We start from the raw sequence: 57,671 nt of genomic DNA, 5'->3' as shown, positions 1-57,671 counted from the left end.
CCTTCTCTGCCTTCTTGAACTGGGGCGACTGCGGATCGACGTCGCCGCCGGTCTCCGGGAACTGCCAGCCACCGTTCGCGTCGGCGTCCGGGAACTTCGGCACGCCGTTTTCACGCATGCACTTCGAGTACTTGAGCTTGTCGGCCGCGGACCAGGTGTCGTCGCCGTTCCGCTTCTCCTGGTCCCCACCCATGAGGTGCTTGCACTTGTCCTCGACCTTTTTGAACTCGGGCGAGTTGGGGTCCGTCCCGGGCGGCAGGCCGAGGCCGCCACCGGGCTGCGGGTCGGGGAAGTCGGGCATGCCGTTCTTGCGCATGCACTTGGCGTACGCCAGCACGTCCTCCTTCCCGGTGGCCTTGGGAGTCTCCGACTCCGAACCGGGCACCTCCGCCACGGTCTCCTTCGGTTCGTCGCTGCCGGAGCAGGCCCCGGCGACCAGCGCGACGCTCATCAGCAGAGCGGCCATCGCGCCGCTCCGGCGCAACCGTCCGTTCCGTCCCGCTTTCGGGTCGGTGCCCTCGATGGCGGTAACTACCATCTTCGTCTCCATTGCTCGCTGGTTCTCCGGCATGACTCCTTTCTACGGAGGCAGCGGTTTCACCAAGGTTTCGCTCCACCGGGCGGCCGTTCACCGGCATTTGGCATGGAGAAGCCCCGGTCCGCCGCATCGACTCGATGCGGCGGACCGGGGCCGGCAAGGTGCCCGGCGGCGCCCGGGCCGGCTGCTAACTCCCCGGCGGGGGCGCGCCTGCCGGCGAGAACTTCTCGCAATGTCTATGGCGCCGTCGATGTAGGGGGCCCAGCTGTCGGGAGCCTCCACCGCGGGCGAGTGGTCCGGCCTTCCTTCTGCCGCGACGAAAAGCAGCAGGTCACCGCGGAAGAGGCCCGGTGTGAAATTCTTCAGGAGCTGAACGTTGTTGTCGTTGACCTTGCGGATCTCGGAAAGCAGTCTGACCTTCGTCCGCTTCTCCGCGTTGGGGCCGCCTTCAGGGGTGTCCGCATGCAGGGGGTAGCCGTCGAGAACGGCCAGCAGGGCCACTTCGACCGCCTCGACGGTCGGTCCGGTGAAACGAGCCCCTCGCTCACCCGGGCCGAAACCCATGCCGTGCCAGGCCTGATCTCCCCTTTTTCGTGGTGGTTGGGCTGGTCTACCGGGCGGCTTCGTGCGTCTTCATCTCTTCGACAAGGCTTGTCGGACGCATGTCGGTCCAGCTCTCCTCGATGTATTCCTGGCAGGCCTTTCGCGTGTCCTCTCCGAATACGGCCTTCCAGCCGGCCGGGACGTCGGCGAAGACGGGCCAGAGCGAATGCTGGCCTTCGTCGTTCACCAGCACGAGGAAGGTGCCGTTTTCGTCATCGAACGGGTTAGCCATAACCACTCCCCTGAGTTGACCGCGTAAGACATGAAGGACCGTAGTCGGGCACCCGGGGAACGACAAGTTTGAGCACTTGGACGCCAATTCCCGTAAATAGCTTGCCTGCCGCGGGGAATAACAAGTACGGCCGAATCGTCACGGTCGCCGGCCCGGGCACACGGCCTCGCGGTGAAACCCTGAGGAAACCGGAGGGTGGGGAACATACTGGATGAGGTGGTCAAGGTGTTCCTGGCCGGCCGTCCAGCTGTGCATCGACGAAGACGAGAAGACGAAGGGGGGCGACGGGTTGTGCGGGTGCTCGTTGTGGAGGACGACGAGGAGATGGCCCAGACAGTGGCCGTCGGTCTGCGCCGTGCGCAGATGGCCGTCGACGTGACGTTCGACGGTCCGAACGGTCTCGAGCGAGCGCTGTTCCACGACTACGACGTCATCGTGCTCGACCGGGACCTGCCGGGGATGCACGGCGACAAGGTGTGCGCCGAGCTGATCGCGGCCGGGTGCCGGAGCCGGGTGCTGATGCTGACCGCGGCGGCGACGGCGACGGATCTGGTCGACGGGCTCAGCCTGGGCGCCGACGACTATCTCCCCAAGCCCTTTGATTTCCCTGTCCTGATCGCGCGGATCGGCGCTTTGGCTCGTCGCGCCCATCCGGCCGTGCCACCCGCCCTGCGCCACGGCGACCTCGTGGTCGACACGGCCCGGCGCAGCGCGAGCCGGGGGGACCGGCTGCTGGAGCTGGCGCCCAAGGAGTTCGGTGTCCTGGAACTGCTCCTGGCTTCCAAGGGCCGGGCCGTCTCGGCCGAGGAGTTACTCGAACGCGTCTGGGACGAGGCCGCCGATCCGTTCACCAGCGCCGTGAAGATCACGATCAGTCGGCTGCGGGCCAAGCTCGGGGATCCGCCGGTCATCGAAACCGTGGCCAAGAGCGGCTACCGGATCTGAAGCTGAGGACGCCCATGTCGGTCATCGCCCGGCTCACGAGCCGGATCGCCCGCTCATCCCTGCCCCGCCGCACGGTGCGGCTGCGAATGACTCTCCTGTACGGGGGGCTGTTCCTCGTGTCCGGCGCCGCCCTGCTGGGTGTTACGTACGTCCTGACGAGCCGCGCCGTCTCCGCGCGGCCGGCCAAGGGCTTCATCCCGGCCCCGGGCACCAGCGACGCGCTCCCGCCGCCCGAGGGCGCTCGGGATCCCCTCAGGCGCAGCGGTTCCGAGATGCTCTCCAACGCGGCGGAGCAGATCCTGGCGCATCAAAAGGCCGTCGTCATGCAGGAGTTGCTTGTACAGTCCGGGATCGCGCTCGCCCTGATGCTGGTGATTTCGATCGTGCTGGGCTGGATCGTCGCCGGCCGCATGCTGCGCCCGCTGCGTACGATCACGGCGACGGCCCGGGACATCTCGGCGACGAGCCTGCACCAGCGCCTGGCGCTCGACGGTCCCGCCGACGAGCTCAAGGAACTGGGCGACACCTTCGACGGACTGCTGAGCAGGCTCGAAGCGTCCTTCCAGGCTCAGCGTCAGTTCGTCGCCAACGCCTCGCACGAGCTGCGCACTCCGCTGGCCCGTCAGCGGACGCTCGGGCAGGTCAGCCTGTCCGATCCCGACGCGACCGTGGAGTCCCTGCGGGCGGCGCACCAGCGCATCCTCGCCGCGGGGGCGCAGCAGGAGCGGCTCATCGAGGCGCTCCTCACTCTGGCCAGGAGCCAGGGGGGCATCGACGTGCGTGAACCGTTCGACCTGGCCCGGATGGCGCATGAGGTGGTCGAGGCGAGGAGCGCCGAAGCCCGGTACCGGGGCATCACGTTCCGCTGTTCGATCTCACCGGCTCTGGCGGCCGGCCACCGTAACCTCGCCGAGCGTCTCGTCACGAACCTTGTCGACAACGCGCTCCGGCACAACATGCCCCACGGCAGGATCGACGTGACCACCCGGACGGTGGAAGGCCGCGCGACGCTCACCCTCACCAACACCGGTCCGCTGGTCCCGCCGAACGCCATCGAGCAGCTCTTCCAGCCCTTCCAGCGGCTGGGTGCCACTCGCGCCGCGCGTACCGAAGGGCTCGGGCTGGGTATGTCCATCGTGGCGGCCATCGCCGACGCCCATGACGCCGACATCACCACCAGCGCGCGACCGGGAGGCGGGCTGACGGTCACCGTCACGTTCCCCGACGTGAGCAACCGCGCTGCGGCCGCCCTGCCCCGGCCGGAGCAGGCCACGGCCCGGGCGTGGTAGGGCTCATCCCTCCGGGCCGGCGCAGAAGCCGGTGACGGCGGAGTTCACGGCCGCGGGCCAGCCTGAACGACGCTGACGCGCCTCCTGGCCCTGAGCTACAGGCTCAGCCGCGAGACCACCTTGCCGGTGTTCGCCGTCGCGGTGACGCCGAGACCATGCGGGCCGTCCGGCGCTTGCTGACACTGATGCCGTCCGGGCTCGGAGGCGCGCCCGGACGGCTCTCGTCAGACATGCCGTTACGCACACCGCCGATCTTTCAGCCATCGAGACCGAACAAGACGGCTTCGGCGCACGTACTGGACGTACAAGCACGCCGGTACGGACGAGATGACGGATGAAGGACGGACGAGATGGCCGTAATCACCAGAAGTGTGTGGGCTTGGCCGAGTCGCGGGAGCATCGCCCTGCTCGCCTGTGGAGCGCTGGCAGGCGGAGGACTCGCAGCCGCCGGCGTGAGCGTGCTGGAGCCGCGGACGGCGGCCGCCTCCAGCCACCGGGAGGCGCCGCTGATCTCGGGGCAGCCGCAGTTCGACAACACGGACGTGTACGCGTTCGTCAGCCCCGACCACCCCGACACGACGACTCTGGTGGCGAACTGGCTGCCGTTCCAGGAGCCGGCGGGCGGCCCGAACTTCTACACCTTCGCCAACGACGCCCGCTACGACATCCACGTCGACAGCGACGGTGACGCCCAGGACGACCTGCTGTACCGGTTCACGTTCAAGGACCACCGAAAGAACGAGAACACCTTCCTCTATAACACCGGTGCGGTGGAGAGCCTGGACGACCCGGACCTCAACTTCACCCAGACCTACGACATCGAGCTGCTGCGGCTGGAGCACGGCAAGACCGTCTCGCGGCACAAGCTCGCGAAGAGCCTTCCGGTCGCCCCGTCGAACGTCGGCAAGGCGTCGATGCCCGACTACCAGAAGCTGCGCGACCAGGCGGTGCAGAAGGTCCCCGGTGGGCTCAAGGCCTTCGCCGGTCAGGCCGACGACCCCTTCTTCCTCGATCTGCGCGTCTTCGACCTGCTGTACGGCGGTGATCTGTCGGAGGTCGGGAACGACACCCTCAAGGGCTACAACGTGAACACCATCGCCCTACAGGTGCCGAACTCGTACATCCGCGAGTCCGAGAAACAGCCGGTCGTCGGCATCTACTCGACGACGGAGCGCAAGAGCGCCTCCGGCCACTGGACACGCGTGTCCCGGCTCGGCATGCCACTGGTCAACGAGGTCGTCAACCCGGTGAAGGACAAGGACAAGTTCAACGCGTCCTCCCCCGAGAACGACGGCGACTTCCTCAAGAACGTCACCGAACCGGAGCTGCCGAAGCTCATCGAGGGCATCTACAAGATCAAGGCTCCGGCGGAGCCGCGCAACGACCTCGTCTCGGTGTTCCTGACCGGGGTCAAGGACGTCAACCAGCCGCCGGACGTCACACCGTCGGAGATGCTCCGCCTGAACACCTCCATCAAGCCGGTCGCGGAGCCCAAGCGGCTCGGCGTACTGGACGGCGACAACGCGGGCTTCCCCAACGGACGACGGCTGACCGACGACGTGCTGGACATCGCGCTTCAGGCCGTCGAGGGCGAGCTCGTCGGTTCGAAGAACGATCTGGGTGACGCGGTCGACGCCAACGACAAGAAGTTCGGCACCAGCTTCCCGTACGTCGCCCTGCCCACCTCCGGCTCCGACGGCAAGAAGGCGGCGGAGGCAGACACCAAGGCAGCCGCCACGGGCCTGACGGGCGGGATGTCCTCGATCACCGCGTCGTGGGACGACAACACGGTGATGCTCGTCTCGGCCGCCTCAGGGGCCGTGGGTGTACTGCTCGTCGGCCTCGGCACGGCCTACGTGCGCTCGCGTCGTCAGCCCGTACGCCGGTCCTGGCTCGGCTGACCTCCGGCCGCAGAGCGCGCATTGGCGTAGTCCGTCAGCCCGGTCAGCCCCGCAGCGCGGCCGGGCCACCCCACAGAGAAGACCCGAAAGAAAACCGAGGAAGGCGAGAGGCAATGCTCGTACGGAAGCCGCAGCCGCAGTCCGTGTGGTCGCGTGAGCGATGGCATGCGCGATGGCATGGGCCGCGGCGGTGGCGGATCGCGGTGGTCGTGGCGGTGGCAGCGGGGCTCACCGCCACCTCGGTGGCGATGGGGGCCGACGGCGACCCGGACCGGACCGGGCGGGACACACCCGCTCCGGCGGCGGACGTGTCCGTCGAGCGGCTGACGGCCGGGGACCTCGCGCAGGGCATCGACGCCCTGCACAAGCACCTCCAGCGGCAGCCCAAGGACGCCACGGGCTGGGCGACGCTCGGTACGGCGTACGTCGAGCAGGCGCGGACCAGCGGTGATCCGACACGGTATCCGCAGGCGGAGAAGGCATTCGAGCGGTCGTTGAAGCTGCGCCCGCCCGGCGAGAACGATGCGGCACTCGCCGGGCGGGCGGCGCTCGCCGCTGCCCGGCACGACTTCGGGGCGGCGCTGGGTCAGGCGGACCGGGCGCTGCGCGTGAACCCGTACAGCGAGCGGGCGCTGTCCAGCCGGGTCGACGCCCTGGTGGAACTCGGGCGTTACGACGAGGCGTTGCGAGCGGCTGAGCTCGCCGACCGGCGCCGGCCCGGCATTCCGGTCTTCACCCGGTACGCGTACGTGCTGGAGCTGCACGGTGACGCGAAGAGGGCGCGCCAGGTGTTGCTGCGTGCGCTGGAATCCGCGTTCACCCCCGCCGATGTGGCGTACGTCGCCACGTCACTCGGCCAACTGGCGTGGTCTCAGGGCCAGTACGGGCGAGCACAGGGCCATTTCACGACTGCGGTGCGCGCCGATCCCAAGTACGTGCCGGCGTTGGAGGGTCGCGGCCGTACGTATGCCGCGCAGGGGCAGACGAAGCGAGCCCTGAGAGATCTCGAAGAGGTCGTACGGCGCTACCCGCTGCCGGGTCAGCTCGCCGCACTCGGCGAACTGCAGGAAGCGGCCGGGCAACCCGAGCGGGCCGAGGAACAGCACGCACTCATCGGTACGTGGACCCGGCTGGCTCGCGCCAACGGAGTCGCCACCGATCTCGAATCCGCTCTCATCGAGGCAGATCACGGCGACGCCGAGGAGGCATTGAAGTCGGCGCGCGCCGAATGGTCGCGCCGCAAGAGTGTCCACACGGCGGACGCGCTCGCTTGGGCGCTCCACGCGAACGGCAAGGATCAGGAGGCGCTGACGTACGCGAAGAAGGCGACGGCCGAAAGACCCGGCTACCGGAACGCTTCGTTCCTCTTCCACCGGGGCATGATCGAGCACGCCCTCGGCGACGACAAGGCCGCGCGGCGCTCTCTGCGTGCCGCGCTGGATCTGAACCGGGGCTTCTCACTCACGGGGGCGCGCGAAGCGAAGTCCGTGCTCTCCGGGAAGTCCGCACTCTCCGGGCCTCGGGGGGAGTCGTGAATCGCCGTACCGCTGCTTCGGCTCTCGCCACGCTGGTGGCCGGAGCGGCCTTGGCCCTGCTCCCCGCCCAGGCGGCGCAGGCTCACCCCCTCGGCAACTTCACCGTCAATCAGTACGACGGACTTGTCGTCACTCCGGGCGAGCTGGAAGTGGACCACGTCGAGGATCTGGCAGAGATTCCGGCCGCTCAGGAACGGACCCGTATCGACGCCGACGGAGACGATCGGCTCGCTTCGGCCGAACTGTCGGCATGGGCCCGGTCGCGGTGTGACGCGGCGGCACGGGACGCTCGGGTCGAGCTCGCGGGCGGGGCATCACGGGGTGGGAACGTCGCCTCCGTCTCGGCGGGAAGCGCGAAGGCTCACGTACGTCCAGGGCAGGCGGGGTTGCAGACCTTGCGCGTAACGTGCGAGCTGACGGCGCCGCTGCCGCGTGACGAGCGAATGCGCCTGGCGTACCACCCTGCGACTGTCACAACCGGAGCAGGGTGGCGGGAGATCACGGCGCGAGGCGACCGGATGACGTTGTCGGGGTCGGACGTGCCGAGGGACTCCGTCTCGCGGCGGCTGACCGCGTACCCCGACGATCAGCTCTTCACGCCGCCTGAAATCCGGTCCGCCGCCTTCACGGTACGTACCGGCGGGCCGGCACTCGCCGGAAGTCAGGACGAGAGGAGCGGTTCCCCGGCAGCGGGCGTGCTGCCGCGCGGGGCGGACCGTTGGGCGGAGTCGCTGACCGGGCTGGTGGCCCGGCACGAACTGACCGCAGGTTTCGCCGCACTCGCGCTCGGCGCATCCCTGCTGCTGGGCGCCATGCACGCACTGGCACCGGGGCACGGCAAGACGATGATGGCGGCCGCCGCCACGGTGGGCGGCCGAAGTTCTCTGCGCGACGCGCTGGCCCTCGGGTTTTCGGTGACCATGACCCACACCCTGGGCGTCTTCGCGCTGGGCGCACTGATCACCGCGGGCTCGGCGGCAGCGCCTACCGTTGTTTCCTGGCTGGGCATCGCGAGCGGCATGTTGGTCGCGGGGGCGGGCGCGCTGCTGCTGCGCAGGGCGTGGCGACAGCGCCGTCGTCCCCATGGGCACAGTCACAGCCACAGCCATGCGCACGGCCCGGTGAGCACTCACGCCCACGGTGACGACCACGACCACGACCACAGCCACGGCCACGGCCACGGCCACTCCCACGCTCCTCCCGCCCCCGGCCTGCGCGGGATCATCCTCCTCGGCTTCGCCGGCGGGCTGGTCCCGAGTCCGTCCGCCGTAGTTGTCCTGGTGGGAGCGGCTGCACTCGGCCAAGCCTGGTTCGGGTTCCTGCTGGTCCTGGCGTACGGAGCCGGGCTGGCGCTCACGCTCGCGGCGGCCGGGTTCGCGGCAGTGCGGTTGAGGGAGACCGTGACGCGCAGGCTGACCCGGCGATTGCGAGGCCGGGCGGCTCTCTCCCGTGCTCAGCGCGCGGCCCCGCTCGGCACGGCCGCCGTCGTCTTCATGCTGGGGTGTGGATTGTTGCTCAGAGGGGCTGCGACAGCGCTCAGTTAAGACACCCAGCACAAGGATCCAGGGCGCGCCACGGGCGCGGCGACCGGACGAGACGAGACCTGAAGGTCCGTCCGGCCGCCGCGCCCCCGATCAGCCCCAGACCTGGGAGTAGTGCCTCCGATAGCTTCTGCGGTCATGAGCCGACCGGATCCAGCGGGTGGCCACCAGGCCCAGAAGACTCACAGCGACGACCACCAGTCCCGGTACCAGGGTCCGCAGGGAGACGCTTCCGGCCGGTAGCGTCGCACCTTCTGCCACTCCCGGAACAGACGTGCCGGCGACAGCCGGTGGCAAGGCCGCGCCGCTACCGTCCTCGGCCGTTGTGGCGGCGCCGGCCACGCTCACTCCGAGGGCTGCCATCGCCGTGGTCACCGGTTGGAAGTAGGTGAGACCACCGGTGGTGCAGTCGCCGTTGCCGCCCGAGGTCAGCCCGAGCGCCAGCCCCTGTGCGAACAGCGGGCCACCACTGTCGCCCGGTTCGGCGCAGACCGTCGTTTCGATCAGTCCCGTCACTGTGCCCTCGGGAAAGTTCACCGTCGCGTTCAACGCGGTCACCCGGCCTGAACGCACGCCCGTAGTGCTGCCACTGCGGAAGACCTGCTGGCCGACGAAGGGATCGGCGGCCGCGGTGATCCGTACTTCCCGGCCACCGCCGATGCCCACTACGCCCCTGCCACTGGAGGCGTCACCGTTCTCGTACTCGACGAGCGAGAAGTCGTTGCCGGGGAAGCTGCTGGCCGTCGTGGTGCCGATCCGTTCGGCGCCCTGCGCGTCCTGGAACCAGGTGGTGCCGACGGAACCGCAATGACCCGCCGTCAGTATGAAGTCGTTCTGGCCGTTGGTGACGTTGAATCCTGCGGAGCAGCGCCCACCGCCGGTGAAGACCGCATCGCCACCACTGGCCCTGGTGGTGAAGGACCCTGCGGTCCGCTGCATGTGTACGAAGCCGCCGATCTGGTCGGCAAGGCCGGACAGGCGTGACCAGTCTCCGGCTGAGACTGTGCTGTCGGCATGCACCACGACCTCGTTGGACGCGTAGTCCACCACCCATGCGGTGCCCGGCACTCGGGGCGCAGCGCGCAGCGCATCGGTGGCCGAGCGGAGTTGTCGCATGCTGTGGCGGACAACCTTGGCACGTGCTCCCGCCCGACCGACCTCGACCGCCGCGTCCGCATCGGTCACTGCGACGACCGGTTGCCCGTCGGAGCCGATCCAGCTGCCTGCGGTACGCGATGTGCCGAGCCGCGAGACAAGACTCGCGCCCAACTCGGCGGGCTGAACGGTGCCGCCCTCGTCTCCGTCCCGAGTGGCCGGTTCGCTCGCCATCGCGGTCGTCATCATCAGACCGCCGCTGAGCAGTCCACCGACGGCTGCCAGCCGCGCGAGCCTTTGCAGTCTGCGTCGTGCATGTCTCATCCGACACCCTCAAAGCCGTTCCGACACGACGTCACCAACGCCGGGAGCCGCTGGAAGCGGTCCCTGCTACATACGGGTCGTCATACGACGCTGTTCACTCAGCACTGGCCGGTCGCGCGAGGCCACCACTTCCTCACCCACCTCATGGGTTGAACGCCGTCCCACCACCGTCCGTATACAGGGGCGGGTCCCTTCGCACAGGTACGGGCCTACGCACGCAGGGGAGGCAGTTCATGGCCGGCACCAATGTCACCGCGCTCTTTCGCGCGTCCACCGCGCACAGTCCCTCGTACTTCACCCTGAACCGGGCAGGGGCCGGCGCGGCCGGCGAGATCACCGACTTCTGCATTCCCTGCAACCCGTACTTCCCCACTCCCGAGATGTTCGACGAACTCGGAAGCCGGCTCCGCGAGATCCTGACGTACTACCCGAGCAGTGCGGACACCATCACCGCCGAGTTGTGCCAGGTGCTCGGACTCAACCCGCAGACCGTCGCCATGGGGAACGGCTCCACGGAACTCATCACGTGGATCGACCACTTGCTCGTTCACGAGTCGCTGGCCGTGCCCGTCCCCACCTTCGGCCGGTGGACCGACCAGCCGATGGAAACCGGCAAGCGCGTCGACATGCTCCTGCTGCCGGAAGCACATGGCTTCGGCCTGGATCCGGAATCATTCGTACGGTTCATCCGGACGCGTGGCTCCCGCGCGGCAGTCATCTGCAACCCCAACAACCCCGACGGTGGCTACCTGCCCAAGCATCAGGTCCTCGCGATCCTCGACGCACTCCAGGACCTGGATCTGGTGGTTGTCGATGAGTCCTTCCTGGAGTTCGCCGACGCCGAACCGGAACCGAGCGTCGCCGCGGAGGCGGTGCTGCGGACGAATGTGATCGTGCTGCGCAGTCTGGGCAAGAACTTCGGGCTGCACGGTGTGCGCTTCGGTTACCTGGTGTCGAATCCCGGGCTCGCGGGGAAGGTGCGCGCCGCTCTGCCGAAGTGGAATCTCAACTCCTTCGCAGAGACAGTGGTGTTCATGCTGAAGGGACACCGCCAGGAGTATGCGGACAGCATTCAGCGCTCGCGCCGCGACCGCGAGGAGATGACCTGGTGCCTCTCCCAGCTCCCGGGCCTGACCGTCTATCCCTCACAGGGCAACTTCGTCTACGTACGGCTGCCGGAAGGCGCGGACGGGACGGTTCTGCGCGACCGGTTGCTCTCCGAGCACGGAGTGCTGGTGCGTGACTGCGCCAACAAAGTCGGCAGTTCCAGCCGCTTCCTACGGCTCGTGGTACGCCCTCAGCAGGATGTGGCTCGGCTGATATCGGCGCTCGAGCAGGTGTTGTACGGGCAGCTTCCGCAGACACCCGGGCCGGCGCTGATGCTCGCTAGGGACTGTCAGCAGACGGCTTCCGCCCATGACCTCGGTCCGGCGCAGGTGCAGAGCCGGCCCCCCAATGCCGTGCTGCCCGGGGCGATGGCCCGAGGCTATACGTCGGGAACCGCAGCGGTGGACCGCCTCGTCAGCCCGGCCTGATGCGGGCCCAGTGCATCTTTCGATGTAGCGCGGGTTCGTCCTTGCTCACGACGAGGGCCGGGCGAGAGGCCCCGACCATGGGGACATGACCGAAACCCTGCCCTCAACTGTCTCGACGTCCGGCGCCGGTGGCAGCCGCCTCGCCCTGCTCGACGTACTGCGCGGGGTGGCGATCCTGGGCACGCTGATGACCAACGTGTGGATCTTCACCGCTCCCGGTGCCGAGTGGGGGATCTTGCAGAGCGGGACCGGCGGGAGCGGCCAGGGAACCGTACCGGCAGTCGCCGAGTTACTGTTCCGAGTGGCGGCGGACGGGAAGTTCCTGTCGATGCTGACGATCCTGTTCGGAGTGGGTCTGGCGATCCAGTACGACTCCGCGGCACGGCACGGCCGGCCCTGGCCGGGCCGCTACCGCCGGCGGGCGCTGTTCCTGTTCGCCGAGGGGACCCTGCACTTCGTTCTCGTCTTCGCGTGGGACGTACTCATGGGGTACGCGGTCACCGCGCTGCTCGTGGCATGGCTGCTGACCCGGTCGGACCGGGCGCGGCGGCGGGTCATGTGGTGGGCGGCCGGGCTGCACCTGGCCGTCATGGGCCTGCTCACGGCGGTGCTCGTGCAGGCCGGCGCCGGCCAGGAGAGCGGGGGCGGTGTCTCGCGCGAGGTCGTGGACCTGTACGCGCACGGCAGTTACCCGGACCAAGTGTCCTTCCGGCTGGAGAACGCGCTCGCCCTGCGGCTGGAGCCAGTCCTTTCCTTCGGGCTGCTGGTCTTTCTCTTCCTGCTCGGGGTGCGGCTGTTCCGGGCAGGTGCATTCGGCGCGGACGAAACAGGGCGACGACTCCGCGCCCGGATGCTCCGCTGGGGGCTGGGGCTGGGAATCCCTCTCACCGCGGCCGTCGCGATGGCGGGCCAGGACTGGTTCCTGCTGGGCCGCTACTGCGCCGCGCCGCTGGTCGCCGTCGGCTACATCGGCCTGATCGGTGCAGTGGTGGACCAGGTGCGGCGACCCGGCCCGTTGACCACCGGCCTCACCTCGGTCGGCCGGATGGCCCTGTCCGGCTATGTGCTGCAGAACGTGCTGTGTGTGGTGGTCTCGTACGGCTTCGGACTGGGCCTCGCGACCCGGTTCACCGGGTCGGCCCACACGTGGTGGGTGATGGGACTGTGGGCCGCGGTGTGCGTGGTGCTGATGGTGGGGGCAACGCTGTGGCTACGGCGCTTCCGGTACGGCCCACTGGAGTCGGCACAGCGGTGGGTCCTGCGACGCTGAACGCGATCCGCCGGCACGGACGCTGAACGGCAAGGGGCCGGGAGAGCGATTCGCTCTCCCGGCCCCTTCCCCACATGCCCTGGCCGCCTGTGTGGCGGTAAATCAAGCGCGGTCGGCCCAGACCGTGTTGAGCTTGCTCTGGTAGTAGAGCGGGGTCAGGCCGAGGACGAAGGCGAGCAGCAGGCCGACGACGCCGGAGCAGTCGGCGGTCACGCCGGCGGCGCGCTGTGCCTGGGCAATGCGGGAACCGGTCTTCACGATGGAGACGAACGGCGGGACGATCAGCAACGAGCCGAGGGTGACGGCCACGACCGCCATGCCGGGCTTGACCTCAATGGTCGGGTCGATCGCCTTCACCTGCTTGTTGACCTTGTAGTACCAGACCAGCCAGTAGATACCGAGGGTCACCAGGGTGAGCAGCCAGGTGACGACCGGGCTGGAAGGAGCGCCGGCGGGCGCGGACGTGCGGACGTCGGTGGACATCAATTTCCCTACTTGCTTGCTGTGCTTCCTGCCGCCCGTTCTGGCTTGAGCCAGCCCCCGGGAACAGGGAAGTGATGAGTGTGTTGCCTCGCGTTGGAGCTGTTGCGGCGAGGGCTTACGAAGCGTATGGGTGCTGAGCATGCCAAAGACGGGCGGGGGCATTACGAGTTCATTACAACGCACATACCGCCCGCGCAGTGAGCCATGCGCGGGCCGGAGTTGGGGCAGCTAGCGGGGAAGTTCGCCTGCCGTCTTCTCCAGGCGCAGTAGATCGTGGGGGGTGAGGCCACAGGCGCCACAGACGGCATCGACCGGCGCGCCCTTGCGCACTGCGCCGACCGCCTCCATCTCCACATCTGCGCGGGCAGCGTCTACTGCGGCTTCGGCGTCACGCAGACGGTTGACGGCCAGCTCAAGAGGGGCGAGATCCATTGCCGGATGGTCCCACAAAACCGCGCTTCGAAGGAACGGGAGACGGAGCGATCACTCCCTCGCGGAGGCAGTGCGACGACGAAAGACCTTCAGCGTCCCCGGGCGATAAAAGCTGTACCAGTCCTGCCGTTCGGCGGCCGGTGCGCCGATGGTGGTGCGGCGGCCCGGGGATCAGCCACGCCACGTCGCCGTCCGGGGGTCCTCCTCTCCCCCGGTCGGCCCCCCCTCGGCACGTTGTGGAGGGGCTTGGGGATTGCGCAGCAGATCTCTTCGTCGGAGAACTCCTCGTAGGCCACGGCGCCCGCGCCGCTCACGCCGGCACTGCGGCTCCGCCTGCGAGACCCCACAGGACCTTCACCTTCGTCTTGCGCTGCTCGGCCACCACACCTCACTTCGGGTGATGGACGCCGGTGGCGTCAGGGAATCGCTCGTCGGACGCCTTGGTGGCCAGTCGCTCACGCCACCAGTTCACCGTCGCCTTGACCTGCTCGTCGACGGGGGTGGCTCGTACCGCGAATTCGGCTTCGTAAGCGCTCGTATCAACTACAAATGGACGGTCGAACTGATAGCGAATTTCCTTGAGTTCGCGGATCAGCGGGGAGAATACCGACGCGACACCCAGCACGGCCGGCGGCAGCCTGCGGACCGCGACCGGCCCCGTTTCCGACTGAGCGGCAAGGCGGTCGACCATCTCCCGGGTGGACAGGGCGGGCCCCGTCGGAACGTGCCAGGCCCGACCCCAGGCGCGTTCCTCGTCGGCGACCTCGGCCAGGGCCCTGGCCACATCGAGGAGGTAGCTCCAGCTGTGCGGGGCGTCCGGGTCCCCGAGCGTGGAGACCGGCTTGCCGCGCAGCAGTCGCGGCATGACCCACGCGGCCAGGTGCCCGCCGTCGGTGACGCCGGGCCCGAAGAAGTCCGAGGCCCGTACCTCGACCGCCTTGATACGGCCCTGCTCGTGGAGTTCCCGCGCCTGCTCCCAAACGGCCGCGCGCACCCGGCCCTTGGGGCCGACCGCCGCGAGCGGCAGTTCCTCGGTCATGGGGCCATCAACCGGACCGTAGCCGTCGAGGTTGCCCAGCATGACCAGGACGGCCCCGGTCGCCTCGGCCGCCGAACAGACCGACGTTGCCAGCGGCGGCCATTCACTCGCCCAGCGATGGTAGAGCGGTGCGGCACAGCCGTAGATCGCGGCCGCGCCCTGCGCGACGTCGATCAGTCGCTTGCTGTCCGTCGCGTCCAGCGCCACGTGCTCGATGCCGGGCTCCGGGCTCCGGCCCGACTGGGTGACGACGCGTACTGAATGGCCCTTTTCTGCCAGCAGCCGAGCAGTGGCCGCCCCGGCGGGCCCGAAACCTATGACGACATGAAGACTCACGCTCGCACACTAGCGCGAGCGCGGCGGGCTAGGTGAGGCTCGACGGGACGATCCCGTAACGGCGCATCTTGCGGTACATGGTGGCGCGGGAGATGCCGAGATCCTGCGCGGTGCGCTGGACGTTGGAGTTGCGGTCCATCAGCCCACGCAGAATGGCATCCCGTTCCAGCGCTTCGATGGTGGTCAGGACCTTGTGGGACGACACCCGGCATTCCGGCGGGAGATCCTCCACTTGGATGATCCCGCCGCAAGGGCGCCGTGCGAGGCCACGGATCACCGACTCGAGCTGGCGGACGTTCTCCGGCCAGGGGCAGCGCCGTAGCATCGCCAGCGCATCCGGGGAGCAGCCGCTCTCCGCGCTCGGGCGGTATTTGAGCAGGAAGAACCGGGCCAGCTGCTCGATGTCTCCATAGCGATGGCGCAGCGGCGGCAGCTCCACGGAGGCGCCGCACAGACGGTCGAGCTCCTCGTTGGCCGTGACCATGGACGGTTGGCTGGTCATGACCAGTTGCCCGCCGGCGGCGTTGTCGGGGTGCGCCAGAAGGCTTGTGAGCTGTCGGCGCAGGTGATCGCCGAACAGGTGCACATCGCGCAGGACGAGCACCGTCGACGGTTGAGCGCGCAGCTCGCGGACCTCGCGCAGCCAGTGCTCGGTGGCATGCGGTGATTCCGACGGCGGCGCTTCCACCGTCTCGAGCCGGCGACCGTCGCCGTGGGCTCGGTGGATGGCATGGAGCAGCGTCCGCTTTCCGGCACCGGCTTCTCCCACGAGATGAAGCCAGGATCCGGCGAGAAGCGCCGCTTCGGTTTCGGCGACCGCGCGCAGCCATTGCGGGGAGGAACCCACCAGTCCCAGGCCTGATCGCGCGGGACCAGCGCCGTTGGAAACGGCCGGTCCGGGCTGGGGGCGTCCGATGACCCGGACTCGGAAGACGGCGCCCGCGTCGCTGTTCTCGCGCCGGCTACGGCTGACCCGGAGTTCGGCGACCCGTCCGGAGGGCAGGGCGATGCTCCGTGTCCCTTCGAACCGGGGATCGTCGGCGATCTCGCGGGCGTGGTCGAGGAGCGCGTAATGATCCGGCCCTGTCACTGCTGACCTGAACTGCTCGTTCATCATGACGCCCTCACGATTGAGGGCCAGGACGGGTCCCGGGCGCACCGAGGAGCAGGCGTCCAGGTAGTCCTGGAAGAGGGCCCGCTCGCGCCGCGAGCTGATCGCGGCGATCTCACTTTCGATCTGGCCCCCGACGGAGCGGGCCAGGGCCATGAGCATGCAGGCGGACCCCTGACGGACCGTGGTCAGATTGAAGGCTCCCAGCAGTGTGCGCCGAACGGGGTGGAGGATCGGCACGGCCGCGCAGTGGAAGTCCCGCAGCTCCTCGACGTAGTGCTGGCTTCCGGCAATCATGACTGGTCGGCCGCTGGCCAGCGCGGTGCCGATGCCGTTGGTGCCCACATAGCGCTCGGCGAACACGTGGCCCGGGGCCAGTTGCACTCGGTTGAGCCGCGTCGTAAGACCCTCGTGGGAGAGCTTGCGGGACAGCACCACGCCGTTCCGGTCGGTGATCATCGTGGACACCGGGTCGTCGGCGAGCTGCTCGTGCAGCCTGTCCAGGATCGGTAGCGCCGCCCTGGCGAGCGGGCTGTCCAGATTGGGGTTCTCCAGGTACGGAGCGTCGATGCGGCCCGACTTCACCTCGTACTCGATCGAGCGCTGCCACGAGGCGACCACGAGCGGGCGGGCGTTCGGATCCTTGGTGACTTCCAGGTACAGCTCTCTGGCTGCTGTCAGCGAGCTGTCAGGTTGACGTCGAGGCATTCAACACTTCCGTATCACGCGCGCCGTCCCTCGGTGGAGTGATTGGAACAGCTCAATGACGCCACGCCTATGGCGTGTACCACATTGAGACATCCCCGGACCGCTTCTGAGACATCGGCCTGCGAGCGGCTGACTGTGTAATCGGCGCACCAGTCACCCGCCAGTCGCAGGGAGCGCCATGAAAGCCGTGCAGGTCATCGCGTACGACGAGCCGCCCGTGCTCGTGCGATTGCGGGAGCCTGCTGCGATGCCCCGGACCGGGGCGCAGCGACGGCGGGAGTCGTGGCGCCGACCCCGGCGGTGAGAAGTATGCCGGCGGCGAGTGCCGCGAGGCGCTGACGGTTTTGCATGGCGTCCCCCAGTTCTCCTGGTACGGGGACAGTGTTGTCACTCATGAAGACATACGTGACAACCGTATGGTTGCACGCGCCATATCCGATATTCCAGTCCCGGAAATGCCGTTGGCTTGGCCGGCCGCTGACCGCATGCGCCGAAGGACGGGCGGCCTAGTTTCCGCTCCCGCGACGAAGCTGTGCCGACAGGTGGTGTTGCAGTGGCTGACCGACGGCCGCGAGGTCGTGGACGAAGTTGAGCGTGTCCTCGTCCGTCAGGGTGTAGCGGCGGCGGGTGGCGTTGACCTCCTTGGCGGTGGGAGCGAGAGCCACCTGATGGGTGGTGAGGTCGACCGCGCCGTCGGCCGCACGGCCGACCGAGATCTCCGCGATGCCGGTGGGCTGGGTGATCAATGCCTCCACGCGCCCGTCGGGCTGCAGCCGCCACCAGCCGCTCTCCCGGGCCGACGGCCGCAGCGGGGTGCCATCCGCGTCGAGCAGCCAGGCGCGCGCCTCGTAGCGGAGAAAGGGCCGCCCGTCATGACTGAAGGTGACCTCCTGCGCGTACGCGAACTCCTCTGCGAGCGTCGGGTACGTGCCTCGGCCCCGGCCGACCCAGGTGCCCAGGAACCCGGTCACCGGCGCGAGCAGGGCGTGCGGCGCAGGTGCTTCGTCCAGTCGAAGGGCGTCGGGATACGGGTGCTTCTGAGCGGGGTCGAAGATCATGTGCGCTCCTGGAATCGAGGCCGGTGCCGGGTGGCACCCTCCGAAGAACCTAGTGGTGCGCGAGGTGCGGGTCCGGGGTGGGGCGAGTGGGCGTGTCCAGGACTGTGGCGATGCTGTTCGCGAGGTACGGGATGCGGTGGGCGGATACGCCGGCGATGTTGATACGGCCCGATCCCGTGCCGTAGACCGCGAACTGCTCGCGCAGGCGCAGCATTTGGTCCGCGGTCAGCGGCAGCATCGAGAACATGCCCTTCTGCTGCGCGAGGATCCCCGCCGGCCGGTCGCACCCGAGGGAGTCGAGGTGCGCGACGAGGTCGGACCGATTGGCATTGATGCGGGTACGCATGGCGTCGAGTTCGGTTCGCCAGGTGGCGTACAGGCCCGGGTCGTCCAGGATGGTCGTGACGATCGCGGCGCCGTGCTCGGGCGGCATCGAGTAGAGCACCCGGGCGACGTTCTGCAGGGTCGACTCCACATGACGCAGCGCCTGCTGCGAAGGGCCGAGGACGATCGCGCAGCCGGTCCGTTCGCTGTAGAGGCCGAAGTTCTTCGAGCAGCTCACGGCGATGAGCATCTCCTCGACCCGCGAGGCCATCGTCCGGGTGGGCAGCAGGTCCGCCTCCAGACCGTCGCCGAGTCCGTGGTACGCGAGGTCGACGAAGGGCACCCAGCCGTGGTGGGCGGCGAGCTCGGCCAGCGTGTCCCACGCTTCGGCGGACAGGTCGACGCCGGTGGGGTTGTGGCAGCAGCCCTGGATCAGGACGACGTCGTTGCGCCGGGCCTGGCCCAGGTCGCGCAGCAGGCCGGCCTGGTCCGGCCGGCCCTCGGCGTCGAGGTAGCGGTACGTGCGTACGGTCAGGCCGGCGGATTCCAGGATCGGGCGGTGGTTGACGTACGACGGATCGCTGATCCAGACGGTCGCGCCGGGAGCGGTCCGGTGGACGAACTCGGCGAGCAGGTTCAGCGCCCCGGTACCGGCGACGGTCTGTATCGCCGTCGCCCGGGATATCAGGTCCTCGGTGCCCAGCACGGTGGAAGTCATCGCCCGGTTGAACGCCTGGTTGCCCGACAGGCCCCGGTACTCCTTGGATTCGCCCCGCTCCGCCAGCCTCAGTTCGGCCTCGCGGACCGCGGCCATCACCGGGGTGGTCCCGGTCTGGTCCCGGTAGACGCCGACCAGGAGGTCCAGCCGCTCGGGGCGGACGACGGCGCCGAGTTCGGCGACCAGGGCGAACAGCGGGTCGGTGGGCGGAGGGCTGAGCAGCTCAAGCATTGGGGAGCACCTTGGGACGATGACGAGTACGGGTATTGGCGAGGACGACGCCGAGGGTGATGAGTGGTACGCCGACGAGCACAGCCACCGTCAGCGGCTCGTCCAGAAGGGGGATGGCCAGCAGCGTCGCGACGACCGGGCTGAGGCTGCCGACGACGGCGCTGCGCTCGGCGCCCAACCGCCGGATGGCGAAGGCGTACAGCAAGCCGGCGCAGAGCCCGACGCCCACGCCCTGCATCAGCACGAAGAACGTGAGGTCGGGCCAGGTCGCTGCGGCGAGGTTGGTGGGGAGTACGCCGGTCAGGGCGAGCAGGGCCACCACCACGAACGAGGGCGCGCACAGCAGCCCGATCGACCCGATGGGGTCGAGGTCCACCTCGCGCAGCCCGACGGTGTAGAGCGCCCACAGACCGCTTGCGAGGAGCAGCATCCCGGACCCGAACAGGACGTCCGCGTCGACCGCGACGACGTACGGCGAGACGAGGGCGACGACGCCCATGGCGATCAGGCAGAGCCCAGCCGCCTGCGTCCGCTTCATCCGCTTCGGGACGCCGCGCCCGGTCGCCATCATGAGTACGGATACGAAGAGCGGGACCATGCCGGGCACGATCGCCCCCACGAAGGCCGTCGAGGTCAGCGAGCCGCCGTACATCGCGGCCAGGAAGAACGGCACCCCGGCGCCGCCGACGATCTTGAGCGCCGTCCATCGGCCGACGGCGGCGAAACGCCTGCGGCGGCGCCACAGCGCCGGCGCCAGGACTATCAGGGGCACGCCGAACCGGAGCAGCGCGGCATCCGCCGGTTCGAGCGTCGACGTACTGAGGGCCCGCGCGCTGAGCGCGAACCCGGCCCAGATCGCCACCGTCAGCAGCAGGGCCACCATCCCCGCGACCTCGCCCGGGCGACGCGTGCCGCGCTTCGGGCTCGCGGGGGCGGGTAGAGCCGCGGGTGCGAGCTCGGTCGTACTCAAAGGGGTTCCTCCGGCGGGGCATGGTGGGCGGCGCGGCGCAACCGGCCTCGGCCGGGTCTGTCAGGCCGTCCGCAACGCTATGGCAGGAGGCGGGGCAGCCGATTGCTATTTCCACCCCGGATTCCTAGCCTGGGGGCAGAATCTGCCAAGGAGTGCCCGATGGACGCCGTAGACCTACAGATCATCCGCGAATTGCAGGCCGACGGGCGGCTCTCCAACCAGGAGCTGGCCGACCGCGTCCGGCTGTCGCCGTCGCCGTGCCTGCGCCGGGTCCGGCGGCTTGAGGAGGCAGGTCTCATCCGGGGCTACACCGCGATAGTGGACCAGCTGACGTTCGGCCTTCCGATCACCGTCTTCGTGAACATCCGCCTCGAACGGCACACGTCCGACATGGTCAGCACCTTCGAGGAGCACGTCGGCCGGATCGAGCACATCCAGGACTGCTACCTCATGACCGGTGACAGCGACTATCTGCTCCGCATCGTCACCGAGAGCCTCGAAGCGTACGAGCGCCTCGTCCGCGACCGGATCCACGCCATCCCCGGCATCGCCTCGATCCAGTCCAGCTTCGCCTTCGGCAGCGTCAAGCAGTCCCGGATCTATCCCCGCCCCGCACCGCCACGGCCCTCCCCCTGGCCGGCCTGAGCCTGCCTGGGACTCCAAGGACGCGTGGGCTGGTCAGTTCGCCCCTGCGAGCCCCGGCGCGCCCCACACCGGGAACCAGCGGGCCAGGTCCGGCTCGACCCGCAGGTCGTCCGCGAGCAGCGCCCTGACCTGGAGTTCCAGGGCGTTGTCGCGCTTCTCGGTCCTCCCGGGCAGCGGCGCGAAGGGGTAGAAGGTGCCGCGCTTGTAGAGGTAGATGAGCGCGAGGGCGCGGTCCCCGGCCGCTTCCCGGAAGCCGATCAGCGAGCAGAGCAGCTGCGGGCCGAATCCGGCGTCCTGGAGGAGGGTGTTGACCGCGTGCAGGTCGTTGACCAGTGAGGCCGTGTCATCGGCGGGGTGGCGGACGAGCAGCCAGGTGTAGCCGTACGCGTCCTGGCTGAACTCGACCGGTACGCCGCCGCGGCCCGTATCGGCGTCGAGCAGCTCCCGCACGTCCTCCTGGAGCGCGGCGAAGGCGCCGCCCTCCACGCTGGCGAAGCACACCGAGCCGACGCCGGTCGGGGTGAAACCGGCAGCCGCCTGAAGGGTGATCGCGGCGGCGGGCAGGCCGAAGAGCTGGTCGAGGTCGGGGCGTACGGGCTTGCTGCGGCCGAGGATGGTGTCGAGGAGTCCCACAGGAAGATCCTCTCTTCAGGGTTACGGGCCTGCGTTACGAGCGGTGTTGCCGGCGGCGTTACGGGCGGCCCAGCTGCATCGCGATCCTGCCGAGCTGCTCCAGGCGCTGCTCCAGCGTCGGGTGCGAGGAGAAGAGCCTGCTCAGGCTCTGCCCGGAGGAGAACGCGGGTGCGAACCAGAAGGCGTTGAACGGCTCCGCCTTCCGCAGGTCCCGCGTCGGGATGCTCGCCATCTGGCCGGTCACCTTGGTGAGCGCGGCGGCGAGCGCCGAGGGGCGGCCGGTCAGCAGCGCGGCGGCGCGGTCGGCGGACAGCTCACGGTAGCGGGAGAGCAGCCGGGTGAGCAGGAAACTGATCGCGTAGACGACGGCGCTGACCAGGGGTATCAGGAGTATCGCAAGGGCGGCGCCGTTTCCGTCGCGGCCGTGTCCCGCCCGGCCGAAGCCGCCCCAGAGCGCGACCCGGGTCATCACGCCCGCGAGGACACCGAGGAACGACGCGATGGTCATCACCGCGACATCACGATGGGCGACATGCGACAGCTCGTGCGCGAGTACGCCCTCCAGTTCCTCCGGCTCCAGGCGACGTAGCAGGCCGGTAGTGGCGCAGACCAGGGCGGTGTTCTGGCTGCGGCCGGTGGCGAAGGCGTTCGGTACGTCGCTGTCGGCGATCGCCACGCGGGGCTTGGGCATGTCGGCGAGGGCGCAGATGCGGTCAATGGCGCCGTGCAATTCGGGCGCCTGCTCGGGGGTGACCTCGCGGGCACCCATGCTGAAGGCCGCGATCCGGTCGCTGAACCAGAACTGCGCGATGAACAGACCACCCGCGATCAGCAGGATGACGGGCCACGACCCCCGCAGGACGGCCAGCAGGACGCCGATGAAGACGACGTACAGCAGCCCGATCAGGAACATCGTCGTCACCATGCGTGTGGTGAGCCCCCGATCCGGCACATAGCGGGAACGAGACCGGGTCCCAGGCATGTCAATCATCACCCTCCGGGCGGAGCGCTGTCGCCGTCCCCCTGCCTCGATTGTGCCCCTCCGGTTCATAAAGCCGGGGTGAGCCGTCGGCCTGGCTCCAGCCCGCTCGCCGGACCGTTTCCGCCGGCGCGTCCTGATTCAGCGGTGGCGTCACGTCCCGGTTGCCTTCGGCCACCATTGTGCGGTCTGGCGAGCGTGGCCCCCAGACGTAAACCGGGAGAAAATAGTTCCTTGGGCAGACAAGCAGGTGGTCATGGTGAGCGGCACTACTTTGCCGGCCGATCCGTCGAACGCCGAGCAGGCGCGCGCCTGGGACGGCGAGCAGGGGGCTTACTGGGCCGCACACGCCGATCAGTTCGACCGGGCGGTCGGCGCCTACCAACCACGTTTCCTTGCGGCCGCCGCCATCGGCGCCGGTGAGCGGGTGCTCGACATCGGCTGTGGAACCGGCGAATCGGCCCGTGCTGCCGCACACCTGGCGGTCGACGGATCGGTGCTCGGCGTCGATCTGTCGGGCGAGATGCTGCGAGTGGCACGGCGGAAGGCCGCCGGGGAAGGGCTGGGCAACGTCCGCTTCGAGCAGGCCGATGCCCAGACATATCCGTTCCCCGACGGGGAGTTCGATGTGGCGATCAGTCGCAGCGGATCGATGTTCTTCGCCGAACCAGTGAGGGCGTTCCGCAACATCGCGCGGGCTTTGCGCCCCGGTGGCCGCCTGGTGCTGCTGGTGTGGCAGGCGCCGTCCCGCAACGCATGGTTCCGGGCCTTCGCCACGGCCATGGCCGCGGGCCGGCCCCTGCCCGTACCTGCGCCCGGTACGCCGGGTCCGTTCTCCATGGCCGACCCGGACGAAGTACGGGCCCGGCTCACCGCGGCGGCCTTCACCGAGCCGCGCTTCGAGGACCTGTCCGCCCCCATGCACTTCGGGCCGGACGCCGGCCGCGCGTACCCGTTCGTCTCCGGACTCCTCGGCTGGATGCTCGACGGCCTTGACGACAGCGGCCGCCGCCGCGCCCTGACGGATCTGCGCGCGAGCCTGGACGCCCACGAGACGCCGAGCGGCGTGCTCTACGAATCGGCCGCCTGGCTCGTCACCGCCGGTCTGTCGCGGCGGGCCTCAGCCATTGCGGCCCCATGAGGTGAACTCGTCGGCGAGGCTTGGCGGGTTGGCGGTCTCGGCTCGCCGGGCGATCTCCTCGTAGTACTCCAGCTCGTGGACGATCACTGGCACGGCGGGGTCGGTCGGCTCGTCGTACCAACGGGATACGTCGGCGGCGTCGGGCTTGGTGCGGGCATGGCTCGAATCCAGGCCACGCCGATGAAGCTCTTGGCCACGACGTGGATCTCCGCGCGCCGGAACCCGGTGGCCGTCAGGCCGCTGTAGCCGTGGGAGACGAGGTCCTGGTAGAGCCCGTCCGAGAAGGCGGCCACCAGATGGGTCGAGGGGTCGTCGGCGAGGGCGCGGCGCACGGGGTCGGAGTCGAGGACGCGGAACAGGGCGACCACGGAGGAGCCCGCGTATCCGCTGTCCGCCTCGTGGACGATGCCCTGGTGGAGGCAGGCCCGCATCCGGACGCGCTGCGGGTGCGGGGCTGCGGCATTGGCCTCGGCCAGCGCGGAGGCGAGGCCGTCCAGGAGATCCGGCACGACCCGGGTCTCGTCGATGCCCGGCTCGAACACGAGCAGATACCCGTCGCCCTGCGCCTGACGGCCGCACCTGTCCCAGATGATGCCGGCCCGCGCGCATGCCGCGCGCAGCGTCCCCAGCAGAATCCGCTGCAGACGGATCATGTCGGTGTTGTCGCGGGCACTGTACTTCTCGATGTCCACGGCGAGACACAGACGCCGCAGTCCCGGCGGCAGTTCCTCGCCGCCCTCCGAGGCGTCGGCGTCCTCGTAGGTGGCGAGCGCCCAGACGCCGGGCAGCGCCGCCCGCTCGTGGGCGAGCGGTGCGGCGGCCGGCCAGAGGTCGTCGGCCGCGAGCCGGAACGGCGTCTCGTGCGGCGTCTCCGCCTCCCGGCGCCGGAACGCCCCGCCGAGCACCGGCTGTACGGTGACCGCGCTCAGGCTCAGCCTGCCGGACAGCCCGGTCGCAGCCGCCGGGAGCCGGACGACTGCCTGCGCCCAGCGCCCGTCGGGGCGCAGCGCACCGCTTCGTCCTGGTGCCCGGAAGACCCATTGGATCCGGTCCTTGCCGAGCCCGAACGCGGCGACCTCCGCCCCGTCGGCCGCGGTGCTGCCGGGGGCCGGGTACAGGGTCACGGCGTGCGGACCGTCGTCGAGCACGACGGTGAGGGTCGCCTCCCGATAGTCGCGGCCGCCCGGCAGCTCCTCGAGGTCGAAAGGGAAGCAGAGCAGGACGTCGCGTGGCGCCGCGCGTCCCGCCGCCGTGACGCCGTCGGTGACCGGGGGCAGGGCGTAGCCCAGGGGGCGCCCCAGGGAAGCGCCCGCGACCCGGTCGCGTACGAGAGGTCCGCCTTTGGGCACCGCGGCGTCGCGGGCGAACAGGTCGATGGTTGCCAGTACGTCGTCCTGTGCACCGTCCTGTGCACCGTCCCGTACATCGTCCTGTCCCATGGTCCTGGCTCCCCTTGCCCCGCTTGTGCGGCTGTCGTCAGTCGTCGTCCGTCCCGGTCAGCAGGGCGGCCTTGTGCAGTCCGTCCAGTGAGAGGACGGTCAGCCGGCTGTAGCCGACCCGGATGACGCCCTTCTCGGCCAGTTCGCCAAGGACGTGGTGTACGCGGCGTTCCCTGGCGCCGACCAGTCCGGCGATCTCCGCCTGGGTCAGCCGTGGCCCGATCAGGACGCCGCCGCCCTGCGGCCGGCCGTAGTCCTCGACGAGGTCGAGGAGGACCCGGGCCACCCGGGTGGCGACCGGGCAGCTGCCGAAGTCGCCCCGGCGCCGCACCGACCAGCGGTTCTTGCGCACCAGCATCCGGCTCACCGCCAGAGCGGCCGCGGGATGCCGGTCCAGGCAGCCGAGGAAGTCCTGCTGCCCGATGCGCTGGGCGGTCACCGCGCCCGCCGCGGTAACGCTGGCCGACCGCGGCCTGTTGTCGAACGCGGCGAACTCCCCGACGAGTTCACCGCCGAGCCGGACGGCCAGCAGCGCCGTGTCGCCGTTCTCCGAGAGTGCCGTGACCTTGGTGACGCCGGTCACCAGCAGCAGGGCGAACGTCTCCTGCCGGCCCTCGGCCAGCAGGATCTCGCCGGGGGCGTACGCGCGGGGCGTACCCAGGGATCGCAGGTCCTTTGCGGCCTCCCCGGAGCCGGCGAGCTCCGCCAGGAGCGTGCCGTGCGGCCAGTGCTCCTCGGGGTCCGTGCCTTTGATGTACTTCTCCGGCATCGCGGAACCTTCCCGGCCTGACCGGCACCTCGCGGCAGTTGTGACGTACGGCATCGTAATGCCCTGACGAGCACAAATACCCTCGTTTCGCAGGGAGGTTGAGGATTCCGCACTGCTGTCGACAGAGCGCCCTCAGCGCAGCGGATTCATGCGCCGGCCTCCCGGGGGTCCGGCAGGACGTTGGCGTGCACGGTGTGGACGCGGTAGTGGAACTCCTCGGCCCCTTCCATGACTTGGTCCCTGAATGCCCCCCACACCTCCTGCAGCAACGGCATCAGAGCGGGGTCGGTGGTGTCCGCGTTCCGGCGGGGCCCGACCGACGTGAGAACGTTCAGGTCCATCGGGCGGTCGCCGACGAGGACGTGCACGGTCTCGGGGCGCGGGCCGAGGCGCGGGACGTCCTGGGGCCATGTGATCCTGATCGGGGCCGTCGTGCGGGTGCTGCGGTGCGGCGCGCCGTGGGGTTCGAGGTGGTAGCCGCTGGGCTGGTCGTTGGTCACCAGAGCGGTCCTGCCGCTCAGTCCGACGCCGACCACCCAGAAGTACAGCGGCTCACCCGTCTGGTTGGTCACGGTGACGCGGTAGCGGTCCCTGTCGTACAGCCGCTCCCCCACCGCGTCCAGGGGGCGCCAGATGCCGCTGTGGGCCGGGTCCTCGATCTCGAAGCGGACCTCCACATGGGCGGACAGCAGGGCCGCGTCCTGCGGGTCGCGCAGGGCGCGCACCCGGTCGCCCCGCGCCAAGTCCTCCAGCAGTCCGGTGATCCGGGAGACCTGCGACGGGGTGGCCCCCAGTGGCTCCCGGAAGGGCAGGTTGTCGTGGTTCAGCACGGTGGCGGTGCCGTGGTGGAGGCGTACGGTGGCGAAGGGCCGCCCGTCGTGGGTCTCGGCCAGCCGGGGGCAGTCGGCGAGTTGTCGGCGCAGCGCGTCGGCGAGTGCGCCGTCGCCCTCGATGCACACCAGCCTGCGGTCGTGGACGCGCAGCGGCAGCGCGTACGTGCCAGGTGGCAACTCCGCCGTGAACAGCCCGGCAGGCAGGGGTGCGTCGGCAGTGGCCGCGTCGGCCTCCGGCGTCGTACGCAGCACTGCGTCGCCGCCCTCCATGGTGTCCACGGTGGCCTCCACCGTCACGTCCTCACCTTCGGCGGGCTCGCGGTCCGTGGGCTCGCGCCAGGGGTCGTCGTGCGGGAACACCATGCGCACGGTGTCGTTCGGGTCGAGGCCGAAGACGGCACCTCCGGGGACGACGAACCGGCCGTCCCTGCGGACCAGGGGCATACGTTCCGGCTCCGAGCGCTCCTCCAGCGAGAACGGCAGCCGCCCGGAGGGCCCTCCGGCGTCGGGCCACTGCGACATCTGCTGCTGCTTGACGCGGTCGCGCAGGCGGGCGATCAGTACCGACCAGGGCACCTGGCGCGCGGCGGGCGTGTCGAGCACGTCGGCCAGGGCGGCGGTGAACACACCCTGGCGGCCGGCGCCCGGGCGGACCTCGGCCTCGAACGCCGAGCCGTGCTGCCGGCACGCCGTCAGCCGGACGACTTCACGGACCAGCGGGGCGTTCCGGCGGGCGAGGGCGGCGGCCCTGGCGAGCCCGTCGTCGTGCGCGACCTTGGCCGGGGTCACCGACTTGAGCCGCCACCGGCCCGAGTCGTGGTCGGGGTCCCGTACCGCTCCGCCGGAGTGGCAGCAGTCGAGCACGCACGTGACGTTGGGCGTGATGCGGGTGAGCACGCGGATCATGTCGGTGAGTTCGGCGGCCAGAAAACCCCGGAAATCGGTGGGTGTGCTCTGTTCGATGTCGTCGGGAACCAGATACTGCAAATCTCCCCGCAGCGAGCCGTGTCCCGAGAAGTACACGACGACTCCGTCGCCGTGCCGGGTGTCGCGGCACAGCTGTCGCAGCGCCTGTGAGATGCCCGCGTAGGAGGCTTCCTTCTCGACGTGGGCACGGATGTCGGTGAAGCCGTGCTTTCCCAGCACGCTGTGCATGACTTCGACATCGGTGTGCACGCCCGTCAGGTTGAACGTCTGAGCGCCGATCAGCACCGCGCGCAGCGTCATGTCATACCCCCACATGGATGAAGGGCGCCCAGTGGTACGGGTGCCGGTCGTCTGCCTCCGTGGAGCGCAGCTGTTCACTGTCCCTGGTCCCGGGGTGGGGCCAGGACCTGGACCGGGACGCGGGCCCCGGACGCACCCCGGCCCGGTCGGTGAGCGCACGGAACTCCTCGTCCCGTTCGGCACCCGACAGGTCCCGCACCTCCAGCTGGGCCTTCGCCAGTGCCGTGCCGACGGAGGCCGTCGGGTCGTCCGCGAGACGGCGGTAGGTTCGGGTGATCACCAGGCAGCCGGTGCTGTCACGGACGGGCCAGAGCGAGACCACGGCGTGCCGCGCCCCGGTGATCAGCGCCGCCCGGGTCAGCCCGAGGACGTCGCCGCCGGCGGTGGCGGTACCGCGTCCGGTGTCGCAGGCGGACAGGGTGAGCAACTGCGGGGCATGCGCGGCGGCGAGCAGGTCGGCGAGACCGAAGTGGTCGTCCCCGGCGAGCTGAAGCCGGCTGCGGTGGGGAGCGAGGTCGTCGACGAGCCCGTGGGTGGCAAAGTGGAGCAGCTCGCAGCCGCGCGCCGCCTCCAGCACCTGCTCGCGGGTCGCGGCGGGCCCGGTCAGCAGTCGGTGGCGGGGCAGCAGCCCGGCGATCTCCACGGTTTCGGCGGCGGTGCCGGGCAGGGCCGCCAGCCCGTGGCGGGGAGCGATGGCGGGGGCGCCCACCAGGAGCGCGCCGAGCTGTGACCAGGGCCGCTCCGGCAGCTGCTCGTGGAGCCGGGTGAGGAGGGAAGCGGCGGGGAGGTACGACAACTCATGGCCGGCGCCGAGGACATCGCCGTTCCAGGGGAGCGCGTGGAAGGGCAGGAGCGCGAGCCCGGCGGGCGGGACCACGATCACCTGCCGCCGGTCGCGGAGCAGCCGGCGGAAGGGCTCCAGCAGCAGTGCGGCCAGCTCCTGACCGTCGGCTTCGCCGTCGCCTCCGGCGTCCCTCCCGGCGCACCAGGCGTGGAACCGGCGGGCGCTCGCGACCGTACCGTGGGCCCACCGGGCGTGGCGCCGCGCGCGCAGCGTCTCACGGGTCATGGCCCAGCCGACGACGTGGTCGTCGTGAAGGTGGTACGTGAGGAGGAGGGCGTCCGGGGGCAGTGCGGCGGCCACGGCGGCGGCGTCCGGCGGCTCGGTGTGCGACGCGGTGAACGCGGCGGGGGCGAGTCTGCGTACCTCCGACTCGGCCGCGTCCAGGCCGCGTTCCACTTCGTCGATGCACCTTCTCCGCTCGTGTGCCGGCGCGGTGACCGCGCTGCGGCGGACGGCCGCCGCCTCGGTCTCGAACTGCGCCGACCAGCGGATCTCGGCGGCAAGCCAGTTCCTGACCGCGGCGCGCGCCGCCCGGTCGTCACCCGCGGCGTCGAGGGCGCGCACGGCATCGAGGAAGCCGGAGCGGGTGCGCTCGGCCCGGTCGAAGGAGGCGGCGGCCGCGTCGGGTCCGCCGCCTTCCAGCAGGGACAGCACCGCGGCGTGATGGAGGCCGGCCACCACCGGATCGTCGGCGGACGAGGCGCGCAGCGCGTCGCGTGCCAGCCTGATACGGCGCTCTTCGTACGTCGCCAGCCCCCGCAGGGCGTGGCCGGCCGCCTGGTCGTACACGCGCCGCCCCAGCTCCAGGTCCGCGTGGAGCGCGGGCAGTTCCCACGGCTGCGCGGGTCCGGGGCCGTCCACGCCGATCCGCCGCGCATGGGGTGCGGCGCGCTCGGGCTCCCCCACGCTCAGCCACAGGGCGGTCGCCTGGATCGCGGAGAGGTGCTCCTCGATCGCCGCCACTTCGGCCCTGGCCGCGTCCGTGTCGCGCAGGTCGAGATGGGCGGAGCAGCGTACGAGTCCCGCGAACAGCGGGTCCGTGATCCGTTCGGCCTCCCGCAGCGTCTGGTGGGCGTGGAGGTCGGCCTCCGCATCCAGCCCCGCCGAACGGGCGCGCCGGGAGCGGAACCGGGTCTCCTGGGCGCGGGAGGTGAGGAGGCCGGACTCCAGCATGCCGAGCGCGGCCCGTACCGCGTCCGTGACGGCCGGATCCGCGGTGGCCAGAAGTCTCTCCGCGACCTCGATCGCCAGCTGGGTCGAGGAGCGTGTGGCGGCGATCAGATCCGGGTCCCGCAGGGCGGTCGCCTGGTCGTTCAGGACCGTGGCGCACTGGACGACGCTCAGGCACTCGGCCAGTTCGGGCGGCTCGCCCCGGTCGGTCCGCTGCCGGATGCGGTCGAGGTGTTCCTGCTGTTGCAGGCCGGTGAGCACGAACGCGGCGAGGCGGTGGCCGGTCCGCTGGTACGTGCCCGCCGCGGCCCCGGCCGTCGGGTGTCGGTGGGTACCCGCGCGGTCGGCGGTGAGGCGGTTCGCCAGCAGGCCGGCGCGCTTGCTCTTGATGATCTCGCCCTGCGCACTCCAGTGCCGCGCACGGTCCTCGACGATGTGGCGCAGCCCCCGGAGCCACGACGTGCTTCCGTCCGTCGTCGCCCAGTTCACGACCTGCTCGGCGGTCTCGGACTCGCCCTCCCCCGCCTCCTGGGCCTCGATGAGGCCGAGCCCTCGGTGGACGCGGAGCAGCGCCGCGCACGCGCCGTCGCCGCCCTCGACCGCCAATTCGAGGGCCTGATCCAAGAGTTCGTGACATCGCGTGTGCCGGCCGGCGAGCCGATGCGTGTGTGCGAGGCGCAGCAGCGCCGCCGCCCGGCCGCGCGAGGATCCCGCCGCACCGTACGACGCTGCGGCTCGCTCGTAGTGGCCGGCTGCCGCCGACAGCGCGTCCGGGTCCGGGTCCGGCAGGGTGGGTGCGACGGCGCAGTGTTCGGCCGCTCCCGGGGCGCCGAGCTCCCAGTCGCCGGTGAGGAGCGCGGCGAAGCCCTCGGCGGCGGGGCTGCCGGTGGCGTACTGCTCCGCGTGCCGCAGCAGGGGCGTCGCCGCCGCCCGGCCGCCCGCCCGTACGCGAAGGTCGGCCGCGAGCAGCAGGTGATACGCGGTGGCGTCCGCGTGACCGAGGTCCATGAGCTCCTCGTACAACCCGTCGAACCACTCCAGCGGCTGCAGCACGTCGTCGGCCGACTCCCGCTCGGTCCACGGTGTGTGTGCCCCGTACCGGAGGGTGCGGGACCGGGCGGCGACCGAGGTCGTGGCGTGGCCGAGCGTCATACGAGCGGAGAGCAGGACGACGCCGACCTGTCCGGCGAGGTGTGCGCAGAGCCGGACCGGCGGATTCGTGATCGATGCGATGACGGCCTCCATCCCGGAGCCGGCGTCGGTCAGCGCGCGGACGGCTTCCTGCCGGAGGGGGACGGGCGCCGCGCCGGGGTGCCAGTTGTGCTCCATGGCGAGGGCGGCGGTCCGCAAGGCCTTTTCCAGGTGTGCGTGATCGGGCGTAGCGGGTGTGGACGGCCTCAGGAGCGCGAGGGCCCGTTTGGGTTCGCCGGCCGCGAGCGCCGCCGCGGGCACGAGCCAGCTGCCCCACGTGATGTCCTGGGTGCCCGGTCCCCCGGAAAGGTACGGCGCCGGGTCAATTCCCCTCTGTTCGGTCAGCAGCAGTCCGATCAGCCGCTCATGGGCTTCGTCGGCCCCCTCGACCCCGGCCACGCCCCCGCGCTTGGTGTTGGCCATGTCTTCCCCCTGTCCCCGCAGTATGAGCCGGGACTTTGATACCGCACCACTCCCGTGGCCGATTCCGCAATACGACGGGTTGTCCGCCGCTGGTGGATGGCATGTTGCAGACCCGATCCGGAGTCATGTGCATGTGGGGGCGAGCGCCATGGAGCGGCTGTCGCAGCAGGTCAGGAGGGGTTTGCCGCTCGTGCGGCACAGGGCGGCGCCCCGGCGCACAACAGAGTTCCCGCGCGCCCTCGAAAAGCTTCACACTCCTGCGCGCGGCTTCGAGTTGTCCGACAAACACACCGATGGCCGACTGTGGCCTGCCACTCTGTTCCAGTCGGCACACAGGGGCGGAAGCCGTCCCTGGGCGACATCGGGGGAACATTCGGGGGGACACATGGCATGGGCGATGAAGCGTGCCCTGGCGACGCTGGTGGCGGTGCTCTGCCTGATGGTCCCCTTGGTGGGGGCTTCGGCCGGCACAGGCATCGAAGTTCCGACCGAGCTGGACCGTACGGCGGGAGCGATCGCTTCGGCCAAGAGGCAGGGCACCCTCGTGGTGAGGGTGGAGCAGCGGCTCGCCCTGGGCGAGGGCGATGTGCAACAGGGCATGCAACGCGTCGTCGATGCCAAGAAGAAGCACGACGTGGATCTGGTAGTCGTTCAGACAGGCCGCGACAGCGGGCCGGGCGGCGCCGTGCTCCTGCTGCTCGCGGACGCACGGGCAGTCCCCGAGGACGCAAGAATCAGCACACTGCCCGACAAGGTCCTGCGGGCCGCCCAGGATCTGAAGCTCTGCGCCCACCGGGGCAAGCTGTGTCAACTCCTCAACCAGAGCAGCGGACAGCAGAACCGGACGAAGGAGGCCGGGCTCCCCAAGGCCGTTCCGCGCATGGCGCGGGACGAGCGGGCGGCACTCGAAATGGCCGGACACTCGATGGACATCGAGCCGCACAGGATCCTGTTCCCCTCCGGCGAAGGCGCGGACGGGACAGGCATCGGTCCGGCCGGAATGGTACTGCTGACGCTGCTCGCCGCCGGTACCGCGCTGTTCGTACTGACGGTGCTCAGGACCAGGTACGTGCCCGGATCCGTCGCCGGACGCGCACGTGCCGCCCGGTCCGCGCCCGCCGCCGGGCCCGTACCCGCCTTCCGGCCTGCCGGCATCGCCGGGCCGGTGCCCGCGCTGCCGCAGCGCCCCCCGCGCCGGTCGTGGCCCACCTACCCCGCGCAGCCCGGCCCGGGCGGCCCGCGCGCCGAGCCGGACGGCCCCGTCCGCCCGGCGACCGTACGCACCCGCCTCCATCCCCAGGGATACGTCGAACTGGACGGTTGGCTGTACCGCGCGAGCTGGGTCGAGCCGTATCTGGACCCGCCGGACCCCGACGCGACCGTCGACGTCACCGACCGCCGACCCGGAATCCTCCTGGCCTACGCGCCCGGGGACTCCCGGACTGACTCCCGTGCCTGATACGGCGCCGGACGCGACGACTGCACGACATCACGGACACGACAAAAGGATCTCGTCCCATGAACCCAACGATTCCGGGGCCGCCGGCCACGCCGCCGCAGGACCTGCCCGCCGCGTACGCGGACATCGAGTTCGGCAACAACGCGCAGCGATTGCCGCTCTTGTTGTGCCTGGACATCTCCAGCTCCATGGCGGGCGAGCCGATCCAGCTGCTCAATGAGGCGCTGACTCTCTGGGGGCGCGAGATCCAGGAGGATGTGGGGCTCAGCTCCAGCGTCGAGATCGCCCTGGTGACCTTCGGCGGCACGGGGATCGGGGTCTGGCAGGGCCCGCATCTCCTCGACCCGCGGGCCACCGCCAGTCCGTTCGTGGCCGCCCACCAGTTCCGGCCGCCGCAGCTGTCCGCCTCCGGCGTCACGCTGCTGACCGAGGCCGTAGAGACCGGGATGCGCCTGGTCGCGGCGCGGAAGACAGAGCTGCGCCGCTCCGGACTCCAGTACTACCGCCCTCAGATCTGCCTGGTGACCGACGGTCTGCCGACCGACAGCCAGGGGATGGCCACGGACGCGTGGCGCCGGCTCGTGCCGACGCTCGCCGCCGAACAGGACGCCAAACGCTTCCGCTTCTACGCCTTCGGCATTGGCGGGATCAGCGAACGCGGTCAGCAGGTGCTGCGGGAACTGGCGCCGAAGTACCACGCCACGCTCAAGGGTTTCCCCTTCCGCGACCTGCTGCAGACCATGTCGGCGAGCGCGAGCGCCGAACAGCAGGGCGCGGAGGAAGAAACCTTCGAGCAGTTGTTCAACCGGTTCAAGACTCAGCGTTCTGCCTGGGACTCCTGAGCGACGAGCGGCGAGGGGTGAGAGGTGAGGGCGATCGAGGTGGTGGGGGCAACGGGAAGCGGACGCGTCCGGGGCGGGTCGTGGCGGGTGCACGGCATGAGCGTGCAGGGATATCGGCACGCCCAGCAGGGGATGCCGTGCCAGGACGCCTGGGGGCAGTCGCACACCGGCCCGCCCCATGCCCCAGTCACGGTCCTGACGGTGGCGGACGGCGCGGGCAGCAGACCACGGTCGCAGGAGGGTGCGCAGCTGGCAGTGCGGCTGGCCACGTCGGTGTTCGGGGCGCGCCTGGGTGAGCGGGAGGGGGCGCCGCGGGACGCCGAGGACCTCCGCATACAGCTGCGGGGCGCCTTCCTGGAGGTGCTGGACGCGTTCCTCGACGGCACATGGGAACTGTCCGGCGACGGCACGGGTGGCCCGGCGGACTTCGCCACCACCCTCACCGTGGTGGTGCTGGGTCCCGGCTGGCTGGGCTACACCTCGCTGGGGGACGGATTCGTGGTGCTGCGGGCCGGTGAGGAGAACGGCGAACCACAGTTCCATCTGCTGCCGCAGCCCGAGTCGGAGAGCGAGTACGACAACGAGACGACCTTCCTCAGTTCGCGGGATGCCGCGCTGAGGGTGCGGATCGCCTGCGTACGGGACGACGGTGTCGACGGCGTCATGCTCTCCACCGACGGTCTGGCGCAGGCCGCGCTGTCCCGCGCACAGGGACCGGTGCCGCTGGCCAACCGCTCGTTCGCCGCCTCGGTGCTGCGCTCGCTGGACCGTCCGGGCCCGGACCCGCGGGCCGACGCGCGGGAGCTGGAGGCGCTGCTGCTGTCCGACCGGCTCACCGCGCTCAATGCCGATGACAAGACGCTGGTGCGGGCGGTCCGTACGACGGGCGGCCCGGAGGGAGGGAAGCTGCCGTGACGGGACGGAAGGTACTTCTGGACGGACGGCCGGTGGTGCTCCTGGACCCGCCGCTTGGCTCGGGCCTGGAGGCGGCCGTCCATCCGGTGGAGGGCGCCGACGACCTGGTGGTGAAGGTCTACCACCAGCCCGACGCCGCGCGCGAGGACCGGCTGCGCCGGATGCTGGCGCTCAATCCGCTGGCCGGGCGCCCGGTGAACGGTGGGCAACCCCCTGAGCTGGCCTGGCCGGTGGGACTCGTGCACGGCACGGACGGCGGCTTCCTCGGTTACGGCATGGGGCGCTTCGCCGGACCCGAACACATCCAGCTCATGGCGCTGTTCAGCAGGGAACAGCGGCTGCTGAGATTTCCGGCCGAGGCCGACTGGCGGTTCCTGCTCGGGATCTGCTGGAACCTGGCGTTCATGACGGCCAGGCTGCACCACGAGGGCCTGGTCATCGGCGACTTCTCGGCGAAGAACGTCGTCGTCGACCAGCGTGGCTTCGCGACGTTCCTCGACTGCGACTCGATCGGCTTCACCGCCCCGGCCACCCGTGAGGCGTTCCCGGCCACCCTGCACACGCCCGACTATGCCGCCCCGGAACGGCTGCGGGGCGCGCCCGGAAGCGCGCCGAGCGACGACTTCGCGCTGGCGGTACTCGTCTACCAGCTGCTGACCGCCGGGTACCACCCGTTCGGCGGGGTGCCACGGGACAGCGAGGACGGCGTACAGGTCTCGGACAACATCTCGGCCAGCCTCTCGTTCGTCGTACGGCCGGAATCGGTAAACGTACCGCGCGGCATGCTCGATCCGACGGTGCTGCCGCCGGCCGTGCTGGCGCTGGCCCGCCAGGCGTTCGGGCCCGGGCTGGGTGACACGGCGCAGCGACCGACGTCACGTCAGTGGCTCGCGGCCCTGGAGGAGTCGCGGGCAGAGGGCGCGATCACGATCTGCCCGCGCCGGCCGAGGCACGCCCACGGGGCCCATCTGACGAGGTGTCCGTGGTGCCACCGGGCCGACGCGACGGGGCACGACGCCTTCAACGCGCCGCAGTCGGCGCCGCCGTCGCCTCGCACCGCCTTTCCGCCGCCGCCACCCGGCAACCCGCCACAACAGCCGGAGCCGCCGAAGGAAACGGCCGGCGACCCCTGGTCGGACTGGATCAAGCCCCTCCTGATCGGCGTGGCCGTGGTGCTGTTCTTCCTCCTGCGTATCCACTGGGGGGTGTGACGGCGTGACAGACACCTTCGTTCCGGCGGACGTCGCAGGCCCCCACGGCCGGGTGTTCGCCCGGATTGCCGAGGACCTCGGCCCTGCGGGATCGGAGGCCGGCAACCTCCCTGCCATCCTGCGCACCGCACGGGCCCGCATGGCGCAGCCCATGCGGGTGGCCGTGGCCGGCCAGATCAAACGCGGCAAGTCGACGCTGGTCAACGCGCTGCTCGGCGAGGAGGTCTGTGAGACCGGTCAGCTGGAACTCACTTTCAATGTCTCCGAGTTCCACCACGCGGAGCGGCCGCGGCTGCTGGTCCATTTCAAGGACGGCCGTCCGGCCGAGGAGTGGCCGCCCGATGCGCTGTCCCGGCTGACCGTGCGCGACGCCGGAGGGCTGCGGCAGCTGCGTGCCATTCGCAAGGTCGAGGTGGGCCGGCCCAGCGCTCTGCTGCGCCGGTTCCGGATCGTGGACACTCCGGGGCTGGGCAGTGTGCACGGGACGGACGCCGGCAACACGCTGTCCTTCCTCGGCATCGACGATCCGGTGGAGCGGGAGGACGCCGCCCGGTTGCTCGAGGAGCTGGGCGGGGACGCCCGGTCGGTGCACGCCCTGAGCGCGGCCGAGATGGACCGGGCCGACGCCGTCGTCTTCGTCTTCAGCCGTGGTCTGGGACGGGCCGACCAGCAGGCGGTCGACAGCTTCGCCGGGGCGTACGGGGCGGTCGTGAGCCCGCTGAAGGCGTTCGGGGTGCTGTCGCGCAGCGACCAGTACTGGCCTCCGGTGGGGGAAACCGGTCCCGACGGGATGCCAGCCGACCCCTTGGACTACGACCCGATGGTGACGGCCCGCCGCATTGCCGACTCGTACGCGCAACGGCCCGCCGTGCGGAGGGTGTTCCGCACGGTCGTGCCCGTCGCGGGTCTGCTCGGCATCGCCGCCCAACGCATGCCGTCGGAGGCGTTCGGACCACTGTCGGAGCTGGCGAAGGTGCCGCCCCGGCGGCTCGCGGACCTCATGGAGGACGTCAGTCTCTTCTGCGGCCGCGAGTACCCCCAACTGCCGGTCCCGGCCGGGGTCCGCGCCGGTCTGGTCGACCGGATGGGGGCGTGGGGGGTCTTTCTGGCCTGCGGCTGTCTGCGGGAGGGCCTGGGTGAGGACGCGGTACGCCGGACTCTGCTGGAGCGCAGCGGCGTACTCGCACTGCGGGAGCTCGTCCTGCGGCACTTCGGGAACCGCGCCGGGCTGATCAAGCTGGACCACGGCCGGCGCGAGATCGCCGACGAGGTGTCCCGGCTGCGGGCCACGGCGCAGCTCGCCGGGCGGCCGGTGCCCGCCGCGGCGGACCGGGTGGCCGCTCGGCTGGAGCGGCTCCAGGTCACCGACCCGGGGCCGGCGGAACTGGCCGCACTGGGCGCGTACTACAACGGCGGGCTCGACCTGACGGCGGAGCAGGAGTCCCAGCTGCTGGCGGTCACCGGCGAACACGGCACCAGCTGTGCGGCCCGGCTGGGCCTGCCCGCCGGCACACCGGTCGACACGCTGCTGGCGACGGCCCGCCGTCACGCCGCCCAGTGGGCCGGGCTGTGCTGCGACCCGCTGGTCGACCGGCCCACGCTCTCCGTGGCGAGGGCGGTGCTGCGCTCCTACGAGCGGGTGGCGGACCAGATCGGCCGGGCCCGGGAGCTGCTGTACGGGATGGACGACGCCGAAGGGACGGGGCGATGAGCTGGGAACCGTACGACCCGGGCGCCGGGGCCGCGTCCGAGGTGGACCTCACCGACTACACGGATACGTCGTCCCCGGTCAATCTGACGGACGAAATGCTTCTGGGCGACCCGGTGGACCCGGCGGCTCTGGCAATCCCCTACGACGGCTCCGGAACGGAGGCGCCGTACCCCGGTCCGGCCCTCGGCCCGCCGGGCGCGGTCCCCGACCTGCCGAACTTCGATCCGGCGCAGAGCGATCCCGCGGCCGTCTCCGGAACTCCGGCTGAGGCCATGGAGGTGTGGCGGCCGCACACCGGTGAGGGAGCCTGTGCCATCGGTGCGCAGGGCATGGTCCTCACCTATCTCACCGGCCAGGAGTTCAGTGAGGAGCAGCTCACCCAGGAGGCGGCGAGCATGGGCTGGTTCGACGGTTCCGGTACCGCGCCCGCCGATGTGGGGAATCTCCTGGAGCACCACGGTGTCCCGGTCGAGCATGTGGAGGGGGCGTCGCTGGAGCAGCTGGAGCAGGTGGTCTCGAGCGGCGGGGCGGCCATCGTGGGGGTCGACTCCAGTGAGATCTGGACCGCTGGGTACGACCCGGCGGACGACCCCGTGGGCGGTGTGCCGGGCATTCCGGGTCAGGACGCCGACCATGCCGTGTGGGTCACCGGCTTCGACCACAGCGACCCGGCCAACCCGATGGTGATACTCAACGACTCGGGGCATCCGGACGGCCAGGGTCTGGCGGTCCCGCTGGACGAGTTCATGGGCGCGTGGCAGGACTCCGGCAACCTGCTGGTGGCGGCCGGTACCCCCGGGGCGGTCTCACCGTGAGCCGTACCGAGCCCGGCATGAGGACCCGTATCGAGCCCGGCACGAGTCGCGTCGATCGTCGACTGCCGCGCTGCGAGTACCTCGTCAGGACACTGCGCCGCTCACGGATCTTGTCCGAGCTCGCGCCCATGGAGTGCGGCATCGGCTGGCCCGTTCCGATCGCCGTGATCCAGGACGGCGAGCCGCGGGTCTTCGCCCGGCTGCCGCTTTTCGTCCTGCGTCCCGACCCGGCCGGCGGCGCCGACCTCTTCCCTCCGATCGCCACGGCCACCGTCGGCTGGTCGACCGGGCGCCTCGTCGAGTACACCGATCTGCGCTTCAAGGAGCCGCACCGCTCCCGGCAGGAGTGGGCGCACCCGATCGGCCGCTTCCCCCACCCCGCCGTCGAGGGGCTGTCGAACGCCGGATACCGCGCGCTGCGGACCCGGTTGTTCAGCCTGTACGACGAACTCTTCGCCGCGTTCTCGCTCGGGCGGCAGCCCGACGCGGCGGTGACCGCGGAGTTCCGGGAGCTGCTGGGCCGGCTGCTGGAGCCCTGCCTCGTCCCTTCCTACCGGCGACTCGCGCCGAAGTTCCTCCGGCAGTACCTGCCCGGCGACCATCTGCCCGACGAAGGGTGAACCACCATGCGGGACAACGCAATCAGCCGTCTGCGTACCGACGTGCTGGCCGCCTACCCGAGAGTCCTCGACGAGCTGCTGGACGAGCTCGGCCCCCGTCGGCGCGAGTTGCTCGCGCGGTCCAGGGAGCGCCTGGAGGCCGGCACCTGCCATGTGGTGGTGGTCGGTGAGTACAAGCGCGGCAAGTCGTCGCTGCTCAATGCCCTGGTGGAACGGCCCGGCCTGTTTCCGGTCGACGTCGATGTGGCCACCTGTGTGGTCTCCACGCTGGCATGGGGTACCGAGGAGCGTGCGGTGGTGCACCTCGGGGACCCGGGTGGCGGGGGCGCCACCCGGCGGCTGGAGCTGACGCTCGCGGAGCTTCCCGCGTACGTCACTGAGCAGGGCAACCCCGGCAATCACAAGAAGGTCCGGCTGGTCGAGGTCCAGGCCCCGGTGCCCCAGCTGGAAGGGGGACTGGTGGTCGTCGACACCCCTGGTGTCGGCAGCGTCAACGGTGAACACACAGCGGCCACCCGCGCCTTCCTGGAGCGGGCCGACGGGCTGGTCTTCGTCTGCGACGCGATCGAGCCGCTCGCCACGTACGAGCTGGACTTCCTGAGCGAGGCTCTGGAGAAGTGCGAGGTGGTCGTCACCGCTGTCACCAAGACCGACAAGGTGCGCGATGCCGGTCCGGTGGTCGCGGGCGCCCGCGAGAAGCTCGCCGGACGCCTGGGGAGGCCGGCCGACAGCCTGGTGATCGTGCCCGTGTCCTCGTTCCGCAAGCTCAAGTGGCTCCGGGACCGCACCGACGATCAGCTGCTCACCGACTCGGGTTTCCCGGAACTGGACCGCGAGTTGTGGGACGGGCTCGCCGCCACGAGTTGCGCGGCACAGCTGCGGCGGGCGCTGGACGGGCTGGGCGACTCCCTGGCGACGGCAGGGTCGCCGCTGGTGAACGAACTGGCCGCGCTGGAGTCCGACGCGTCCCTGCGGAGGATCCGCGGCCAGGTCGAGGAGACCACCGCCCGGCTCGCGGAGCTGAGTTCCGGCAGCGCGAGCTGGCGCTCCGAGCTGACCCGGCGCCTCGAGGTGGACACCCGGCAGACCCGCGCCGCGCTGCAGGACGCCTTCGACGCTGTGCTGCGCGGCTACCAGGAGCAGGTGTCCGCCGGGGCCGACCCGGGCTCGGACGAGCTCATCGGCGCGGTCGCCTCCGGCATGCACGGGGCGCTCACCGAGGCACATGACCGGCTGGCCGGCGTGGCCATGCAGATCATGGCGGAGTTCGCCCGGCACACCAGTCTCCGCCTCACTTCACCCGAGGCATCCCAACCGCCCTTCACCCCCAGCATCACGGTCCCCACCGTGCCGCTGAACGTCCGGCCCGCCCGTGTCTTCGACCAGCTCCGTGCCAGTTGGTCCACCGGGATGGCCGGACTCGGCGCGGGAGCCGCCGTCGCCATGATCGAACCGTTCAGCGGCATGGCCGTGGGAGGCGGGCTGTGGATCGCGGGCGTCGTGCAGGGTTTCCGTAACCACCGGCAGGATCTGCGCGAGCGGGCCCAGCGCGAGCGTGACGCGCGGCTGCTGCAGCTGGTCTGCCAGGAGATCGCCGCCAACCGGCGGCATGCCTGCGACTCCTTCCAACAGGCGTACGGGGATATCGCCCAGTCCATGGTCAAGGAGCTGAACGCGCAGCTCGCGGCCCAGCAGGAGTCACTCGCCGAGTCCGGTCGCAGGCTCCAGGAGGCGAGCCGGCAGACCAAGGAGACCCAGACGCGAAGGCGCGGCGAGCTGTTGGCCCGCCAGGAGCGCTACCGTCGGCTGCAGGGCGAGCTCGACCGGCTGCGCTCCCGTGTGGACCGCCTGGCCATGCGGTCGGCAGCGCCCTCCCGGCCCCGGCCGGGACCGGCGGTCCTGGCCACGCGGTTGGCGCCGCCCGGGACACCGCAGCGAACCGCGTCCTCCCCGGTCGCCGCCATGGCCGGGGTCACGGCGGCCACGGTGGCCGGCGAGGTCGCGGTGGACCTCGCCCTGGACGCCGCTCTGCACGCGCTCGGCCCGGACTCCCCCGCCGGCGCGGCGACCGCCGTCCCCGGCCAGGGCCCCACCGATGCCTCCGGGGTGGATGCGATGTCCGGGCCGCCGGTGATCGACACCACCCTCCCGCCGGCGATCGGCGCGTCCTTCGACCCCGACCAGTTCGACACGCCATGACCGGCGGCACGACCGGTGGAGGCGCGACCGGCGGCGTGGTCTACGGCATCGACTTCGGCACCTGGGCCTCCGCCCTGGTCGTACTGCGTCCGGGGCACCCCCCGCTGCCGGTACGCGATCCCGTCAGCGCTCACGGGGCGACCTCCGTACGCAGCGCCGTGTGTCTGCTCCCCGACGGATCGACGGTGGTCGGGCAGGCGGCCCAGAACTCGCGTCTGCGACGCCCCGAGCGGTTCCGGGCCGAATTCAAGCGGGAGTTCGGCGAGCCGTTCCCGCACCGGCTCGGTGAGCGCAGGTTCAGCAGCGAGGAGCTGACCGCGCGGGTTCTGGGCTTCCTCGTGGAGCAGGCCCGCCGGGCGGTCGGGGCCGAGCCGGAGCGGGTGGGGATCACCGTTCCGGCCACCTGGGAGCGGGCTCGCCGGGGGCTCATGCTGAACGCGGCCGAGGCCGCGGGCCTCCGGCCGGAGACGGTCGAGGTGCACACCGAGCCGGTGGCGGCCGCCGTCTACGCCCTGCACGACCATGGGATGGACCGGGAACGGACCGTCCTGGTGTACGGCCTGGGTGGCGGTACGTTCGACCTGGCGATCGCCCGGGGTACGAGGGACGGCTTCACCGTCCTCGGCTCCCCCGGCGGTCTGCCCCATGTCGGCGGGCTGGCCATCGACCAGGCGGTGCTCGGACTGATACGGGACCGCTGTCCCGCCGCCGCCCTGGACTCCCTGCGCTCTTCTGGCAGCGACGCGGACGGTGACAGCGACGCGGACGACCGCGGGGCGGGGGTGCTGCGCCGCAGGACCCAGCTCGCGGAGGCGTGCACCGCGTTCAAGCAGCAACTGTCCGTCTCGTCGGAGCACACCGATCTGCTCACCATGCTCGATCCGCCGGTCGAGGTGACGCTCACGCAGGCCGAGCTGACGGAGGCTGTCCGTCCGTTGCTGTCGGACACCGTCGCGGAGTGCGAGCGGGTGCTGCGGTCCCACGGCCTCGGCTGGGCGGATCTCGACCTCATCGTCCCGGTGGGCGGCAGCTCCCGGCTTCCCATGGTCGGTGAGCTGCTGGCCGCCCGCTCGGGGCGGCCGGTGATGGACGTGTCCGAGCCGGAACTCGCGGTGGCCACGGGGGCGGCCTGGCTCGCCCGGGGTGCGGTTCCCGCCCGCGTGGCCGCGCCGCCGCAGCCACGTCCGGTACGTACGTTCCCGGCCGGGGTCAGGGCATTGCTGGACGCCGGTCTGACCGACCGTATGGTGCTGGAGGCGGTACGACGTGCCCGGACCTGACATTCCCTCGCCCGACGGGCTCCCGCTGTCTGACCAGTGGCAACGGCTGGTGAGCACCTGGGTGTCGCGGCACGACCTCCCCTTCGAAGCCGACGCGGGTTCGGTGACGGTCGGGTTCGACCACCCGGAGGCTCGGCGGAAGATCACGCTGGCCTTCACGACAACCCGGAATCAACTGCTGCTGGTGCTGGTCACGGACGACCGTTACCTGGCGGAGGATCAGCTCGCCCTGGCGGCCGCCGCCGCCAACGCCTGGAACGTCGAGCGGCTGGCCCCCATGCTCGCGGTCTGCGGCCTCGGCGGCGCCCGCCCCGCGTACCTCAGCGGCATCCGTACACTGCCCCTGGCCTGCGGGCTGTCCCGGTCGGCCTTCCACGCGATGGCCGACCAGTGGCTCGATGAGGCACGGGAGCTGTTCACCTGGTGCCATCGGGAGTTCCGGCTGTGAGCCGCCCTCGGCACCCGCTCCGGCCCGTCCGGCATGACGCCCCCTACAGGGCGGTGGCTTTCCGTACATGATCCAGGCTGGGAGACGCGAGCACGTCATGCAGCTGCTGGAACACCTGACGTGCGGCAACGGCGTTCCAGTCCTGCGGGAGCAGTTCGGCGGGCAGGCCGGGGTCGAGGTAAGGGAGTCGGCGCCACTGAGTCAGCATGGGTACGTAGTGACGGAACGCCTCGCTGCCGGCTACGTCCTCTCTCGCGCCCAGGCGTTTCGCGACTGGACCATACGTATCGGTGAACGACGCGTACTGCGCCTGGATGGCTGGGAAGTCCCACCAGGAGCCGACCGATGTGCGCAGGTCGCTGAAGGCGGCGTAATCCGAGGTGAAGAGGTGCACGTAGTCACTCAGTCCAAGCCGCGTGAGTGTGCTGCGGGCATCCTTCAGGAGACGGCCGGGTGCCAGCCAGACGCCGGGCGCGAGGTTGCCGAACCCGAGCCAGGTGAGACGGGTGCGCAATTGGTAACGGTGCGCTCGTTCGGACTCGGGTACGGAGAACACCGCCATGACCCAGCCGTCTCTCAACTCGGCCGGCTCGAGGCTGCCGAAGATGCGTCGGTCACCCTCGTCGAAAACGGTGTGCATGGCTGGGCTGAGCCGGTATCCGGTGGCGGAGCGGCGTTCCGGTTCCAGTACACCGCGCTTCTTCAGCCTGGAGATGGCTGAGCGTACGGCTTGACTTTCCACGTCCAGCTCGGCGAGCAGCACGATGAGGTCGGCGATCGAGATCCACCCGCCGAGCCGGCGGAGGAACGCTCCGTAGACCGTGTTGATCAGAGAGCTTGGCCTGGAGCTTTCCACATGATCGCCTTCCGTCGTGTGCGGTGGCGATCCTATCGAGCGGCAGTGTCGGGAATCGACGCCGGGCAGCCCGTCACCCGACGTCACGCCGTTGGGGCGGTCCGCTGTGGGAGGGGAGCCTCGGCGTGGGCGCCGGAGAGAAGGTGGCCGGCTCCTGGGGCGATCGCGGGAAGGTCGAGCGCACGAAGCATCTGGTGGGCCGTGCAGACCGCGGCAGACACCACCGGCTTGCCCAGAAGCTGCTCCGCCTCCTCGATGGCCCCCAGTGAGGGCATCTGCACGCATGCCGAGAGGACGACGGCGTCGGCGTCCGCGTAGTCCAGTGCGCGGGCGAGGCCCGGCAGCTTGGAGGGGTCGTGGGCGGCGACCTCGAGATTGTTGGGGATTTCGAGCGCCTCGTAGTCGAGGACTTCGATGCCTTCGTGGGTGAGGTAGTTCACGACGGTCTTGGTGAGGGGCCGCATGTAGGGCGCGAGCAGGGCGATCTTCCTGGCCCCGAGGGTGTGCAGTCCGTGGACGAGGGCGCCGGCGCTGGTGACGACCGGCGCCGGCGCTCCGTTTTCCGCGGTGCGGGTGTGGAGGCGCTCCTCAGAAGTGCGGTGGTAGCCCAGGCCCATGCTCATGATGGCCACCAGGCACGCGTAGCCGAGAACATCCACGTGAGCGTCGGACAGTTCGACGGCGCACCGGTCCGAGTCCGCGTCCATGGACTTGAGCTGTTCCGGCGTGACATGGGTCATGCGCATCCGGCTGGAGTGAAACGTGAAGCGTTCCGGGGCGATGGTTTCCCTTGCGCGCAGGATGGCGGGCACTTCGGTTTCCATGGTGACGTTGGAACTCGGCACGATCTGGCCGATCCGGTAGGTGCGGGGGGACACAGGGGCGCTCCTGTTGCTCAGTTGGCTTGTGTGAGGGTGGCTGCGGGCGGTGCTTGTGTTTCAGCGCGCGTCGGTCACGGGGTTGGTCAGGGTGCCTATGCCTTCGACGGTGGCCTCAACAGTGTCGCCGGGGCTGAGGAACTCGGGCGGGACCATGCCGGCGCCGACGCCCGAGGGGGAGCCGGTGGCGATGATGTCCCCGGGCTCAAGGGTGACGCCGGAGGTGATGTCGGCGATGAGCCGGGCGATGGGGAAGAGCATGTGGCGGGTGTTCGACTTCTGCTTGGTGACACCGTTGACGCGCAGTTCGAGGTCGAGTTCCATCGGGTTGGGTATGTCATCGGCGGTGACCACGGCCGGTCCGAGGGGTGCGAAGGTGTCCTGGCCCTTGGAGAAGAACCACTGGCCGGAGCGGCGCTGGTCGCGGGCGCTGATGTCGTTGATGATGCTGAAGCCGAAGATGTAGTCGAAGGCGTCGTCCTCGCTGACGCCGAAGGCACTCCGGCCGATTACGACAGCCAGCTCGCATTCCCAGTCGAGCTGGTTCGTCAGGTTGGCGTTGTGGCGGATCGGCTGTCCAGGGCCGGTGACAGCGGTTGCGGGCTTGCTGAAGAGCACCGGACGCGGAGGCAGTTCCTTGTCGGTGTCCAGGCTGCGGCTGGACTCCTCGACATGCTCGACGTAGTTCAGCCCGACGCCAATGATCTTCCCTGGCCGCAGAGGAGCGCTCAGCGTGACGTCGTCGATCGCGTGGACGGCATCGGACGGCCATTCAGCCGGGTCACCGGCCAGCAGGCGCTGCGCGGTCTCGCGGGCAGTGTCTCCGGCCTGGACGAAGGACAGCAGGTCGAGAGGGAGTTGCTCGCCGTGACAGGCAGCCAGCGCAGCCAGGTCGATCACACGGTCGTCGATCTGTGCGCCCAGGCGGGCGGAGGCGTCGTTGTGGGTGTAGGTGACCAGGCGCATGGGAGCTCCTTGCGGGATACGCGATAAGCGAGGGGTACGGGCTGGAGGATGGGGCGGTGGTGAAGAGGTCAGGTTTCCGCACCACCGCCCCGTTACCGGGGACGATGCGGGGCACAAGGCCCGTCCCCGGTCGCGCTGCCGTTCCACGACCGGTGTCAGGGCCGGCGGGTGGTGGTAACGGCGGGCGCGGGTCTAGGCGGTGGGCTGGTCTAGGCGGTGGGCTGGTGCCCTCCGTTGTCGGTGTAGGCCTCTTCGCGGTAAAAACCCAGGGCGCGCATCACGGGGAAGTCGTTGAAGGAGAACAGACAGGCGTCGTCGCCCTGGTCGAGGTTGTGGTGCTCATGCCAGACCCAGGACGGGACGCAGAAAATGTCGCCCTTCTTCCACGTGAAGCGTTGTCCGGCGATCACTGAGACGCCGTGGCCCTTGGCTGCGGTGTAGATGACCGATCCGGTGTGCCGGTGGGCCCGGGTCGCCTGGCCGGGACGCAACAACTGCATGTGAGCGCTCATCGTGGGCATGACCGAGCCGCCGGTGACGGGGTTGGTGTACTCCGCGATCAAGCCGTCGTAAGGGGAGCCCTCGGAGGCCTTGGCCAGGCTGCGGAGCGACTCGTAGGTCGGCTCCCACGGGTAGGCCAGCAGCGGCGAGTAGGGCTCGGTCCACTTGTCCACGCCGTACGGCAGGAGGTTCGCGCCGTAGGTGAGGACGGAGGAGTTGATCACCTTGCCCGGCTTCTGGTACAGCTCCGGGTGGACCTCGTAGAAGCCCGCGTCCAGCGCGTTGACCAGAGGGATGTCGAGGCCGTCCTGCCAGATGACGGAAGCATCGTCGGACTCGTTGCCGTGTTCATGCCAGGTGCCGTTGGGCGTGATGGCGAAGTCGCCCGGGCTCACCCTCAGCTTCTGGCCGTCGACGATGGTCCAGGCGCCGGTGCCCTCGTGGACGAAGCGCAGGGCAGCCGCCTGGTGCCGGTGGGCGGTCATGGCTTCGCCGGGGCCCATGATCTGCAAGCCCGTATAGAGGAGCCCGACTGCGGCGCTGACGTCCTTGCGGCCCGGGTTGACGAGCATCACCACTCGCCGGCCCGCATCGTCAGCCTTCACCATGTCGAGTGCCTTGTGGACGAGGGGCTGCAGTTCATCGTACCGCCACAGCACCGGTACGGACTTCGGCTGCGGGAACCACGGTTCGATGTCGTTGGCGACGGTCCAAAGAGCACCGGCCTCGCGTCCCGCGAGTTCGGCGTAGTACGCGGTGAGTTCGGGTGTGTCGGCCACCCGGGCGCGGCCGAGCTGGTCGTCGTCGTACTCGGTGGTCATGCGTCCTCCTTTGTGGTGCTGGTGCTCTCGGTCAAGAGCGGGGCGGTGACGGGGTGTGCTGTCTGTTGCGCAGGGTCGGTCGTGAATGTGACCGGCGTGCGGGGTGTGTTGTCGACGTGGAGCTGGAAGACGTCGAAGCGGTTGTACTGGCCGACGATGTCGTGCATCTGCTTGGGCTGGATGCACTTGGACAGGTCGATCTCGGCGTAGACGATGCCCTCTTCGTCGATCAGCGGTTCGGTGACCGGCCTGCCATCGGGGCCGAAAATCCCGGACAGTGCGCTGCGTGGACGCGCGAGGGTCCGACGTACCTCCTCGTCATCGCCCGCGATGGTGTCGACGATCTCCGGCGAGATCGTCGAACAGGCCACAACGGAGAAGACCTTGCCCTCGAAGCTGTGAGCCGCGGTACGTACAGCAATGGCGTCCGCCATGTCGTAGTCGGCAGGGGCGACCGGCAGGGCGATGTAGCAGGAGGCATGCACCAGTTCGCCCTGTGCCAGCAGGGTGAACCGGGCGAGGGTGTTGGTGTTCTCACCACAGGCGAGCGCACCCAGCGGCCCGACAGGGGTGGAGTGGACCCGCAGGGAACTGCCGTCTCCCCCGGTCCAGGTCAGCTTCTCGGCCCAGGTGGGCACCAGCTTGCGATGCACACCCAGCAGTTCGCCGTCGGGGCCGATCGTCAGGAGAGTGTTGTAGAGGACGCCCAGGCTGTGCGGACCGCGCTCATTGACACCGATCACAAGGACAACGCCGTACTGGCGAGCCGCCGCGCGCAACGCGTCCACGTGCGGGCCGGGTACATCGATGGACGCGCGGTAGAGACGCTCGAACCACGGGGAGCCCTGCACCGGATTCATGGTCCAGTTCCAGTACGGATAACCGGGGACGAAGACCTCGGGAAACACCACAAGTGCGGCGCCGGCCGCGGCGGCCTCAGCGATGAGTCCGATTGCTTTGTCGACGGTCGCGGCGGGATCCAGATAGACCGGCGCCGCCTGGACTGCCGCAGCGGTGAAGCGGGGTAGATTTTCCATCAGTCCTCCTGATCAGCGGGCTGTCGGAGCGGCGGCAGCTTCGATGGGCGCGAGCCAGCGCTGGTGCACGGGCGCGGTGGCTTGCCGGAGCAGCTGAAGCCGGGGCGGGATACGGTCCGTTCGCGCCCCAGGAGGGCGCCCGCTGCCCGCCTTCCAAGAGGGCGGCCAGGGAGCCGCCGGGCCGACGTAGCCCTGGGCGGCCGCAGCGTGCAGGGTCCAGAGGGGGTCGTGCAGCTGGGCGCGGCCGACAGCGCACAGTTCAGCCCGGCCGGCCAGAATGATCGAGTTCACATCGTCATACGTCGAGATGGCACCCACCGCGATGGTGGGTACTCCGGTGGCGTTGCGGATCAGATCGGCGTACGGCGTCTGGTAGCTGCGACCGTATCGAGGCTGTTGATGGGCCACGACCTCGCCGGTGGACACGTCCACCGCATCGGCGCCGGCCTCTGCGAGAACGCGGGCGATGTTGACGGCGTCCGCCTCGGTGGTGCCGCCCTCGGCCCAGTCTGCGGCGGAAATGCGAACGACGAGAGCTTTGCCCGCGGGCCAGACAGCGCGGACCGCGCGCAGCACTTCCAGCGGGAAGCGCAGTCGTCCGGCAAGGCTGCCGCCATAGGGGTCGGTGCGCCGATTGGTCAGCGGCGAAATGAACGAGGACATCAAGTGCCCGTGGCCGTACTGGAGTTCAAGGGCGTCGAAGCCGGCGTTGTGGGCGCGTTGCGCTGCGGCGACGAAGTCTCGTGTGATGACGTCCATGTCCTGCCGGGTGGCTTCACGCGGCACCGCGCTGCGTTCGTCCCAGGCCAGTGGTGAAGCGGCGACCAGTGGCCAGGCCCCCGCGTCCAGGGGAACGGAGCTGCCGTCGGGGCGCGGTGTGTGCGTGGCGCCGCGGCGTCCGGCATGGGTGAGCTGGATGCCGAGACAGGTTTCTGTTTGACGGTGGACGAAGTCGGTAATGCGCCGCCAGGCCGCTTTCTGTTCGCCGGTGTACAGCCCCGGGCAGCCGGTAGTGGCTCGGGCGTCGGGGCTGACGGCCGTCATGCCGGCGAAGACCAGACCGGATCCGCCCAGCGCCTGGGTGCTGAGATGGACGAGCTCGAAGTCTCCGGGCACACCGTCACGCGCGGTGAACAGGGCGGTCGGGGGCACGACCACGCGGTTACGCAGGCGCAGGCCACCGAGACAGAAGGGGCGGAACATCGGCGGAACGTTCGCGTCCCCGGGCCGCGCAACTCCCGACGAGTCATCTGCGACATGGCTCCGGCCGACTGCGGCCGTGAACTCCTCATCTCGGACTCGCAGGTTGTCGTAGGTGACCCGGCGGCTGCGCGTGAGGAGGTTGAAGGCGAACTGGTGCGGCTGCTGGCCGGTGTAGCGCCCGACGTTCTCGAACCATTCGAGGCTCGCCTGCGCCGCACGCTGGGTGGATTCGACGACCGGCTTACGTTCGGCCTCGTATGCGGCAAGCGCGGTAGGGACGTCGGGGTGCTCATGAAGGCAGGCGGCGAGAGCGAGTGAGTCCTCCATGGCGAGCTTGGTGCCGGAGCCGATGGAGAAGTGAGCGGTGTGGGCGGCGTCGCCGAGCAGTACGACATTGCCGTGCTGCCAGGTCTTGTTGCGGACCGTGGTGAAGCGGATCCATTTGGAGTTGTTGGGGATGAGGCGGTGGCCGTCGAGGGGTTCGGCGAGTATGTCCTCGCACAGCCGGATGCTGTCCTCGTCGCTGGTCCCGGCGGGGTGGTCACGGGCGGCGAACTTGTCGAAGCCGGCACGGCGCCAGGAGGCTTCGTCGATTTCGACGATGAACGTGGAGCGGGTGCCGTCGTACGGGTAGGCGTGGACCTGCAAGGTGCCGAAGTCCCCCTCGGCGACGATGAAGTTGAAGGCCTCGAAGACCTTGTCCGTACCAAGCCACATGTAGCGGCAGTTCCGCTCGTCGAGGTCCGGGCGGAAGGTGTCCGCGTACGCCGCACGGGTGGCCGACCGCACGCCGTCACCGGCGACGACCAGGTCGTACTGGGAGGAGAGTTCCTCCACCTGGGGCGCCTGGGTGCGGTAGCGAACGTCCACGTCCAGTGCGGCACAGCGTTCCTGAAGGATCTGCAACAGCCGCTTGCGGCCCAGAGCCGCGAAGCCGTGGCCTCCCGAGGTGAGCACCTGCCCCTTGTAACGGACGTCGATGTCGCTCCACCGCGCGAAGTCGTTTGACATGGCGTCAAAGATTTCGGGGTCGGCCTGCGCTATGCCGTCGAGCGTCTCGTCGGAGAAGACGACACCGAAGCCGAATGTGTCGTCAGGCGCGTTGCGTTCCCAGACGGTGATGTCCCATCGCGGGGAGAGCTGCTTGGCCAGGGCCGCGAAGTACAGCCCTCCAGGCCCTCCTCCGATTACTGCTACGCGCACTGCGTCCTCCTTGTGGTTCTGAACAACAACCTATGCCGCTTTCTTTGCGACCATCAATAGATCGACATAGACATCGAGTGTGTGACTCGGTTACGCGAACAGTTCGGCGGCTTGCGGGCCGGCCTTGGTGAGGACCTCCCGCACGTCATCCGGCCAGGGGGTGGTTCCTGTGGCACGGGCGGCAGAGTGGGCGATCACCATGCACCCGACGGCGGCAACCTCCGCCCTTTCGCCCCTGACGGTGAAGGCGTAGTGCAGGGAGCTGTTTCCGACCTTGGTGACCCGGATTTCAGTAAGGACCCTCTCGCCGAACCACAGACGGGCCCGGTAGTCGGCCTCGAAGTGGACGCGAGGGGTGCTGCCGAAGAGGTGCGCCAGTCCAAGACGCCGCAACAAGGCCGCTTCGGCGGCTTCGGCCCAGCGCACCACTGTGGAGTGGTGGTAGTGACCGGCCGCGTCGGTGTCCTGCCACTCCACGCGGCTCTCGACGACGACGCTGGGGAGGTTGCGCTCCCGACCTTCAGCGGATCCGGCTGCACAGCTGTCCTTCGGTGGAGCGGAGTGGGCCCGCCTGCGCAGTTCGCCGCGCTGGAGCTTTCCGTTGCTGGTACGCGGCAGTTCGGCGATGAACTCGATGGCGCGCGGGTACTTGTAAGGCGCGATCGACTGCTTGACATGGTTCTTCAGTTCCGTGGCGGTCGCCTCGCCGGCGACGACGCCTGCACGGAGGACCACGTACGCCTTGACGAGCATCCCGCGCTCGCTGTCCGGCGCGCCGACGACGGCGCATTCTTCGACGTGGGGGTGGGCGGCGAGCGCCTTCTCCACCTCTGGCCCCGCGATGTTGTACCCGGAGGAGACGATCATGTCGTCACTGCGGGCTACGTACCAGAAGTACCCGTCGGCATCCCGGATGTAGGTGTCGCCAGTGATGTTCCAGCCGCCTCTGACGTACGTCGCTTGGCGCGGGTCGTCCATGTACCGGCAGCCGGTGGGGCCGGTTACCGCGAGAAGGCCGGGCTGCCCGTCGGGGACGGGCCGGCCTTCTTCGTCCACCACACGTGCCCGGTATCCGGGGACAGGTTTCCCGGTGGAACCGGGCCGTATGTCGTTGTCAGCGGCGGAAATGAATACGTGCAGCATCTCAGTGGCACCGATGCCGTCGATGATGCGCAGCCCCGTAGCGGCATGGAATTCCTCCCACACTGCCGCCGGCAGCGCCTCACCGGCTGATACGCAGCGGCGCAGTCCGGCCAGCCGGCCCACTGCGCCGGCAGACATGATTGCCCGGTAGGCGGTGGGTGCGGTGAAGAGCACGGTGACACCGTGCTCTTCCACCAAGTCGGCGAGCTGTTGCGGGGCGGCCTGCTCAATCAGCAGGGTTGCCGCGCCCACGTGCAGGGGAAAGACCACGAGTCCGCCGAGGCCGAAGGTGAAGGCCAGCGGAGGCGTGCCGGTGAATATGTCGTCCTGCCGCGGCTTGAGGACGTGGCGGGAAAAGGTGTCGGCGTTGGCCAGTACGTCGCGATGGAAGTGCATGGTCGCCTTCGGCCGACCAGTTGTTCCGGAGGTGAAGGCGATCAGGGCCACATCGTCGGCCGCGGTGTCGACGTTGCTGAAGCGCCCGTCCTTGGTCGCGCAGCGCGCAGTGAGATCCGCTTCTGTGGTGCCGCCGTATGCGAGTACAGCGAGGCCGGGGGTGTCGGCAGCGGCAAGCTCGTCGAGGTAGCGGTGGTCGCATACGGCAACAGTCGGTCGGCCGATGTCGCAGAGGTCGGAGAGCTCCGTGGCACGCAACAGCGGCATGGTGGTGACGGCGACCCCGCCGGCCTTGAGCACACCGAACCAAGCAGCCACCAACCAGGGGTTGTTCGGGCCGCGCAGCAGGACGCGGTTGCCTGGGCGAAGCCCGAAGTCCTGGGTCAGCACCTGAGCGACCTGGTTGGCTCGGATCAGCAGGTCGCCGTACGTCCACCGCTCGGTGGGAGTCAGCAGGCAGTCACGGTCGGGGCCCCAGCGTTCGACAGCGCCGTCGAGCAGGTACTGGGCCGCGTTGAGCCGGTCCGGGTAGTGCAACTCCGGTAGGTCAAAGCGGAGTTCGGGCCAGAGAGGCAGGGGCGGGAGTCGATCGCGACAGAAGGAATCGACGTGCGCAGACGGGGAGAGCTCCATGGGGCGGCACCTCAATCTCGGGGCAGCGGGGAGAGTGAAGTTAGTATCTCGCCAAAATTGCGGCCGTCAATATTTCGACACATTCAATTTTGTTAACAGCGTGTTGCACCCCGCTCGCCTCAGACCACCGGCAGGCACACCCGAACGGTCTTGCCACGCCGGTCGGCAACTACAGACACTTCCCCGCCCGCCTCCGCGACGAGAAGTCCGACGATCGCCAGCCCGCGGCCACCCTCGGCCTCCAGGTCGACCGGACCGACGTGCGGCAGGGACGGATCCCCGTCGGCCACGTCAAGCCGGAGCCACCCGCCCCCAAAGGTCACGGTGACGCGCAGCCTGTCGGCTACCGACGCGGCATGCCGGACCACGTTGGTCACCAGCTCACTGACAGCCAGCAGCAAGGTGCCGGAAAGATCGAGGGAGATCCGCCACGCCTCAAGGACGGCACGAACCCGGGCCCGGATCGGCGGGACAGTGGCGGCGGTCGGACTGAACGACCAGTGAGTGAACGTGCGCCGACCCGAGGGCGGGCCGGTGCGAACCACAGCAGCAGTGAGCATGAGGAGCTCCCGAGCAGGAGGGCGTACGGCCGCGGATTGCTCGTGTAACGGAGGCCGAGTGGGAACCGGTGATGTCCAGTATCCAGGGCGCACCCTGGACGTCGCCAGGTTGTTGTTACACGTGTAACATGCTAAGCATCTCCCACGGGAAAGCGCAAGCATTTCGGACAAATGACATGAAGACCCTGCTTCCCAACTGATTCGAAAGGGCCCCCATGACGCAATCCGCTCCGGTCGACCTCGACCACGCGTGGCCTCCGCCTCCCTACCGGGCTCCAGAGCCCCCAGTGGTGACCGAGGACGGCGTACGCCGCTTCGACGCGATCACCTACGCGACGACTCCCGGCTACCGGCCCCGCTTGCTCGACGTCCACATGCCACCGGGTGACGATCCGGTTCCGGCGGTGGTCTGGATCCACGGTGGAGGGTGGCTGGACGGCGACCGGCGCTACCCGCCGCCAACCGTTCCCGTCACCTTGCTGCACGGCTCGATCCTCGGAGCTGGACTGGCGCTCGTATGCATCGACTACCGGCACAGCCTTGAAGCGCCCTTCCCGGCCCAGCTCCACGATGTGAAGGCTGCCATTCGCTATGTCCGCAAGTACGCCGCCGATTTGGGCATCGACCCGGAGCGCATCGGCGTCTGGGGGGAGTCGGCAGGTGGTCATCTCGCCGCACTCACGGGGCTCGTGACACCAGGAAGCCCCAGGGGCCAGGCCCTGGAAGGCAACGAGGGTGTGCGAGAGGGGCATTCGGCGGTCCAGGCGGTCGTGGACTGGTACGGGGTCTCCGAGCTTGGCGCCCTGCTCTCGCATCCCATGCCGCCGATGCCGCCGGGCGTCGAATTCCCCGATCCCTACGCGGCACTGCTGGGCGGCACTGCCGAGGAGCGGCCGGAGCTGGCGCGGGTCGCCAGCCCTGTCACGTACGCCGAAGGGTCAACTCCCCCGCCGTTCCTTCTGGTTCACGGCACTCAGGACGCTCTCGTCCCGTACAGCCAGAGCGAGGCGCTGGCCAAGGCTCTCCGGGCGGTGGACGGCGATGTCACGCTCCAACCCGTGGACGGTGCCGACCACATCTTCATCGGCGCCCCGGATGTCACCCCGATCGTCACCGAGGGTGTCGCTTTCCTGGCTCGCCACCTCGGCGCCTGACCGGCATCTGCCGCCCGTTGCGAGGGGGCGCGCCACTCTGCCGCGCCCCCACCTTCGGACCTGTGTTCCGAGTCCCCGTTCATCAGATCTGGGCCGCGGGCATTCGCGGCCGCGAGAGGCTCTCATGTCCCACACTCCGGTCGCCGCCCCTGATACTCCGGTGGCCGCCACACGCCGCAGATCCACTCCTGCTCCGCCCGGAGCGGGCGTGGTTCCTTTGGGGATTTTCTGCGTCCTCGTCACCGCACTGCTGGGGATCACCGTCCACTCGGATGCCGCACAGCCGCCCTTCCAAGGGCCGGACGAGCGCTGGCTGGGTTGGATGGGAGGTCCCCACGACGGTCTCTACGCCGCCATGGCTGCTGTCCTGAACTGGTTCGGCGGACCGCTGGGGGTCGTCGTGCCCGTCGGTCTCCTGATCTTCCTGATCATGCGAAAGCGCAGGTGGTCCGTCTTCTATCTGCTCGCCACGTACCTGGGCGGAGGCATGCTGGTCGTCCAAGTCCTCAAGTACCTGGTGGACCGTCCCCGCCCGGAGAACCCGATGGTCCGCGTTGACCACGGCTCCTTTCCCTCCGGGCACGCTGCTGGGGCAGCCATGCTGGTGGTGATGATCGGCGCCCTCTTGATCCCCATGGCCCGCCGACGCGCGTGGTGGGTCGGGGGTGTGCTGTTCACCTTGGCGATGATGTGGAGCCGTACATGGCTGCATGCGCACTGGCTCAGCGACACCGTCGCCGGCGCGGCGGCCGGCGCAGGCACCGCTCTACTGTCGTGGTCGATATTCCGGCACAAGCTGGCCCTGGAAGGTTAGGCCGTCTGGCGCTGGACCAGCACGGTCTCTATGCCGGGCACCGGCGGCGCCGTCCCCTTCTCAATCAAGTCGTGCAAGGTGTCCGCGATGAACGCCGCCGAAGGCAGTTCGAGTCGAACCGTGGTCAGTGGCGGCTGCTGCAGGGCGGACAGCACAAGGTCGTCGGAGCCGACGATGGCCACGTCGTCCGGAATGGTGATGCCCTCTGCCTGGAGGGCATGCATCAGGAGGGCTGCGTACTCGTCGTTGAAAGCGAAGACAGAGTCCAGCTCCAAGGACATCCAGCGCTTGGCCAAAGCCCCGGCGGACTCGCGGGTGTAGGCGAGCTCCACCGGCGTGACGGTCGCCATGTGCTGGGCGGCGACGCCCTGGGCCCCGGCCAGCCGCGGTCGGGCGAAGGCGTCGAGCCCACGCTCCTGCGGCATGACCACTCCGATCCTGCTGCGTCCGCGCCGGATGAGGTGTTCAGCGGCGGCCGCGCCGATGTCGGCGTGGTCGAACGCCACCGTGTGAATTCCTTCCATCGGGCGAGACGCGAAGGCGAGAAGTCCGCGGACGCCGGCGCGGCGCAGGAGGTCGGCCGCCTGGACCGTGAGCCCGTCGCCGTCCAGGGCGAGCACCGCCGCGGGCCGCAGTTCGGCCCAGGAGCGGGCGGCGCTGACCGGGTCAGGGAAGCGGCCGGCGTGCAGGACGGTGGTGTATCCGTGCCGGTCGAGTTCGCTGTGCAGGTCGTCCACCCAGTCGCTGACCAGGCGGCCGATCGCGGAGATCGACGCCGGCATCAGGACCAGATTGCTTCGCCCGGCGCGCAGAGAACGGGCGGCCGCGTGCGGCACGTAGCCGAGGTCCTTCGCCGCGGAAAGCACTCGCGCCCTGGTGCTCTCGCTGACCCGGTGCCCTTGAGTGTCGTTGAGTACGAAGGACACGGTGGCGCGGGACACCCCGGCCAGACGCGCTACGTCCGCGCTGGTGATGGAGGCTTGGGCGGGTGTGTCTCGGGCCATGACGTCCTTCTTCGCTCCCCTCGGTCCGACTGACCGCTTCCTTCCAAGGTTACACGCGTTACTGGTGAGTCGGCGGACAGCACTGCCGGGGCCGCGACCAGGCGATACGACGGACCGGTCCCTGCTCACGGCGCCATCCTGGCCCAGGACCCGCAACATCTGCACGACGCACTGCGCCGTGTCGACCTGCGGCGCCTGGGCGCAGCCGTCAGACACCAGGCCGAGGACGCTGCGCAGTTGCCGGCGGTGTTCACTCCTACCGGCCGCGAACGGCGCGGAGGGTGGCACCTGCCACGACGGCAGTTGCCACCCTCCCGCTCGGAGCTGAGCTCAGCCCAGTCGCAGGCCATGGCCGTAGGGGAAAAGCGGATTCACGGAGTCGTTGGGTACGTCCTCGCGGCTCGACGCGACACTCTGCATCGAGCTGGGCAGTTCGAACGGCAGGCGCCCTTCGGCCGCTGAGAGGCCGAAGAGGACATTCAGCAGCGCAGTGTCCGAGGCGCCGTAATTGGCCACGAGCGCCGCCGCGTGTGCGGCAATCTGCGGTATGACCGCAGGACGGTCGAGGAAGATGTCCACGACCGTGGGAACCGTGGCCGCGACGTCGAGCACTGGACGGAGTTCCTCCTCCGTGAAGTCGAGACGGCCTGCCCGGAAGAAGGACTCAAACCCTGTGGTCCGTCGCTTGTCGTAAGGGGCGGCGATACGCAGGATCGCCACGTCGGCTTCTTCGGGCGTCGCAACGACTGTCGCGTACCGCGCGGCGACATCTACGTCGACTCCCTCGACGTAGATGCGGACGTCGCCGGCGAGAGGAAGCCTGGGAGCCGCAGCGTTGTCCGGCCGGTCCTTCAGCACAGTGATGGAGCGGCTCTGCGCGGCAAGACCCGCCTCGGTGAACCCGGCGCTTCCACAGACTTCGGCGGCTGTGTCGGGGTTCGCGTACGGATCCTCGAAAAGGCCGAGGATGAACTTCTCCCGCAGGAGGCGTGCCGCTGAGGCGTCGATCCTCTCGGCCGTCACCCGTCCGGTGCGTAGCAGTTCCAGGACCAGATCGGGGGCAGCCTCGCCGCCCAGCTGGTCGGCTCCGGCATCGAGGATGCGTTCAACTCGGGTCAGGCGGTCCAGGTGCTCGGCTCCCCAGGCGCGGGCGGGGAAGGGTGCTCCGAAGATCTCCGTGTCGGTCACCAGACCCCAGTCGGTGCAGATGATGCCGTCGAAGCCGTACTCTCCGCGCAGCAGGCCAGTAATGACACCCTTGTTGAAGCCGAACCCGATCTCCTCGTGGTACGTGCCGATCGGCATGGCGTAATACGGCATGATCTGCGAGGTCCCGGCCGCGAAGGCGGCTTCGAAGGGGATCAGGTGGTAGTCGAAGTTGTCGCCGGGTTGAAGTGCTCTCCCGGCTGAAGCCGGGAGATTCCTGCTTACCTTGCGGCAGCGGGCTTGACGCGCTTCGCGCGCCTGACGACTGCCCTCCCGGCAGCCGG

The 57,671-nt window shown here is 69.8% G+C and carries 46 protein-coding genes and 1 pseudogene (1 of these 47 running past the window's edge); 21 read left to right on the top strand and 26 right to left on the bottom strand.

What is annotated here, in order from left to right; translation table 11 throughout:
* Both J7E89_RS20140 and J7E89_RS20135 read right to left on the bottom strand, forming a co-directional pair.
* Positions 1-571 carry the 5' portion of a hypothetical protein gene (locus J7E89_RS20140; RefSeq protein WP_214975470.1) on the bottom strand. The gene continues 59 nt to the left of window position 1, outside the view, so the window shows 571 of its 630 coding nt (coding positions 1-571); the start codon lies at positions 569-571; the stop codon falls past the left edge of the window.
* A gap of 577 nt (positions 572-1,148) precedes the next feature.
* The gene (locus tag J7E89_RS20135; RefSeq protein ID WP_214975468.1) at positions 1,149-1,373 is read right to left on the bottom strand and encodes an MbtH family protein; all 225 of its coding nucleotides are present in this window, start codon (positions 1,371-1,373) and stop codon (positions 1,149-1,151) included.
* 291 nt (positions 1,374-1,664) lie between these two features.
* On the opposite strand from J7E89_RS20135, the gene J7E89_RS20130 reads away from it, so the two are divergent.
* The 5 genes from J7E89_RS20130 (at position 1,665) to J7E89_RS20110 (ending at position 8,587) form a co-directional block, all read left to right on the top strand.
* Positions 1,665-2,318 carry a response regulator transcription factor gene (locus J7E89_RS20130; protein ID WP_214975466.1) on the top strand — a complete coding sequence of 218 codons (654 nt, stop codon included), beginning with the start codon at positions 1,665-1,667 and terminating at the stop codon, positions 2,316-2,318.
* A 14-nt stretch (positions 2,319-2,332) separates the two neighbouring features.
* On the top strand, positions 2,333-3,607 hold the full coding sequence (locus J7E89_RS20125) for a HAMP domain-containing sensor histidine kinase (RefSeq protein ID WP_214975464.1): 1,275 nt from the start codon (positions 2,333-2,335) through the stop codon (positions 3,605-3,607).
* 350 nt (positions 3,608-3,957) lie between these two features.
* Positions 3,958-5,508, top strand: a complete 1,551-nt coding sequence (locus J7E89_RS20120) for a DUF4331 domain-containing protein (RefSeq protein ID WP_214975462.1) — start codon at positions 3,958-3,960, stop codon at positions 5,506-5,508.
* A 113-nt stretch (positions 5,509-5,621) separates the two neighbouring features.
* On the top strand, positions 5,622-7,043 hold the full coding sequence (locus J7E89_RS20115; RefSeq protein ID WP_214975460.1) for a lipopolysaccharide assembly protein LapB: 1,422 nt from the start codon (positions 5,622-5,624) through the stop codon (positions 7,041-7,043).
* A complete protein-coding gene (locus J7E89_RS20110) occupies positions 7,040-8,587 on the top strand; it encodes a nickel transporter (RefSeq protein WP_214975458.1) in 1,548 nt (515 codons plus the stop codon). The genes J7E89_RS20115 and J7E89_RS20110 overlap by 4 nt, the downstream gene beginning before the upstream one ends.
* A 90-nt stretch (positions 8,588-8,677) precedes the next feature.
* Here the strand turns inward: J7E89_RS20110 and J7E89_RS20105 are convergent, their stop codons facing one another.
* Positions 8,678-10,003: a S1 family peptidase gene (locus J7E89_RS20105; RefSeq protein ID WP_214975456.1), complete on the bottom strand. Its 1,326-nt coding sequence runs from the start codon at positions 10,001-10,003 to the stop codon at positions 8,678-8,680.
* Between the two features lie 233 nt (positions 10,004-10,236).
* Here J7E89_RS20105 and J7E89_RS20100 point away from each other — a divergent pair.
* Together J7E89_RS20100 and J7E89_RS20095 are read left to right on the top strand one after the other, a co-directional pair.
* Positions 10,237-11,352: pseudogene (locus J7E89_RS20100) on the top strand (histidinol-phosphate transaminase); the annotation flags it as partial.
* Positions 11,353-11,623: 271 nt separating this feature from the next.
* A complete protein-coding gene (locus tag J7E89_RS20095) occupies positions 11,624-12,808 on the top strand; it encodes a DUF418 domain-containing protein (RefSeq protein WP_214975454.1) in 1,185 nt (394 codons plus the stop codon).
* Between the two features lie 102 nt (positions 12,809-12,910).
* Here the strand turns inward: J7E89_RS20095 and J7E89_RS20090 are convergent, their stop codons facing one another.
* The 7 genes from J7E89_RS20090 to J7E89_RS20060 form a co-directional block, all read right to left on the bottom strand.
* Complete coding sequence (locus J7E89_RS20090; RefSeq protein WP_214975452.1) at positions 12,911-13,291, bottom strand: DUF4234 domain-containing protein; 381 nt, start codon at positions 13,289-13,291, stop codon at positions 12,911-12,913.
* Positions 13,292-13,519: 228 nt separating this feature from the next.
* Complete coding sequence (locus J7E89_RS20085; RefSeq protein WP_214975450.1) at positions 13,520-13,723, bottom strand: hypothetical protein; 204 nt, start codon at positions 13,721-13,723, stop codon at positions 13,520-13,522.
* A 388-nt stretch (positions 13,724-14,111) separates the two neighbouring features.
* Positions 14,112-15,098 (bottom strand): NAD-dependent epimerase/dehydratase family protein, encoded by a 987-nt coding sequence (locus J7E89_RS20080; protein WP_214975447.1) that lies wholly within the window; start codon positions 15,096-15,098, stop codon positions 14,112-14,114.
* A 28-nt stretch (positions 15,099-15,126) separates the two neighbouring features.
* Positions 15,127-16,917: a sigma-54-dependent Fis family transcriptional regulator gene (locus tag J7E89_RS20075; RefSeq protein ID WP_214975445.1), complete on the bottom strand. Its 1,791-nt coding sequence runs from the start codon at positions 16,915-16,917 to the stop codon at positions 15,127-15,129.
* 506 nt (positions 16,918-17,423) lie between these two features.
* On the bottom strand, positions 17,424-17,975 hold the full coding sequence (locus J7E89_RS20070; RefSeq protein WP_251060809.1) for an FABP family protein: 552 nt from the start codon (positions 17,973-17,975) through the stop codon (positions 17,424-17,426).
* A 49-nt stretch (positions 17,976-18,024) separates the two neighbouring features.
* Entirely contained in the window at positions 18,025-19,248 is a 1,224-nt protein-coding gene (locus J7E89_RS20065; RefSeq protein ID WP_214975443.1) for an amino acid aminotransferase, read from the bottom strand.
* A complete protein-coding gene (locus tag J7E89_RS20060) occupies positions 19,241-20,218 on the bottom strand; it encodes a DMT family transporter (RefSeq protein WP_251060808.1) in 978 nt (325 codons plus the stop codon). Before J7E89_RS20060 ends, J7E89_RS20065 begins: the two co-directional genes overlap by 8 nt.
* Positions 20,219-20,377: 159 nt before the next feature.
* Here J7E89_RS20060 and J7E89_RS20055 point away from each other — a divergent pair, with 159 nt between their 5' ends.
* On the top strand, positions 20,378-20,863 hold the full coding sequence (locus J7E89_RS20055) for an Lrp/AsnC family transcriptional regulator (protein WP_214975441.1): 486 nt from the start codon (positions 20,378-20,380) through the stop codon (positions 20,861-20,863).
* 33 nt (positions 20,864-20,896) lie between these two features.
* Here J7E89_RS20055 and J7E89_RS20050 read toward each other — a convergent pair whose 3' ends face one another.
* Both J7E89_RS20050 and htpX read right to left on the bottom strand, forming a co-directional pair.
* On the bottom strand, positions 20,897-21,496 hold the full coding sequence (locus J7E89_RS20050; RefSeq protein WP_214975439.1) for a hypothetical protein: 600 nt from the start codon (positions 21,494-21,496) through the stop codon (positions 20,897-20,899).
* Positions 21,497-21,554: 58 nt separating this feature from the next.
* Positions 21,555-22,478 carry a zinc metalloprotease HtpX gene (htpX, locus tag J7E89_RS20045; RefSeq protein ID WP_214975437.1) on the bottom strand — a complete coding sequence of 308 codons (924 nt, stop codon included), beginning with the start codon at positions 22,476-22,478 and terminating at the stop codon, positions 21,555-21,557.
* A 253-nt stretch (positions 22,479-22,731) separates the two neighbouring features.
* On the opposite strand from htpX, the gene J7E89_RS20040 reads away from it, so the two are divergent.
* A complete protein-coding gene (locus J7E89_RS20040; protein ID WP_214975435.1) occupies positions 22,732-23,616 on the top strand; it encodes a class I SAM-dependent methyltransferase in 885 nt (294 codons plus the stop codon).
* Positions 23,617-23,699: 83 nt separating this feature from the next.
* Here J7E89_RS20040 and J7E89_RS20035 read toward each other — a convergent pair whose 3' ends face one another.
* The 4 genes from J7E89_RS20035 to J7E89_RS20020 form a co-directional block, all read right to left on the bottom strand.
* Positions 23,700-25,055: a hypothetical protein gene (locus tag J7E89_RS20035; protein WP_214975432.1), complete on the bottom strand. Its 1,356-nt coding sequence runs from the start codon at positions 25,053-25,055 to the stop codon at positions 23,700-23,702.
* 37 nt (positions 25,056-25,092) lie between these two features.
* Positions 25,093-25,824, bottom strand: a complete 732-nt coding sequence (locus tag J7E89_RS20030) for a Crp/Fnr family transcriptional regulator (RefSeq protein ID WP_214975430.1) — start codon at positions 25,822-25,824, stop codon at positions 25,093-25,095.
* A 146-nt stretch (positions 25,825-25,970) separates the two neighbouring features.
* Entirely contained in the window at positions 25,971-27,884 is a 1,914-nt protein-coding gene (locus J7E89_RS20025) for a caspase family protein (protein WP_214975428.1), read from the bottom strand.
* Between the two features lies 1 nt (position 27,885).
* Entirely contained in the window at positions 27,886-31,512 is a 3,627-nt protein-coding gene (locus J7E89_RS20020; RefSeq protein WP_214975426.1) for a CHAT domain-containing protein, read from the bottom strand.
* Between the two features lie 397 nt (positions 31,513-31,909).
* Between J7E89_RS20020 and J7E89_RS20015 the strand changes: the two genes are divergently transcribed.
* The 10 genes from J7E89_RS20015 to J7E89_RS19970 all read left to right on the top strand — a co-directional run bounded on the left by J7E89_RS20015 (position 31,910) and on the right by J7E89_RS19970 (position 43,012).
* Positions 31,910-32,971, top strand: coding sequence for a hypothetical protein (locus J7E89_RS20015; protein ID WP_214975424.1), 1,062 nt, complete (start codon positions 31,910-31,912; stop codon positions 32,969-32,971).
* 59 nt (positions 32,972-33,030) lie between these two features.
* Entirely contained in the window at positions 33,031-33,813 is a 783-nt protein-coding gene (locus J7E89_RS20010; RefSeq protein ID WP_214975422.1) for a hypothetical protein, read from the top strand.
* A 96-nt stretch (positions 33,814-33,909) separates the two neighbouring features.
* Positions 33,910-34,728, top strand: a complete 819-nt coding sequence (locus tag J7E89_RS20005; RefSeq protein ID WP_214975420.1) for a PP2C family serine/threonine-protein phosphatase — start codon at positions 33,910-33,912, stop codon at positions 34,726-34,728.
* The gene (locus J7E89_RS20000; protein ID WP_214975418.1) at positions 34,725-35,939 is read left to right on the top strand and encodes a hypothetical protein; all 1,215 of its coding nucleotides are present in this window, start codon (positions 34,725-34,727) and stop codon (positions 35,937-35,939) included. The genes J7E89_RS20005 and J7E89_RS20000 overlap by 4 nt, the downstream gene beginning before the upstream one ends.
* Positions 35,940-35,943: 4 nt before the next feature.
* Positions 35,944-37,650 carry a dynamin family protein gene (locus J7E89_RS19995; RefSeq protein WP_214975416.1) on the top strand — a complete coding sequence of 569 codons (1,707 nt, stop codon included), beginning with the start codon at positions 35,944-35,946 and terminating at the stop codon, positions 37,648-37,650.
* Positions 37,647-38,465, top strand: coding sequence for a C39 family peptidase (locus J7E89_RS19990; RefSeq protein WP_214975413.1), 819 nt, complete (start codon positions 37,647-37,649; stop codon positions 38,463-38,465). The genes J7E89_RS19995 and J7E89_RS19990 overlap by 4 nt, the downstream gene beginning before the upstream one ends.
* A 17-nt stretch (positions 38,466-38,482) precedes the next feature.
* On the top strand, positions 38,483-39,085 hold the full coding sequence (locus J7E89_RS19985; RefSeq protein ID WP_214975411.1) for a hypothetical protein: 603 nt from the start codon (positions 38,483-38,485) through the stop codon (positions 39,083-39,085).
* 6 nt (positions 39,086-39,091) lie between these two features.
* Complete coding sequence (locus tag J7E89_RS19980; RefSeq protein ID WP_214975409.1) at positions 39,092-41,284, top strand: dynamin family protein; 2,193 nt, start codon at positions 39,092-39,094, stop codon at positions 41,282-41,284.
* The gene (locus J7E89_RS19975; protein WP_214975407.1) at positions 41,281-42,564 is read left to right on the top strand and encodes an Hsp70 family protein; all 1,284 of its coding nucleotides are present in this window, start codon (positions 41,281-41,283) and stop codon (positions 42,562-42,564) included. The genes J7E89_RS19980 and J7E89_RS19975 overlap by 4 nt, the downstream gene beginning before the upstream one ends.
* Positions 42,551-43,012, top strand: a complete 462-nt coding sequence (locus J7E89_RS19970) for a hypothetical protein (protein ID WP_214975404.1) — start codon at positions 42,551-42,553, stop codon at positions 43,010-43,012. The genes J7E89_RS19975 and J7E89_RS19970 overlap by 14 nt, the downstream gene beginning before the upstream one ends.
* Positions 43,013-43,055: 43 nt before the next feature.
* On the opposite strand, the gene J7E89_RS19965 is transcribed toward J7E89_RS19970, so the two are convergent.
* The 8 genes from J7E89_RS19965 to J7E89_RS19930 all read right to left on the bottom strand — a co-directional run bounded on the left by J7E89_RS19965 (position 43,056) and on the right by J7E89_RS19930 (position 53,209).
* On the bottom strand, positions 43,056-43,868 hold the full coding sequence (locus J7E89_RS19965) for a PaaX family transcriptional regulator C-terminal domain-containing protein (protein ID WP_214975402.1): 813 nt from the start codon (positions 43,866-43,868) through the stop codon (positions 43,056-43,058).
* Positions 43,869-43,951: 83 nt separating this feature from the next.
* Positions 43,952-44,692, bottom strand: a complete 741-nt coding sequence (locus tag J7E89_RS19960) for an Asp/Glu racemase (RefSeq protein ID WP_214975509.1) — start codon at positions 44,690-44,692, stop codon at positions 43,952-43,954.
* Positions 44,693-44,806: 114 nt separating this feature from the next.
* A complete protein-coding gene (locus J7E89_RS19955) occupies positions 44,807-45,712 on the bottom strand; it encodes a fumarylacetoacetate hydrolase family protein (protein WP_214975400.1) in 906 nt (301 codons plus the stop codon).
* 209 nt (positions 45,713-45,921) lie between these two features.
* Positions 45,922-47,034: a cupin domain-containing protein gene (locus J7E89_RS19950; protein ID WP_214975398.1), complete on the bottom strand. Its 1,113-nt coding sequence runs from the start codon at positions 47,032-47,034 to the stop codon at positions 45,922-45,924.
* Entirely contained in the window at positions 47,031-48,071 is a 1,041-nt protein-coding gene (locus J7E89_RS19945; RefSeq protein WP_214975396.1) for a carbon-nitrogen hydrolase family protein, read from the bottom strand. Before J7E89_RS19945 ends, J7E89_RS19950 begins: the two co-directional genes overlap by 4 nt.
* A gap of 12 nt (positions 48,072-48,083) precedes the next feature.
* Positions 48,084-50,477, bottom strand: a complete 2,394-nt coding sequence (locus J7E89_RS19940) for a bifunctional salicylyl-CoA 5-hydroxylase/oxidoreductase (RefSeq protein ID WP_214975394.1) — start codon at positions 50,475-50,477, stop codon at positions 48,084-48,086.
* A 90-nt stretch (positions 50,478-50,567) separates the two neighbouring features.
* On the bottom strand, positions 50,568-52,553 hold the full coding sequence (locus tag J7E89_RS19935; RefSeq protein ID WP_374196838.1) for a benzoate-CoA ligase family protein: 1,986 nt from the start codon (positions 52,551-52,553) through the stop codon (positions 50,568-50,570).
* Positions 52,554-52,768: 215 nt separating this feature from the next.
* Positions 52,769-53,209 (bottom strand): ATP-binding protein, encoded by a 441-nt coding sequence (locus J7E89_RS19930; protein ID WP_214975390.1) that lies wholly within the window; start codon positions 53,207-53,209, stop codon positions 52,769-52,771.
* Positions 53,210-53,424: 215 nt separating this feature from the next.
* On the opposite strand from J7E89_RS19930, the gene J7E89_RS19925 reads away from it, so the two are divergent.
* Together J7E89_RS19925 and J7E89_RS19920 are read left to right on the top strand one after the other, a co-directional pair.
* Positions 53,425-54,363 (top strand): alpha/beta hydrolase, encoded by a 939-nt coding sequence (locus J7E89_RS19925; RefSeq protein ID WP_214975389.1) that lies wholly within the window; start codon positions 53,425-53,427, stop codon positions 54,361-54,363.
* 208 nt (positions 54,364-54,571) lie between these two features.
* A complete protein-coding gene (locus J7E89_RS19920) occupies positions 54,572-55,177 on the top strand; it encodes a phosphatase PAP2 family protein (protein ID WP_308315536.1) in 606 nt (201 codons plus the stop codon).
* On the opposite strand, the gene J7E89_RS19915 is transcribed toward J7E89_RS19920, so the two are convergent.
* Both J7E89_RS19915 and J7E89_RS19910 read right to left on the bottom strand, forming a co-directional pair.
* Positions 55,174-56,181, bottom strand: a complete 1,008-nt coding sequence (locus tag J7E89_RS19915; protein WP_214975385.1) for a LacI family DNA-binding transcriptional regulator — start codon at positions 56,179-56,181, stop codon at positions 55,174-55,176. The two genes, J7E89_RS19920 and J7E89_RS19915, sit on opposite strands and share 4 nt — an antisense overlap.
* 330 nt (positions 56,182-56,511) lie before the next feature.
* A partial coding sequence (locus J7E89_RS19910; RefSeq protein ID WP_214975383.1) for a glycoside hydrolase family 3 C-terminal domain-containing protein occupies positions 56,512-57,671 on the bottom strand: 1,160 nt, incomplete at its 5' end.

Source organism: Streptomyces sp. ISL-100 (assembly GCF_018614615.1).
Taxonomy (GTDB): domain Bacteria; phylum Actinomycetota; class Actinomycetes; order Streptomycetales; family Streptomycetaceae; genus Streptomyces.
This window is presented reverse-complemented; position numbering and strand designations above follow the sequence as displayed.

What these genes read in the sequence shown, in the direction of transcription:
- J7E89_RS20005 (WP_214975420.1), top strand. Translation starts at nt 33,910, where the DNA reads ATGAGCGTGCAGGGATATCGGCACGCCCAGCAGGGGATGCCGTGCCAG.
- J7E89_RS20090 (WP_214975452.1), bottom strand. Translation starts at nt 13,291, where the DNA reads ATGTCCACCGACGTCCGCACGTCCGCGCCCGCCGGCGCTCCTTCCAGC.
- J7E89_RS20095 (WP_214975454.1), top strand. Translation starts at nt 11,624, where the DNA reads ATGACCGAAACCCTGCCCTCAACTGTCTCGACGTCCGGCGCCGGTGGC.
- htpX (WP_214975437.1), bottom strand. Translation starts at nt 22,478, where the DNA reads ATGCCTGGGACCCGGTCTCGTTCCCGCTATGTGCCGGATCGGGGGCTC.
- J7E89_RS20075 (WP_214975445.1), bottom strand. Translation starts at nt 16,917, where the DNA reads ATGCCTCGACGTCAACCTGACAGCTCGCTGACAGCAGCCAGAGAGCTG.
- J7E89_RS19985 (WP_214975411.1), top strand. Translation starts at nt 38,483, where the DNA reads ATGAGGACCCGTATCGAGCCCGGCACGAGTCGCGTCGATCGTCGACTG.
- J7E89_RS20040 (WP_214975435.1), top strand. Translation starts at nt 22,732, where the DNA reads ATGGTGAGCGGCACTACTTTGCCGGCCGATCCGTCGAACGCCGAGCAG.
- J7E89_RS20105 (WP_214975456.1), bottom strand. Translation starts at nt 10,003, where the DNA reads ATGAGACATGCACGACGCAGACTGCAAAGGCTCGCGCGGCTGGCAGCC.
- J7E89_RS20025 (WP_214975428.1), bottom strand. Translation starts at nt 27,884, where the DNA reads ATGACGCTGCGCGCGGTGCTGATCGGCGCTCAGACGTTCAACCTGACG.
- J7E89_RS20070 (WP_251060809.1), bottom strand. Translation starts at nt 17,975, where the DNA reads ATGATCTTCGACCCCGCTCAGAAGCACCCGTATCCCGACGCCCTTCGA.
- J7E89_RS20010 (WP_214975422.1), top strand. Translation starts at nt 33,031, where the DNA reads ATGAACCCAACGATTCCGGGGCCGCCGGCCACGCCGCCGCAGGACCTG.
- J7E89_RS19930 (WP_214975390.1), bottom strand. Translation starts at nt 53,209, where the DNA reads ATGCTCACTGCTGCTGTGGTTCGCACCGGCCCGCCCTCGGGTCGGCGC.
- J7E89_RS19945 (WP_214975396.1), bottom strand. Translation starts at nt 48,071, where the DNA reads ATGGAAAATCTACCCCGCTTCACCGCTGCGGCAGTCCAGGCGGCGCCG.
- J7E89_RS19950 (WP_214975398.1), bottom strand. Translation starts at nt 47,034, where the DNA reads ATGACCACCGAGTACGACGACGACCAGCTCGGCCGCGCCCGGGTGGCC.
- J7E89_RS20135 (WP_214975468.1), bottom strand. Translation starts at nt 1,373, where the DNA reads ATGGCTAACCCGTTCGATGACGAAAACGGCACCTTCCTCGTGCTGGTG.
- J7E89_RS19925 (WP_214975389.1), top strand. Translation starts at nt 53,425, where the DNA reads ATGACGCAATCCGCTCCGGTCGACCTCGACCACGCGTGGCCTCCGCCT.
- J7E89_RS20115 (WP_214975460.1), top strand. Translation starts at nt 5,622, where the DNA reads ATGCTCGTACGGAAGCCGCAGCCGCAGTCCGTGTGGTCGCGTGAGCGA.
- J7E89_RS19960 (WP_214975509.1), bottom strand. Translation starts at nt 44,692, where the DNA reads ATGGAAACCGAAGTGCCCGCCATCCTGCGCGCAAGGGAAACCATCGCC.
- J7E89_RS19955 (WP_214975400.1), bottom strand. Translation starts at nt 45,712, where the DNA reads ATGCGCCTGGTCACCTACACCCACAACGACGCCTCCGCCCGCCTGGGC.
- J7E89_RS20125 (WP_214975464.1), top strand. Translation starts at nt 2,333, where the DNA reads ATGTCGGTCATCGCCCGGCTCACGAGCCGGATCGCCCGCTCATCCCTG.
- J7E89_RS19990 (WP_214975413.1), top strand. Translation starts at nt 37,647, where the DNA reads ATGAGCTGGGAACCGTACGACCCGGGCGCCGGGGCCGCGTCCGAGGTG.
- J7E89_RS20055 (WP_214975441.1), top strand. Translation starts at nt 20,378, where the DNA reads ATGGACGCCGTAGACCTACAGATCATCCGCGAATTGCAGGCCGACGGG.
- J7E89_RS20035 (WP_214975432.1), bottom strand. Translation starts at nt 25,055, where the DNA reads ATGGGACAGGACGATGTACGGGACGGTGCACAGGACGGTGCACAGGAC.
- J7E89_RS19915 (WP_214975385.1), bottom strand. Translation starts at nt 56,181, where the DNA reads ATGGCCCGAGACACACCCGCCCAAGCCTCCATCACCAGCGCGGACGTA.
- J7E89_RS20020 (WP_214975426.1), bottom strand. Translation starts at nt 31,512, where the DNA reads ATGGCCAACACCAAGCGCGGGGGCGTGGCCGGGGTCGAGGGGGCCGAC.
- J7E89_RS20120 (WP_214975462.1), top strand. Translation starts at nt 3,958, where the DNA reads ATGGCCGTAATCACCAGAAGTGTGTGGGCTTGGCCGAGTCGCGGGAGC.
- J7E89_RS20015 (WP_214975424.1), top strand. Translation starts at nt 31,910, where the DNA reads ATGAAGCGTGCCCTGGCGACGCTGGTGGCGGTGCTCTGCCTGATGGTC.
- J7E89_RS19975 (WP_214975407.1), top strand. Translation starts at nt 41,281, where the DNA reads ATGACCGGCGGCACGACCGGTGGAGGCGCGACCGGCGGCGTGGTCTAC.
- J7E89_RS19980 (WP_214975409.1), top strand. Translation starts at nt 39,092, where the DNA reads ATGCGGGACAACGCAATCAGCCGTCTGCGTACCGACGTGCTGGCCGCC.
- J7E89_RS20030 (WP_214975430.1), bottom strand. Translation starts at nt 25,824, where the DNA reads ATGCCGGAGAAGTACATCAAAGGCACGGACCCCGAGGAGCACTGGCCG.
- J7E89_RS20085 (WP_214975450.1), bottom strand. Translation starts at nt 13,723, where the DNA reads ATGGATCTCGCCCCTCTTGAGCTGGCCGTCAACCGTCTGCGTGACGCC.
- J7E89_RS20065 (WP_214975443.1), bottom strand. Translation starts at nt 19,248, where the DNA reads ATGCTTGAGCTGCTCAGCCCTCCGCCCACCGACCCGCTGTTCGCCCTG.